This window comes from Nonomuraea cavernae (assembly GCF_014646355.1).
GTDB lineage: Bacteria > Actinomycetota > Actinomycetes > Streptosporangiales > Streptosporangiaceae > Nonomuraea > Nonomuraea cavernae.
Genome location: NZ_BMNH01000028.1, coordinates 55,521 through 105,296, shown reverse-complemented (window position 1 = coordinate 105,296; position 49,776 = coordinate 55,521). Strand labels below are relative to the sequence as shown.

Below are 49,776 nucleotides of genomic sequence, written 5' to 3'. Positions count from 1 at the left end.
CACGGCCTACCGGTCACCGCACCGCTCGGGCCTTGGCGGCCCTCCCGCGCTGTCGTTTCCTCCCGGGCGTGAACGCCCGGGGTTCCACGCCAGATCACGCTGAAATCGGGATGCCGCGCCAGCCTCGCGTCAGCCGTAGAGACCACCAGTTGTACGCGGCCCACTCGGCCAGCGGATAGAGAGGACAGTAGATCGACCGCCTCGAACTACCCGACTCCAGGTCCTCCAGCAGCGTCACATACTCGGCACCGACGCTGATCTCGATCCGCGCCCACGTCTGCCGAAGCTCGCAGACGAGGTTGCCCGGCGAAGGACGGATAGGACTTGTGCTCGCCACTGCCCACATAGGAGACCCGCATTGCCAGATCGGCAAGGGAGACTCCGGTCGGCGGCGGTTGCGGCGCACGGAGGAGCGGACGTTCACGTTTGGGGGCACGCATGCGGAAAGTATGGCGGTCATCACGCACCGTGTCCGACCGTCCGCTTCGTCGAGACGATCAGAGGGTGGGGCCGATCGGTCGCGTTGGCCTGAACACCGGGGAGCCGCGACAATGGCGCGATGAGCGCAGCTGACAGTACGGAGAGCGACTGGGTTTCCAAGTTCGCCGACGAGGTGATCTCCGAGGCGGAGCGGCGCGCGCCGGGCGAACCCATCGTCTGCGCCTCCGGGCTGAGCCCGTCCGGGCCGATCCACCTGGGCAACCTTCGTGAGGTGATGACCCCTCACCTGGTCGCCGACGAGATCCGCAGGCGCGGCCTCGACTGCGTGCACCTGCTGTCGTGGGACGACTACGACCGCTTCCGCCGCGTCCCCGCGGGCGTCGACCCGTCGTGGGAGGAGCACATCGGCAAGCCGCTGACCTCCGTGCCCGCGCCTCCGGGCAGCTCCCACGCGAGCTGGGCCGAGCACTTCAAGGCACCGATGACCGCCGCGCTGGCCGAGCTGGGCGTCGAATACCGGGCGATCAGCCAGACCGAGCAATACACCTCGGGCGCCTACCGCGAGCAGATCCTGCTCGCCATGCGCGAGCGCCGGCGGATCGACGAGGTCCTGGCGCGCTACCGCACCAAGCAGGTCGACGCCTACTTCCCCTACAAGCCCTACTGCGAGCTCTGCGAACGCGACCTCACCACGGTCACCGCCTACGACGACGACACCACCGAGCTGGCCTACACCTGCGTGTGCGGGTTCGGCGAGACCGTGCGGCTGGCCGAGCACGACCGCGGCAAGCTGGTGTGGAAGGTCGACTGGCCGATGCGCTGGGCGTACGAGGGCGTGGTGTTCGAGCCGTCGGGGGTCGACCACCACTCGCCCGGCTCGGCCTGGATCGTCGGCGAGCAGATCGTGGGCGAGGTGTTCGGCGGCGAGCAGCCGATCGGCCCGATGTACGCCTTCGTCGGCATCACCGGCATGTCCAAGATGAGCAGTTCCAAGGGCGACGTGCCGATCCCGGCCGACGCGCTGGAGATCATGGAAGCTCCGGTGCTGCGCTGGCTGTACGCGCGGCGCAAGCCGTCCCAGTCCTTCAAGGTCGCCTTCGACCAGGAGATCCAGCGGCTGTACGACGAGTGGGACGCCCTCGGCCGCAAGGTCGCCGGTGGGAGCGCCCTGCCGGCCGACCGGGCCGCCTACGACCGGGCCGTCCGCACCGCCGAGGGGCCGCTGCCGGTCACTCCCCGGGCGGTGCCCTACCGCACGCTGGCCTCGATCGTCGACATCACGACCGGTGACGCCGAGCAGACCCTGCGGATCCTCGGCGACCTCGACGCGATCACCGCGCTGGACGCGGCGCGGCCGAGGCTCGACCGCGCCCAGCGCTGGGTCGACACCCAACTGGCCGCCGACCAGCGCACCCGCGTGCGCGAGTCGCCGGACGAGGAGCTGCTGGGCTCGCTCGGGCAGGACGACCGCGACTCGCTTCGGCTGCTGCTCGACGGCCTGGACGAGCACTGGTCACTCGACGGGCTGACCACGCTGGTCTACGGCGTGCCGAAGGTGCGGGCGGGGCTGCCGCCCGACGCGAAGCCCACGCCCGAGGTCAAGGTGGCGCAGCGGGAGTTCTTCGCGCTGCTCTACCGGCTGCTGGTGGGCCGCGACACCGGGCCGCGGCTTCCGACGCTGCTGCTGGCCGTGGGCGCCGACCGGGTGCGAAAGCTGGCAGGCGGTTGACAGGGGTCCCGGCGCCACGGTCCCGGTGCCGGGAGTTCCACCTGTGCAGGTCACAGGACGATTACCACCTCCTGGTGGAGCGCATGGCCCATGATCGATGCAAGGCGGCGTAAAGCCGCTTGCATGTGACCTGGCTCATCTTCTTGGCATGACCAAGCAGCAGTTCGCCCCCAGTGTCACCGTTGTCGTTCCCGCGATGAACGAGGCGGACAATCTGCCGCACGTGTTCGCGACTCTCCCCCACTGGATCGACGAGGTCGTCCTCGTCGACGGAAACTCCAGCGACGACACCGTCGCCGTGGCCCGCAGGCTGCGTCCCGGTCTCCGGGTCGTCGCGCAGAGCGGGCGCGGCAAGGGCAACGCGCTGATCGAGGGCTTCGCGGCGGCCAACGGCGACATCATCGTGATGATCGACGCCGACGGCTCGACCGACGGCCGGGAGATCTTCTCCTTCGTCTCCGCGCTGGTCGACGGCGCCGATTTCGCCAAGGGCTCGCGCTACGCCCCTGGTGGCGGCTCCGACGACATCAGCCCGGTGCGCTCGCTCGGCAACAAGCTGCTGACCGGCCTGACCAACCTGCTGTACGGCACCCGCTACACCGACCTGTGCTACGGCTACAACGCCTTCTGGGCCCGCCACCTCGACGCCATGGCGCTCGACTGCGACGGATTCGAGATCGAGACGCTGATGAACGTCCGTGCCGCCCAGGCCGGGCTGGTCATCGCCGAGGTGCCCAGCCACGAGCGCAGCCGGATCCACGGCGAGAGCAACCTGCACGCCGTACGCGACGGCTGGCGGGTGCTCAAGACGATCATGCGGGAGCGGTTCCGCGGCGCGACCGTCCCGCAGGCCCAGGTGGCACTCGCGAAGTAGGGGATGACATCCTCGGATCATGCGTTACATCGTGATCGGAGCCGGAGCGGTCGGGGGCACCATCGGTGCCCGTCTCTTCCAGGGCGGGCACGAGGTGCTGCTGGTCGCTCGCGGCGCCCACTACGAGGCGCTGAAGAGCGACGGGCTGCGCCTGTTCACCCCCGGCTCCGCCGAGACGCTGACCATCCCCGTCACCGACGCTCCCGTCCCACCGCGTGACGGCGACGTGCTGATCCTGGCGACCAAGTCACAGGACACGATCGCCGCCCTCGACCCGTGGCCCCGCCACCTGCCGGTCGTGTGCGCCCAGAACGGTGTCGAGAACGAACGCGTCGTGCTGCGCAGGTTCGAGCGGGTCTACGGCATGTGCGTGTGGCTGCCCGCCCTCCACCTGGAGCCCGGCACGGTGGCCGCCCACGGGCATCCCCACTCGGGCATGCTGCACGTCGGACGTTATCCACAGGGTGTGGACGACCTTGCCCAGCAGTTGGCCGCCGACCTGGCCAAGAGCGGCTTCGTCGCGCTGGCCACGCCCGACGTCATGCGCTGGAAGTACGGCAAGCTGCTCGGCAACCTGGCCAACGCCGTCGAAGCGCTCTGCGAGCAGGCGCCGGGCATCGACTCCCTGTACGAACGCGTACGGGCCGAGGGCGCCGCCGTGCTCGAGGAGGCCGGCATCCCCTACTCGACCACCAGCGAGGAGCGGGAGCTCCGCGGCCGCCAGGTCGATGTGCTGCCGATCGAGGGCGTCGAACGGAGCGGCGGCTCGTCGTGGCAGAGCCTGGCCAGGTCCAGCGGCTCGATCGAGGCCGACTACCTCAACGGTGAGATCGTCCTGCTCGGCCGCGAGTACGGCATCGCCACCCCGGTCAACGAGGTGCTGCAGGCCGAGGCCAACCGGTTCGCGCGCGAACAGTCGCCGCCCGGCTCCATGCCGCTGGAGCGGCTGGTCACGCTCATCGACGAGCGTTCGCGGCATACCACGCCCTCCTGAGGGCAGGTGGTGACTCGCTCAGATGACAAGGGGTGAGTTGGATGGTCTTACTAGGTCTGGTTCTGGTCCTGCTCGCCGGCGGCGCCGTCTACATGGTCGCCACCGAGGAGAGTGCCAAATACGTCCTGTTCGGTTACACGTTCCAGCCTGACCACGTCGAGATGTTCCTCGCGGGTGCCGCCACCGCCGCGGTCCTGCTGGCGGGCCTGTGGCTGCTCGGCTCCGGCTCTCGCCGGTCGGCCAGGCGCCGCCGCCGGATCCGCAGCGCCAGGGCCGAGGAGTCGAGCCGGCTGGCCAAGCTGGAGAACGAGAAGCGCGACCTGGAGCGGAAGCTGGAGCGCGAGCGCGCCGACACTCAGCCGGCCACCCAGCCGGCCACCCAGCCGGCGCCGGCTCCCGAGCCGGAGCCCGTTCCCGAGCCGCGGCACGCCTCCGGCGACAAGCTCGTCGCGCGCGGCTCCTTCGACGACACGAGGCCGTAGCCGACGTCACGAGGCCGTAGCTCACTGGCGCGAGGGCGACGGGCCCTCGCGCCAGAGCCCGGAAATCCGGCCAAAGAGGGGTGTACTCTGCGAGGCGATCTCATCCTGTACCTGGAGGTCGCATGCCCCCCACCCGTGGCCGCCCCATCGCGCTGAAGCTGCTCGTCCTGCTGCTCGTCCCGCTGATGTCACTGGTGGGCCTGTGGGCGTTCGCGGCCGGCCTGACCGGGGTCGACGGGCTGCGCCTCCTGCAGACCAACGAACTCGTCACCAACCTGGCCACTCCCGCCGAGCAGATCAACATCCAGCTGCAGAGCGAGCGACTGGCCTCGGTGGACTTCCTGACCAGCGGTCAGGGCACCGAACGCCTGACCACCCAGCGCGCGCTGACCGACCGGACCATCGCCGACTTCCGGCAGCGGGCCGAGGAGCAGCGCGACCTCTCCCCGCAGATGACCACCCAGCTCACCGCCCTGTACGGCAAGCTCGGCCAACTCGCCGACACCCGCCGCAAGGTCGACGCCCCGGGCCCCGAGCCGCTCGACGTGATCGACGGCTACAGCCAGATCGTGGACGCGACGTTCCGCATGTACGACGCCATGGTCCTGGTGCCCGACACCGCGCTCTACCGGCAGGCCAGGGCCGTCACCATGATGGGCGAGGCCAAGGACATCCTGTCCAGGGAGCGGGCGCTGATCACCGTGGTGCTGGCCAGGGGCAGGGTGACCGAGGCGGAGCGCGAGGCGTTCACCGGGATGGTCGCCACCAGGCGCCTCCTCTACGCGCAGGCGCTCTCGCAGCTCGACTCCGGGCTGCGCGGGCCGTACGAACGGCTCGTCTCCTCGGCCGCCTACCAGGAGTTCCTCCGGGCGGAGGACGCCATGAGAGGGCAGGCCACGCTGAAAGGGCTGCCCGTCGAGGCCGCCACCTGGCCCATCGACGGCGCCAACCTGTGGGCGGCGGTCGAGCGCAACCAGTCGGAGGCCGCGCACGGCATCTTCCAGCGCGTGACCCCCGCCGCGAACAGCGTGCTGGTCAAGATCGGCGTCGCGGGCGGCGCCGGCCTGCTCGCGGTGATCGCCTCCGTGCTGGTGTCGCTCCGCTTCCGCCGCCGCCTCGGCGACGAGCTCGCCGGGCTCCGCGACGCCGCGACCGAGCTGGCCGAGGTGCGGCTGGCCGGGCTGGTCAAGCGGCTGCGCAAGGCAGGCGGCGGGCCGCTGCCCGAGGAGGTCACGCCGCTGGAGGTCAGGACCGACACCGCCGAGATCCAGGACATCGTCCGCGCCTTCAACAACGTCCAGGCCACGGCCGTGGAGGCCGCGGTGGGCCAGGCCCGGCTCCGGCACGGGGTGAGCAAGGTCTTCGTCAACCTGGCCAGGCGCAACCAGACGCTGCTGCACCGTCAGTTGCTGCAGCTCGACGGCATGGAGCGCGACACCGAGCAGCCCGAGATGCTCGCGGACCTGTTCAAGCTCGACCATCTCACCACCCGCATGCGCAGGCACGCCGAGAGCCTCATCATCCTGTCGGACCAGGCTCCGGGGCGCGGATGGCGCAACCCGGTGCCGATCGTCGACGTGCTCCGCTCGGCCGTTGCCGAGGTCGAGGAGTATCAACGCGTCGAGGTGCTGCAGCCGCCGCCGGTGGCGCTCGTGGGCAACGCCGTCACCGACGTCGCCCACCTGATGGCCGAGCTGATCGAGAACGCCACGCTGTTCTCGCCGCCGAAGACCCGGGTGGACCTGCGGACCTCGACCACCCCGCACGGCCTCACGATCGAGATCGAGGACCGCGGGCTCGGGCTGACCCGGACCGAACTCGACGAGCTGAACGAACGCCTGTCGGAGATGCCGGAGTTCGACCTGGCCCAGAGCGACCAGCTCGGCCTGTTCGTGGTGGGCCGGCTGGCCGCCCGGCACGACATCAGGGTGACGCTCGGCCCGTCGCCGTACGGAGGGCTGACCGCGGTGGTCGCCCTGCCGTCGGCGCTGCTCGCCGAGCAGCCGGCGCTCAGCGGCCGTTGACGGCCGTCAGCGCCCTGTCGTCAGAGCTGTACGAACGGGTCGCTGAGGTGGGCCGTCGCGAGCACGGCACGCTCGGCGCGCAACGCGTCGAGCACCTCGGCGCGGGTGGCCGCGGCCCACTCCTGGTCGTCGTCGTAGAGGTAGCGGACGCTCGGATCGGCGAGCTGCGCGGGGTGCAGCACCAGGTCGCCCGTGATGGCCAGCTCGCCGACCCTGGCGATCTGGTGACCCGGGGTGTGGCCCGCCGCCAGGTGCACGTGAACGCCGGGAGAGACCTCGGCCTGGCCGTCGACCACGTGCAGCCGGTCCTTGATCGGGATGATGATCTGGTCGAGCATCGCGCCCTCGGCCGCGTCGAACTCCGCCTGCTGGAGGACGTAGCGGGCGTTCTCGAACAGCGGCCGGCCGTCGGCGACCGCTCCGCTGGCGTGGTCGCTGTGCAGGTGGGTGAGGATCACGGTGTCGACGTCGGCGGGCGTGACGCCCGCGGCGGCCAGCTCACCGGGCAGGGTGCCCGGCACCGGCGCCCAACTGGACGCCGGTGAGTCGGCCGGGCCGATGCCGGTGTCCACGAGCGTGAGGCGGCCTGCCTGATCTTTCAGCAGGTAGCAGTGGAAGTGGAGGATCCACGGCTCTTCCCGGAGGGCCGCTCCGGGGAACATCTCGGCCAGCGGGCGGCGGATCGTCTCGCCCATCGGGCCGATGGCGTCGCAGAGCGGCGTCACTTCGACGCCTGCGATGATGCGGGGTTGGTGCGGCATTCGTCCAGACTAGGCGGCGACCGGCTGGCGCGGAATGTACTCGTTCTCGACATCCGCGGCGTAGACGGCGCGGCGGCAGTTGGCGCACCGGTAGATGATCGGGCCTTCGTCGAGCTCGTGGTGGCACCGCGGGCAGCAGCTGGTGGTCTTCATGAGATCCCCCTTGGGTGATTGCTTCTAGGAAAGCCTCTTCGGATTGCAGAAGCCCTGCATCACGCTTGACAGGATGCCGCTGCGTTGATGGGCCTTCCATGCCGTTCAGCACACCGGTCATGGGTAATACGACGGTGTTTCCAGGAGAAGATTGTCCCGGCGGCGGGAGCCATTTCGCGGGCGAAGACACGAGAACGGCCCGGGAATAGTCCATCAGGGCTAGGCGTTCCAGTCGTCGGGACGTGTGATACGTTGCCACCGGCGTTGAGCTCAAGCTCCGCCGGATCCCCCCGCGGCCCGCCCCTTTCGATGAGGGCCGGCTCGCTTTTCACCTCGGCCGACTTTCGGCCTGCCCTTGAGAGGGGCCTCATCATGTCTGTCAACACCATCCCCCGACAGCGCGCCGCAACTCCCGTACGCCAGGTCAGCGGCCTGCTCGACCTGCGGGACAAGGACGCTTTCATCCGCGCGGGGCACCTTCCCGGTCCCGGGGACGTCCGCGTGCGACCCGAACAGGCCGGACAGCTCGGCCTGCGCCCCGGTGACCACGTCGTCGCCGACGTCGCCGGCGGCAAGCTGGTCAAGGTCCATTCGGTCAACGGCTCCACCGACCGGCGAGAACGGCCGCACTTCGCCGACCTGGTCCCCGTCCACCCGACCGAGCGGCTGCGCATCGAGACCGAGTCGCTGAGCACCCGGGTCATCGACCTGTTCGCGCCGATCGGCAAGGGCCAGCGCGGGCTCATCGTGGCCCCGCCCAAGGCCGGCAAGACCATGGTCCTGCAGGCACTGGCCGCCGCCGTCGCCCGCAACCACCCCGAGGTCCACCTCATGGTCCTGCTCGTCGGCGAACGGCCCGAGGAGGTCACCGAGATGCGCGGGTCGATCCAGGGCGAGGTCTTCTCCTCCACCTTCGACCACCCCGACCGTGACCACGCCGCCATCGCCGAGCTGGCCATCGACCGCGCCAGGCGGCTGGTCGAGGACGGCAGGGACGTGGTGCTGCTGCTCGACTCGCTGACGCGGCTCGGCCGGGCGTACAACAACCTGGCGAAGGGCGGCGGCCGGGTGCTCAGCGGCGGTCTGGACGCGACCGCGCTCTACCCGCCCAAGCGTTTCTTCGGCGCCGCCCGCAACGTGCTCGGCGGCGGCTCCCTCACCATCCTGGCGACCGCGCTGGTGGACACCGGGTCGCGGCTGGACGACCTCCTGTACGAGGAGTTCAAGGGCACCGGCAACATGGAGCTGCACCTGGTGCGGGATCTGGCCGAACGCCGGCTGTTCCCGGCCGTGGACCTCGACGCGTCGGGCACCCGGCGCGAGGAGATCCTGCTGCCCGCCGAGGAGCAGCGGGTGGTGTGGCGGCTGCGCCGCATGCTCGGCTCGCTGGATCGACGGCAGGGGATGCAACTCCTGGTCGACAAGCTCCGCGAGACGCCGACGAATGCTCACTTCCTGTACGCCGCCGCGGTCTGACGCCCTTTCCCTGCCTTCCCTGAGCTGTGCTGATCGGTGTCCGGCCGATCGCCCGGCGGGAGAATGGGGTCATGCTCGCTGACATCGTCGACCTGCTCGCCTGCCCCGTCTGCCAGGGCGACCTCGTGATCGAGCGCGGTGCGCTGCGCTGCGCGGACGGCCACGCCTTCGACATCGCCAGGCAGGGATACGTGAGTCTGCTCGTCGGGTCGCGGGCGCCGGGCACGGCCGACAGCGCCGAGATGGTGGCCGCGCGGGCCGGGTTTCTGGGGGCCGGGCACTACGCGCCGCTCACCGAGGCGCTGGCCGAGAGCGTGGCGATGCGGGCTGGTCACGCGCCGGTGGTCGTCGACGCGGGAGCGGGCACCGGACACTACCTGGCGACCGTGCTGGAGGCGATCGGCGACGGCGTGGGGGTGGCGTTCGACGTGTCCAAGCACGCCGTCCGGCGGGCGGCGCGGGCGCATCCCCGGGTGGGGGCGTTCGTGGCCGACGTGTGGCGTCCGCTGCCGATCCGGAGCGGAGTGGCCGACGTGGTGTTGAACGTGTTCGCGCCCAGGAACGGCCCCGAGTTCCGGCGCGTCCTGCGGCCCGGAGGCGTGGTGGCCGTCGTCACGCCGGCCCCGTCCCATCTGAGCCCGCTGGTGCGTGAGCTGGGCCTGCTCTCGGTCGACGAGGAGAAGGAACGGCGGGTGGCCCGCAGCCTGGACGGGTTCGTCGAGGCCGAGCGGCGGACCATCGCGTTCGATCTCCATCTGTCTCATGACGACATCGTCGAGGTCGTGAGGATGGGGCCGAGTGCGTGGCACACTGAAGCATCCGAACTGGAGAAGCAAATCTCGGGATATTTCTCCCGACGGGCCACGAAAAATCGCAAAAAAGTGGTGGTGCGTGCCGCGTTCCACCTGTCTATCTTTGAGGCATCGCCACGATCAAGCGCTGTTCCTTGACGGACATGTGGGACTGATGTTACTGATGGGGCATTTGGCCGGAAATTCCCCCACATTCCCCAAGTATTTCCGCGAATCAGGCGCAATACTGGACGACAACCCACGCCCGGCGGCGGGGATCCAGAGGGAGGGAGCGCGCCGAATGAAGGCCGAGGAACGCTGGCAAGCCAGGTTCCGAGCGTCGCGCATGACGCTGCCGCTCTGGGCACGCCAGGCCCCCAACCGTTCCATCTACCGCTCCAACACCAGCGGCACGTGGGAGGTCTACGCCTGGGACCGCACCACCGGCGCCACCCGCCAGGTCACCGACCGGGCCAAGGGCACCGCCCACGCCACCATCGACCCCACCGGCCAGTGGATCTACTGGTTCGCCGACACCGAGGGCGACGAGTTCGGCGAGTGGTGGCGACAACCGTTCAACGGCGGCCCTGACGAGCTCGTCGCCCCCGACCTGCCGCCCGGCCAGCCGGGCGGCATCGCGCTGTCCGTCAACGGCGCCGCGGCGATCAGCCTCGCCAGCGAGGGCACGTTCCGCATCCATGTGGCGCGCGCCGGTGAGACGTCGCGCCTGCTCTACGAGCACGCCGAGGCGGCCTGGGTGGCCGACATGTCCCTCGACGGCCGGCTGATCGCCATCAACCACGGCGAGTACGGCGACTTCCGCCACCCGGCCCTGCGGGTCGTCAGCCAGTTCGGCGAGCCCGTCGGCGAGCTCTACGACGGCCCCGAGCGCGGCGTGATCGGCCTCAGGTTCGCGCCCGTGACCGGCGACCGCCGGCTGCTCGTCCTGCACGAACGCCGCCGCCGCCAGGAGCCCCTGGTGTGGGACCCGGTGACCGGCGAGCAGCGCGAGATCTGGCTGCGCGACTCCGGCGACCTGGCGGCCGACTGGTACCACGACGGCCGCGGCCTGATGCTGGTGCGCGACGACCGCGCCCGCAGCTACCTCCACCGCTACGACCTCGGGGGCGGCGGGCTGACCCTGATCGAGACCCCACACGGCGTGATCGAGGAGGCCGCGCCGCGCCCCAGCGGCCACGTCGAATACTCCTGGTCGAGCGCGTCCCGCCCGCCGGTCATCCGGTCGAGCAACGGCCAGGTCGTGCTCAACGCCGGTGGCCCGGCCGCGCCACCCAGTGTTCCCGTCGAAGACCTCGACGTGCCGGGCCCGGGTGGGCTCATCCACGCGCTGGTCTCGCGGCCCGAGTCCGGCTCGGCGCCGTTCCCCACCGTCTTCCTGCTGCACGGCGGCCCGACCGCGCACGACCGTGATGCCTTCTCTCCCGAGGTCGCGGCCTGGGTCGACGCCGGTTTCGCGGTGGTGCGCGTCAACTACCGCGGCTCCACCGGCTACGGCTCGGCCTGGCGCGACGCGCTGCACGGCGAGGTCGGGCACATCGAGCTCGCGGACGTCGCCGCCGTACGCGACTGGGTGGTCGAGCGGGGCATCGCCGACCCCGACCGCATCGTGCTGTCCGGCACGGCCTGGGGTGGCTACCTCACGCTGCTCGGCCTCGGCACCCAGCCCGAGCTGTGGGCCGCGGGCATCGCGGCCGTGCCCATCGCCTGCCACCAGACCTCCTACGAGGACGAGGCCGAGAGCCTGCGCGCCTACCACCGGGCGCTGCTCGGCGGCTCGCCCGACGAGCAGCCCGAGCGCTACGCCGCCAGCTCCCCGATCACCTACGTTCACCAGGTGCAGAGCCCCGTGCTGATCCTGGCCGGCGAGAACGACACCCGCTGCCCGCTGCGCCAGATCGAGAAGTACGTCGCCCAGCTGGCCGAGTACGGCCTCGAGCACGAGGTCTACACCTACGACGCGGTGCGCGGCTCCCTGGTCGTCGCCGAGCGGATCGCGCAGATCACCCTGCAGCTTGAGTTCGCCCGCAAGCACGTCGACGCCCCCTGACCCTCCCCGCCCTGACCCACCGTCGACGACGGCCAGCGGCGACCAGTGGACGGGCGTCGGTCAGCAGGCGGCGGTCAGCAGGCGGCGGTCAGCGGGCGCGAAGCACCACGATCGCCAGGTCGTCGGCGCTGGGTTCGGGGGCGTAGTCGGCCACCCCCCGGCGAATGCGCTCGGCGACCGCCCGGGCCGACAGCCCCACACACTCGGCGAGCAACTTGGCCAGCCCGCCGTCGTCGTCGAGCAACCGGCTGCCCGAACGCCGCTCGGTCACCCCGTCGGTGACCGCGAGCAGCACGTCGCCGTGGTCGAGGTGGACCGTGTCCGACTCGAACACCACCTCGGGGAAGACGCCGAGCAGCGACTGCGGGGTGGTGACCGCCTCGACCACGCCGCTCGGCTTCAGGCGCAGCGCCTCGGGATGGCCCGCCGACACCAGCCGCAGCTCCAGGCCGGTCTCCACCGGCGTGATGTCGCCGTGCAGCAGGGTCAGGAACCTGGCCCGCTCGCCCTCTTCCAGGATCGCCTGGTTGAGCCGGCCGAGCACGGCGGCGACGCCGTACCCCTCTCGGGCGAGCAGGCGCAGGGTGTGGCGGGCGAGGCCGGTCACGGCGGCGGCCTCGGGGCCGGTGCCGCACACGTCGCCGATCGCGAACCGCCACGAGTCGTCGCTCGCCTTGAACAGGTCGTAGAAGTCGCCGCCGACCTCGTTGGCCTCGCCGGCGGGGTCGTAGACGACGCCGTAGTCGAGGCCGGGCACCTCGGGCTCGTTCGGCGGCAGGAGACTGCGCTGGAGCGCCCGGTTGGCGGCGGCCTGCTGCGCGTAGAGCCGGGCGTTGTCCATGGCGAGCGCGGCCCGCCGGGCGATGTCCTCGGCGAACTGGATGACGTCGTCGCCGAAGCGGTCGGATCTGCCCAGGCACATCAGGCCGAGGCCGCGGCCACGGGCGATCAGCGGCACCGCGAGCACCTGCGAGTCACTCAGGTGCATGGAGGACGTGACCTGGTGGTCGGCCGGGCTCACGTCGACCTCGGCCAGCTCGTGGCGCAGGCCGTCGATCCTGGCCTCGTCGGCGTGCCAGAGATAGGCCAGGCGGAGCGGGCCGGACACGGTGTCGGCGGTGTAGACGGCGCACCAGTTGGCCAGCCGGGGCACCACGATCTGGGCGATGATCGCGGGCACCATGTCGGGGTTGAGGGTGCCGGCGAGCAGGTCGCTCGCGTCGGCGAGGAACCCCAGCCAGTGGGGGCCCCTGGAGGTCTCCTCCTGCCATTCTGAGACGACGCTGTCCACGGAGCCAGGTAGCGTGAGTCTTGCCCAATGGACACGGGAGTCGCCCGAATAGGTGATCCCCCACTCCTCCACGCCTACAGAAGGAGCTTTCGGATCGCCGTGCGAGGTGTTCCGCTGTCGCAGCTCCACCTGTATGGCACCGCCGAAATGCTTCCAGATGACCTCGAACGGCTCGTATATCACCTGTTCCGTAAGATCGCCCGCCACCTGCTCGGCGATGTGGAGCATGCCGCCGACGGCCCACGCGGTCATCACCTCGCGCGTGAACCTGATCGCAGCCGGCACAGCGGTCTCACCGGGCGCGAACGTCGCGGCGAGCACCGCGTGAGGAGGAGCAGTCATCCAACCGTGCCTACCACACTTCCCGTTGACTTGGGGTAAATCCAAGGGCAGGACTGAGAGCTACACAACGTGACAGACTTCAAGCACTCACGGCGGTACCCCGCGAGTTGAAGGAGGGGCCATGACATCGGCCAAGACCGCGCCGGGTTCCGAGGAGAGGACCTACACCGAGTCAGATCTCGTCCCGATCCTCGAGACCCTTTTCTCCTGGCGTGACGGCGATTTCCGGCGCCGGGTCCCCCATGCGCGACCGGGCATCCTCAGCGAGGTACGACTGCTGCTCAACGAGGTGGCGGACCGCCGCGAGCACCTGGCCAACGAGCTGGTACGGGTCCGCAAGGAAGTCGTCAAGGAGGGCAGGTTCGGTGAGCGGCTGACGCCGGGGCCGGGCGTGGGCGCCTGGGCCGAGAGCGTCGAGTCGGTCAACATCCTGATCGACGCGCTGGTGAGCCCGGTGAGCGGCGCCGCCGACGTGATCGACGCCGTGGCCAAGGGCGACCTGTCGCGGCGCATCGACCTCGACCGCTCGGCCCGGGGCGAGGTGCGCCGGCTCGGCAAGGCCATCAACGGCATGGTCGACCAGCTCGCCCTGTTCAACTCCGAGGTGACCAGGGTGGCGCGCGAGGCCGGCACCGAGGGCCGGCTGGGCGGCGGGGCCAACGTGCGCGGCATGTCGGGCAGCTGGCGCGACCTCACCGAGGCGGTCAACACGATGTCCTCGCGCGTGGCGGCGCAGGTGCGTGACATCGCCGTGGTGACCACCGCCGTGGCCAAGGGCGACCTGAGCCGCAAGGTCACCGTCGACGCCGTGGGCGAGATGTTCGAGCTGAAGAACACCGTCAACACGATGGTCGACCAGCTGTCCGCGTTCGCCGAGGAGGTCACCCGAGTCGCCCGCGAGGTGGGCACCGAGGGCCAGCTGGGCGGCCAGGCGCAGGTGACCGGGGTGTCGGGCGTCTGGAAGGACCTCACCGACAACGTCAACTTCATGGCCAACAACCTGACCTCGCAGGTGCGCAGCATCGCGACCGTGGCGACCGCCGTGGCCCAGGGCAACCTGTCCAAGAAGATCACCGTCGACGCGCAGGGCGAGATCCTCCAGCTGAAGGACACCCTCAACACGATGGTCGACCAGCTGTCGTCCTTCGCCGACGAGGTCACCCGAGTCGCCCGCGAGGTCGGCACCGAGGGCAAGCTGGGCGGGCGCGCCGAGGTCAAGGGCGTGTCGGGCGTCTGGAAGGACCTCACCGACAACGTCAACTCGATGGCCGCCAACCTCACCTACCAGGTGCGCAACATCGCCCAGGTGACCACGGCCGTCGCCAACGGCGACCTCACCCGCAAGATCGACGTCGACGCCCAGGGCGAGATCCTGGAGCTCAAGTCGACGATGAACACGATGGTCGAGCAGCTGTCGTCGTTCGCCTCCGAGGTGACCCGCGTCGCCCGCGAGGTGGGCACCGAGGGCCAGCTCGGCGGCCAGGCACAGGTACGCGGCGTGTCCGGGGTCTGGAAGGACCTCACCGACAACGTCAACTCGATGGCCAACAACCTGACCAGCCAGGTGCGCCAGATCGCGGCCGTCTCCTCCGCGGTGGCCCAGGGTAACCTGTCCAAGAAGATCACCGTCGACGCGCAGGGCGAGATCCTCCAGCTGAAGGACACCCTCAACACGATGGTCGACCAGCTGTCGTCCTTCGCCGACGAGGTCACCCGAGTCGCCCGCGAGGTCGGCACGCAGGGCCAGCTCGGCGGCCAGGCCCGGGTGCAGGGCGTGTCGGGCGTCTGGAAGGACCTCACCGACAACGTCAACTTCATGGCCAACAACCTGACGTACCAGGTGCGCAACATCGCCGAGGTGACCACGGCGGTCGCCAACGGCGACCTCACCCGCAAGATCGACGTCGACGCGCAGGGCGAGATCCTGGCGCTCAAGACCACCATCAACCGGATGGTCGACCAGCTGTCCTCGTTCGCCTCCGAGGTCACCCGGGTCGCCCGCGAGGTGGGCTCCGAGGGCCGGCTCGGCGGCCAGGCCCGGGTCGAGGGCGTCGAGGGCACCTGGAAGCGGCTCACCGAGAGCGTCAACGAGCTGGCCGGCAACCTCACCACCCAGGTGCGCGCCATCGCCACCGTGACCAGCGGCGTGGCGCGCGGCGACCTGACCCGCTCGATCGCCGTCGAGGCGCAGGGCGAGCTGGCGGAGCTGAAGGACAACATCAACTCGATGGTGGCCAACCTCCGCGAGACCACCCAGGCCAACCAGGAGCAGGACTGGCTCAAGTCCAACCTGGCCCGCATCTCCCGGCTCATGCAGGGCCACCGCGACCTGTTCGAGGTGGCCAAGCTGACGATGAGCGAGCTGACGCCCCTGGTGTCGGCCCGCTATGGCGCCTTCTACGGCGTCGACCCCGAGGGTGACCACGAGCTGCTGCTGATCGGCGGCTACGGAGTGCGCCCCGACCGGGGGCCGCGTCAGCGCTTCGCGGTGGGCGAGGGCATCGTCGGGCAGGCCGCGGCCGAGGGCCGTCACATCGTCCTCGACGACGTGCCGCCGAAGTTCATCACCATCGACAGCGGTCTCAGCCAGTCGACGCCGGCGCAGATCGTGGTGCTGCCGATCCTGTTCGAGCACCGGGTGCTCGGCGTGCTGGAGCTGGCCTCCTTCACGCCGTTCGGTGAGGTGCACCTCGACTTCCTGACGCAGCTCGTCGAGACCATCGGCGTCACCATGAACACCATCATCGCCAACTCGCGCACCGAGGACCTGCTGACCGAGTCGCAGCGCCTGACCCGCGAGCTACAGGAACGCTCCGACGAGCTGCAACGCCAGCAGGAGGAGCTGCGCAGGTCCAACGCCGAGCTGGAGGACAAGGCGGCGCTGCTGGCCAAGCAGAACCGCGCGATCGAGATCCAGAACTTCCAGATCGAGCAGGCCCGCCGCACCCTGGAGGAGCGCGCCGAGCAGCTCGCCGTCTCCTCCCGCTACAAGAACGAGTTCCTCGCCAACATGTCCCACGAGCTGCGCACGCCGCTCAACAGCCTGTTGGTGCTGGCCAAGCTGCTGACGGAGAACGCCGAGGGCAACCTGACCTCGCAGCAGGTCGAGTTCGCCCGGACGATCCACAGCGCGGGTTCGGCGCTGCTCCAGCTGATCAACGACATGCTCGACCTGTCCAAGGTCGAGGCCGGCCGGATGGACATCCACCCGATCCAGGTGTCGCTGCCCAAGCTGGTCGACCTCGTGGAGGCGGCGTTCGCGCCACTGGCCGCCGACAAGGGCCTGGCGTTCACCGTCGACGTCGACAGCGCCGTGCCCCTGGAGCTGCTGGCCGACGAGCAACGTCTGCAGCAGGTGCTGCGCAACCTGCTCTCCAACGCGGTGAAGTTCACCCCGAAGGGCGAGGTCAGGCTGCGCGTCGTCCCCGCTCCGCGCGGGGTCGCCTTCGACGACGAGACCCTGCACGACGCCCATGACCTGCTGGCCTTCCAGGTCATCGACACCGGCATCGGCATCGCACCGGACAAACGTGAGGTCATCTTCGAGGCGTTCCGGCAGGCCGACGGCACCACCAGCCGCAAGTACGGCGGCACCGGGCTGGGCCTGTCCATCTGCCGCGAGATCGCCCGGTTGCTGGGCGGCGAGATCCACGTCGAGAGCGAGCTGGGCAAGGGCAGCACGTTCACCCTCTACCTGCCGGCCAGTTACACCGGTCCGCTGGCCGCGAGCGACGGCGGCGCGGCCCGCAGGCAGCTGATGGCCGTGCCGGTCGAGCAGCCCTCGCCCGAGCCGCCGCTCGACCTGGACCTGCCCGAGCTCGGCGAGTCCTCCTCCGAGGCCGCCACCCAGTGGCAGGGAGACGACCCGCTCAACGGCGCGAAGATCCTGATCGTCGACGACGACATCCGCAACGTGTTCGCGCTGACCAGCGTGCTCGAACGGCACGGCGCGACGGTCGTCTACGCCGAGAACGGCCGTGAGGGCATCGAGCAGCTCGAACGCAACGAGGACGTCGCGTTGGTGCTGATGGACATCATGATGCCGGAGATGGACGGCTGGGCCACGACCTCGGCCATCCGCCGGATGCCCCAGTTCGCCGATCTGCCGATCATCGCGTTGACCGCTAAGGTCATGCGGGGCGATCGTGAGAAGAGCATCGCCTCGGGCGCGTCCGACTACGTGCCCAAGCCGGTCGATGTGGACCGTCTGCTCGAACGTCTGCGTGGCTGGCTCAGCCGTGGGCGGGTGTCCACGACGGATTCAGCCGAAGGGGCGTGATCAATGCCGGACCGAGCCAAGATCCTTCTGGTCGACGACCGTGAGGAGAACCTGATCGCTCTTGAGGCGATCCTCAGCTCGCTCGACCTGGTGCCGGTACGCGCCAGGTCCGGTGAGGAGGCGCTCAAGGCACTGCTCAACACGGAGTTCGCGCTCATCTTGCTCGACGTGCGGATGCCGGGCATGGACGGGTTCGAGACGGCCGCGCATATCAAGCGGCGCGAGCGGACCAAGAACATCCCGATCATCTTCCTGACCGTGGTCGACAGCGCTCCCGACTACGCCTTCCGCGGCTACGCGGCGGGCGCCGTCGACTACCTGACCAAGCCGTTCGATCCATGGGTGCTGCGAGCGAAGGTGTCGGTGTTCACCGAGCTCTACACCATGAACAGGCGGCTGACCGAGCAGGCCGCGCTGCTGCGCGACCGGCTGACCGGCGAGCTGCCGCCCGGCGCGGGCGATCAGGCGTCGGTGCTCCCCGAGCTGTCGAGGCGGCTGGCCGCGGTCGAGGAGGAGCTGGACCGCGTGCGGGAGCTGGCGCGCAAGTCGCCCGATCCGGCGCTGTCGATCCCGCTCTCCGAGCTGTACGAACGGCTGGCCGCCCTGCGCGCGGGGTTCGACGCCCTCTCCTGACGCGACGCCCTTGGAGGTAAAACTGGGGCATCTGTCCATTAAGAGGGCGATTTGGGGTATTTCCGGTTCTCTAGAGTCGTAGTGGCCCGACGACAGAGGAGAACATCGTGATACGCGATCATGCCTTCCTGCGGGAGCTCGTGGCGATGAAGGACGAGGTTGGCGTCGTGTCGCTGTACGTGACCGCCGATCCTCGCCTGGAGGCCTCGGTCAAGCCCGGCTGGGAGATCCTGCTGCGCAACGAGCTGGAGTCCCTGCGCGAGCAGGTGTCCGGCTGGCCGGACCGGATGCGGCGCGCCACCGTGCTGGAGCACCTCCAAGGGCTGGAGCCGGACATCGAGCAGCTCGTCGATCCCTCCCAGTCGGGACTCGGCCGGGCACTGTTCGCGCCCGTGTGCACCGACGAGGTCCACCGCACCACGCTGCAGGTGCCGGTCGGCACCAGCGCGGTGTTCGAGTCGACCGCGTACGTACGCCCCATGGTCAGCGCCATGGCCACCAGCGCCCCCGCCTGCGTCGCGGTGGTCTCACGCGACGGCGTACGCCTGATCGACTACAGGTACGGCCAGGCCGAGGACGTCTACGAGTCCACCTTCGCCCTGGACACCGACGACTGGCGAAGGATGCGCGGCCCGGGCGCCGCCAACACCTCCCAGCAGGCGTCGATGCAGGTCGACAAGTTCCAGCGCCGCGTCGAGGAGAACCTGACCCGCTACCTGCACTCCGTCGCCCCCGAGATCAGCGGCAGGGTCATCGGCCTGCACTGGACCGACGTGCTCCTGGTCGGCGACGCGAAGGTGACCGCGAAGCTCGCCGAGGCGCTGCACCCGCTGGAGGTGGTCCAGATCGACAAGATCATCGACGGGCTGACGGCGCCCGAGGTGGTCGCGTACATCTCCGACGCCCTCGCCCACGTACGGGTCCGCAGGGACGTCTCGCTGATCCAGCGCGCCAAGGACGCCGCGCTCGCCGGCGGGCGCGGCTCGCTCGGGCTCGGCCAGACCCTGTCGCTGCTGAACGAGGGCCGGGTCGACTGCTTGCTGCTCGACGAGATGGGCGTGTGGCGGGGCGGCCGCGGCCCGGACGGCCGGCTCTATCCCGCCGGGCAGGTGCCGCCCGGCGTCGAGGCCGTGGACGAGCCGGATCTCGGCGAGCGGATGATCGAGCGCGCCCTGGAGAGCAGCGCTGAGGTCACGATCCTGCAGCGCGAGGCCGCGGCCGACCTGGCCGACCACGATGGAGTGGCCGCGCTGCTGCGTTGGTGACCGCTTACTGGCGGGCGCGTTCGAGGGCGTCCCAGAAGCCGCGGCGCAGCGCGTGGCGGACCTCGTCGTGCAGCAGGAAGTCGATCGGCAGCGACGAGCCCTGCAGCAGCCGGGCCTCCAGGTCTGACGGCATGCGGGGCTTGCGGGCGAGCACCGCCTCCAGCCAGAGGGCCGGGGCGTCGCGGGCCACCGAATCGCCGAAGTCGTGCCCCTCGCGGTGGGCGGCCTTGACGGCGTCGGCCAGTGTGGTGGCCCCGGCGGTGGCGGCGGAGGGCGGCGGGACCGGCGCGGCCTGCGGGCCGGTGTAGGCGCCGAGCTGCGACTGCTGGTAACTGCCGCCGGACGGCGGCGAGGCGAACTGCCCGGTGGTCGGTGACTGCGCCTGCGGCTGTGACGGCGGCTGCTGCGGGAGGGGGCCGGTCGCCGGGGACGGAGCGGGCTGCGACGACGGGATGTCCATCTGGTAGCTGGTGTAGGTGGGCAACGCGGGCGGCTGGGCCCCCTGGCCGCGGTCGGACGACGAACCGTTGGTGGAGGGCCTGCTCTGGGTCGCCGAGCCCGACGCGGGAGGCAGGGCGTGGCTGCCGGTGCTCTGCTGCGGCGTGGAGGCCGGCGGCAGCGAGTGGGCGGCATGGCCGTTGCCGAGCGGCTGGTGGTGGTGGCCGTTGGACACCTCGGTGACACCGGTCACCAGGTTGACGTAGGGGCGCAGGTGGGCGCTGCCCAGCTCGATGAGGTCGTCGCCCTCCTGCCGCAGCGCGCGCGAGACCGCCCAGCCGCCCTCAGCGGCGACGTGCACGACGGTCACCCGGATGCCGAGGTCCTGCGCGTCGCAGACGACCTGGGTGAGGTCCTCGTCGCCGCTCACCACGACCGCGTCGCAGATGGCGTTGTTGCGCGCCAGGGTCATCAGGTCGCGGTGGACCTGGGCGTCGACGCCCTCGCGGCGGCCGGGCCGGATGCGGGAGAGCCGCAGCTTGAGGCCGGGGATATCGGCCAGCGCGTCGTGCTCGGGAGTGCGGCGGGCCTCGACCGTCGCTTCGTACCAGTAGCAGCGCAGCAACGGCAGGCCGGTGCGCTCGCGGGACAGGTTGGTCATCAACTGCAGCAGCCCGGGATAGTCCCAGGCGACGGCTTCGCGATGACGGGTCCCATGCACGGCCATCGCGCCGTCAGCCAGCAGATAGCCGGCGTCCACGAACAGCGCGCAGCGATCCACTGACACCGCCCCTTTCCTGATGGGTCCGACCTCACTGGCTCTGTCACCGTCAGAGCCGGACTCGGCGGCCCTCTCTCAGAGTAATGAAAGGGGGTGATCGCGCGAGGGTTAATCCCGACGATTGACATTACGCCCGCCCATTTAGGTGGACCGTACCAGTTTGTCCTGATTAAAGTCACTGGTCTATCCGAACGCTTATGGCGGCGACCCCCAGCAGGACCGCGTCCTTCGTCGTGGCGATCGTCAGCGCGGGAGCCCGGCCCAGTCTGGCGCTGAAGGAGTCGACGTCGACACCGAACGCCGTCCCCCGCGCACCATTGGCCGAGCCGTCGAAGACGTCGGCCGGATCGCGGTCACCACCGGCGGGCACCAGCGGCCCCGACCCCACCGAGACGGCCTCGCCGCCGAGCCCGGCGTCACCCTCCCAGGCCACCAGCTCGATCCGGGCGGGAGCCGCCGGCCGGCCCAGCCCGCTCAACGGCATCCGCACCAGCCGCTGCCCGCCGCCGGCCACCGCGGCCGGATCGAGCACGACGGCGCGGCTGTAGGGCTGGGCCGGATCCGTCGTGACGACCACCAGGCTCCACCCCGCGTAACGCGCGATCCCCGGCTGCATGGGCACATCGGCCGCCCACCACTCCCCCGCCTTCGCGGCGCCGCCGACCAGCCCGGTGACGTCGGCGAACGCCTGGTAGACAGGGCCCGAGGGCAGCTCCCGGGCCAGCACCTCGTCGGGCCGGATCGATACGTAGCCCCGGCGCCCCGGCGGCCTGATCTTGATCGGTCCGGCGACCGCGGCGCTCGCCGACCAGTAGAGCCCGGCCCACGCCACCCGTCCGGCCCTCGGCAGGCGCAGCGTGGCGGCGCTGGAGGCCTCGGTGGCGGCCGACCTGTCATGATCGACCGCCACCATCGGCCACTGATCGTTGTCGCGCCGGTCGCCGCGCCGGGCGGCGGCCTCCGCGCAGCCGTAGTGGTCGGTGGGGCAGCTCAGCAGGGAGTTGCCGACCGCCCGGACCGTCACCTCGCCGTCGGCGGCGAATCTGGCGGGCGCCCCGGTGGACCGCACGCCCGAGGCGCTCTGCCCACTGACGCCCAGCGAACCTGACCGTACGGACAGGGACGGCCCGGCGCCGGCCGGGGCGAGGGCGGCGACCTGGACGCGCAGGAACACGGCCGTGGACCGGCCGGCCGCGAGCGGGCCTCTGATACACCTGGCGCTCCCGGCCGCGGCCCGGCACCTCCAGCCGTCGGCCGGCCCCACCGGTTGGAGCAGACCGGCCCCGCCGCCGCGCCTGCCCGCCGGGACCGGGGTGACGCCCGAGGGCAGGCCGACCACGGCCTCGACCACCTGGCTCGGCCCCTCGCCCGGGTTGCTCAGGCGTACGCCCACGAGGCCCGGACGGCCGCGGACCAGCGCGCCGAGCGGCCCGACCGCCGCGCGCAGGCGGGGCCGCCCTGAGCTGACCGGCTCGCGGCCGGAGACGGGCGGCGGCACCGGCGTGGACTCCGCGAGCTCCGCCACCCGGGGGATGGGCGGCGGCTGGAGGGCGGCCATGGGCTGGGCGAGCCGCTCCTCCGCCTGCTCGCCGGAGACCAGCAGTAACGCGGCGGCAGCGACGACGGCCAGGGCCGTGCCACCCGCCAGCGCCACGGGCCGGCGGGTCAGACCGCGCGGGCGCGAAGGCGGCCACCGGGTCAGGCCGCGTCGGCGCGAAGGCGGCCACCGCGCCCGGCCGCGCGAGCGCGCGACGCCCCCGGTCATGGCCGCGACGTAGCCGGTGAAGGCCGCGCCGAGCATCAAGGGGCCGACGACCGTGCGCAACCCCTGGTCGACGCCGGACAGCTCGGTCATCACCGCGCGGCAGTCGGGGCAGTGGCTCACGTGCTGAGCCACCACCCTGGAGTCGCGCCTGCCCAGCCTGCCCCGGACATGGGCCCCCATCTTGCCCAGCACCGGCCGGCAGACCGGCCGCGGCGGGACGGCCAGGTGCATCTGGAGGTAGGCCTGGCGCAGCCCCTCGCGGGCCCGGCAGGCGAGGGCCGCGACGCCGTTGGGCGACAGACCGAGCAGCGGCGCGACCTCGGCGGCCTTGGCGCTCTCGACCTCGGTGTGCCAGAGGACCGCCCGCCACCGCTCCGGCAGAGACTGGAACGCCCTCGCGATCAGCGACCTCTCGAGCCCGGCGACCGCCGGATCGGCGAACGGCACGCCCGGGTCGAAGCTCTCGATCTCGCCCGTCGTCACCTGACGGCTCTCGATGCGGGTGCGGTCGTAGACCGTGCGCCGCACCACCGTGAGCAGGTAGGTGCGGAACCCCGCCGCCGGCCCGCCGCCGCGGCCGACCAGGTCAAGGATCTTGGTGAACGACTCGGCCACCGCGTCCTCGACCTCCGCCTCCCCCCTGACGAGCTGGCGGGCGAGCGAGCGGGCCGCCACGACGTGGCGCTGGTAGAGCTCTCCGTAGGCGGCGGCGTCACCCTCCCTGACCGCATGGAGCAGATCCGCGTCGCTCCGCACTGACTGCGCACTCATCGTTACCTCATCATTACGTAGAGTTGCCACGCGCAATCATTCCGCATCCATCGCACCGGCTAAACCGATGGCCGGGCTTTACCTCCGGGCGGCAGCGAGTCTCACCTGATCAGGCCCCTAGGCTGGAAGGCATGACGGATCGTGACAACCTCCTGGCCGAGATCAACAAGAAGGCCGTCGTCCACGGCAGAGTGGTGCTCTCCTCCGGGCAGGAGGCCGACTTCTACCTCGACCTGCGCCGGATCACGCTGGACAGCGTGGCCGCGCCCCTGGTCGGCAGGGTGATGCTGGACATCACGGCCGACCTCGACTACGACGCCGTGGGCGGTCTGACGCTCGGCGCCGACCCGGTGGCCGCTGCCATGCTGCACGCCGCCGCGGCCCGCGGACAGGCGCTCGACGCGTTCGTGGTCCGCAAGGAGCAGAAGCAGCACGGCCTGCAGCGCCGGGTCGAGGGGCCCGACGTGCGGGGTCGCCGGGTGCTCGCGGTCGAGGACACCTCGACCACCGGCGGCTCGGTGATGACGGCCGTCGAGGCGCTGCGCGAGGCGGGCGCCGAGGTGGTGGGCGTCGCCACCATCGTCGAGCGCGGGGCGGCCCCGCGCCTCGCCGAGGAGGGGCTGACCTACCGCACCGCCTTCACGCTCACCGACCTCGGACTGTGAACGCCTCCCGCTTGCCGGGCTGTCCCGGAGCGCGCGGCTCGCCGTTCTCGGTGACACGGACCGACGAGGCGTCGGCGAGGACCACGTCCAGCTCGGGTTCGAAGTAGCTGACCTCTTCGCCCCTCGTCATGTCGCGGTATTGCAGCACGTCGCCGCCCGGCACCCGGACCGTGACCAGCGGGCAGGTGTCGGCCGCGCACACGATGTGGACGGTCGGCACCGGCACGCTCGCCGTGGCCCTCGCGGTGGCGCGCAGCGCCTCGGGCGACTCCTGGGGCGTGTCGAACGAGGTGATCAGCGCACGACCGCCGAGGACCAGCAGCCCGACCACGCCGACGACCGCCAGGACGGCGAGCGAGAGGCGGGCGATGCCCATCGGATCTGACCTGTGGCGTCCCACACAGGGAGGGTATCGCGCCGGTCGGCCGGGGTCTGGCTACGGGCCGTCAGCGCCCGGACGGACCCGGTGATGCTTGCCGGTGGGCACGGGCACGGCCTTGGCCATCCGGCGGCCCTTGACGAACTCGACGAAGATGGGGATCAACGAGATCAGCACGATGAGGAAGACACCCGGCAGGATGTACTTGTCGATCTGCTTGGGATCGACCCTGCTGCCGAGGAAGTGGCCGAGCAGGACCAGGCTCTCGACCCACACCAGGGCCCCGACGACGTTCCAGAGGAAGAACCGCTTGGGCGGCATCTCCAGCACGCCCGCGACGGGGTTCATGAAGGTGCGGACGATCGGCACGAACCGGGCGAGCACCACGGCCTTGGCCGGCCCGAACTTCTCGAAGAACACCTCCGCCCGGACGACGTGCTCCCTCTTGAACAGCCGCGAATCGGGCTTGTCGAAGAGTCTGCGGCCGAACCTCGCGCCGAGCCAGTGGCCGAGCTGGGCGCCGGCGATCGCGCAGATCGGGGTGCCGATCAGCAGCACCGGAAGTGAGAGGGGCTCGATCCCCATCCCCTGAGCCACCGACACGGAGCTGAAGATCCCCGCGGCGACCAGCAGCGAGTCGCCCGGCAGGAAGAAGCCGAGCAACAGACCCGTCTCGGCGAAGATGATGGCCAGCACACCGACGGTCGCGAAGGCGCCGAGGATGGTGAGCCACCATGTCGGGTCGAGGAGATTCAAGAGCGAGTCCACGGGCTGAGCCTACCCGGATCAGGCGGGGCCGGCGGAGGCCGATACGGGCGGCGACCGGCGTCAAGGCGCGTCGTCACTACCGCCTGGGGTAGCGGAGCCGAGATACTGGGCTGTGCGAAGCCCGCACTCTTCAGGGAGATGAGTCATGCCGATAGCTACTCCAGAGGTCTACGCCGAGATGCTCGACAGGGCCAAGGCCGGCGGATTCGCCTATCCGGCGATCAACGTGACCTCCTCACAGACGCTCAACGCCGCGCTGCGCGGCTTCGCCGAGGCCGAAAGCGACGGCATCGTCCAGGTGTCGACCGGTGGAGCCGAGTTCCTGTCCGGCGCCACGGTCAAGGACATGGTGATCGGCGCGACGGCTCTGGCCGAGTACGCCAGGGTGGTGGCCGCCAAATATCCGGTGACGATCGCCCTCCACACCGACCACTGTCCCAAGAACAAGCTCGACGGGTTCATGCGGCCGCTGATCGACATCTCGCTGGAGCGGGTGTCGAAGGGCCTCGACCCGCTCTTCCAGTCGCACATGTGGGACGGCTCCGCCGTACCTCTGGAGGAGAACCTCGAGATCGCCGCGGAGCTGGTCGAGAAGTGCGCCCGCGCCCAGATCATCATGGAGATGGAGATCGGGGTCGTCGGCGGCGAGGAGGACGGCGTCGTCGGCGAGATCAACGAGAAGCTCTACACGACGCCGGGCGACGCCCTGGCCACCGCGGAGGCGGTCGGCCTCGGCGACAAGGGCCGCTACATGCTGGCCGCGACGTTCGGCAACGTGCACGGCGTCTACAAGCCGGGCCACGTCAAGCTGCGGCCGGGCGTGCTCAAGGAGATCCAGGAGGTGGTCGGCGCCAAGTACGGCAAGGACAAGCCGTTCGACCTGGTCTTCCACGGCGGTTCCGGGTCGACGCTGGAGGAGATCCGCGAGGCGATCTCCTACGGCGTGGTGAAGATGAACATCGACACCGACACCCAGTACGCCTTCACGCGGCCGATCGCGGACCACATGTTCCGCAACTACGACGGCGTGCTCAAGGTCGATGGTGACGTGGGCAACAAGAAGGCCTACGACCCCCGGTCCTACGGCAAGACGGCCGAGGCCGGGATGGCCGCCCGCATCGTGGAGGCGTGCGCCGACCTCCAGAGCACTGGGACGAAGATCTCCTAGCCACGCTCGGGGCCCGGCGGGTATGACTTGTCCTATGGATAACCTTCTCGCCGGGCCTCCCCCGACTCACCTGCCGGACCTGCCCGAGGCCAGGGAGGCGCTCGAGTCCGGTGTCAAGGCCGCCGACATCGCGGCCCGTTTCCCCGCCTATCCGGCGGCCTGGGCGACACTCGCTGAGGAGTACTTCGCGCAGGGTCACGCCGTCACCTCCTACGCTTTCGCCCGCACCGGATATCACCGCGGGCTCGACCAGTTGCGCCGCAGCGGCTGGAAGGGCCATGGGCCCGTGCCCTGGGACCACGAGCCCAACCGCGGCTTCCTGCGCTGCCTCTACTCCCTCGCCAGGGCGGCCCAGGCCATCGGCGAGAAGGACGAGGCCGAGCGGTGCATGCAGTTCCTCCGCGACAGCGACGAGGCGGCGTACGACGCGCTGACCAAGAACTAGCGCTTGGGACGAATGGGTCGACTCAGGTAGTCTCTGCACGCAAGAGCCCCTGTCGCGCTTGCGCCAGGGGTTTCGTTTTGTGCTCGGGAGACTAGAACCATGCCGGCTGTCGTTCTCGTGGGTGCCCAGTGGGGCGATGAGGGCAAGGGCAAGGCCACCGACCTGCTCGGTGGCGATGTCGATTACGTCGTTCGCTATCAGGGTGGCAACAACGCGGGCCACACCGTGGTCATCGGCGACCAGAAATACGCCCTGCACCTGCTGCCCACCGGGATCCTGTCGCCCGACGTCGTGCCGGTGATCGGCAACGGCGTGGTGATCGACCCCGCGGTGCTGCTGAAGGAGATCGACGGGCTGGCCGCGCGCGGCATCTCCGCCGACCGGCTGCTGATCTCGGCCAACGCGCACCTGATCATGCCCCACCACAAGGCCCTGGACAAGGTCACCGAACGCTACCTGGGCAAGGCCAAGATCGGCACGACCGGCCGTGGCATCGGCCCGGCCTACGGCGACAAGATCTACCGGATGGGCGTGCGGGTCCAGGACCTGCTCGACCCCGGCATCCTGGCCAAGAAGATCGAGGTCGCGCTGACCGAGAAGAACCAGGTGCTCACCAAGGTCTACAACCGGCGCGGCATCGACACCGGCGCCGTCGTCGACGAGTACCTCGGCTACGCGGAGCGCCTGCGTCCGCACATCGCCGACACCTCGCTGGTGCTCAACCGGGCGCTGGACGACGGCAAGTTCGTGCTGCTCGAAGGCGGCCAGGGCACGTTGCTGGACATCGACCACGGCACCTACCCGTTCGTCACCTCGTCCTCGCCCACCTCGGGCGGCGCCTGCGCGGGCTCGGGCATCGCGCCGACGCGGCTCACGCGGGTGATCGGCATCCTCAAGGCCTACACCACGCGGGTCGGCTCGGGGCCGTTCCCGACGGAGCTCGAGGACGAGATGGGCGAGTGGCTGCGGCAGACGGGCGGCGAGTACGGCGTCACCACCGGCCGCAACCGCCGCTGCGGCTGGTTCGACGCCGTCATCGCGCGTTACGCGACCCGGATCAACGGGGTGACCGACTTCTTCCTCACCAAGCTGGACGTGCTGTCCGGGCTGGAGCGGATCCCGGTCTGCGTGGCGTACGAGGTCGACGGGGTGCGGCACGACGAGATCCCGATGACGCAGACCGAGTTCCACCACGCCAAGCCGGTCTACGAGGAGCTGCCCGGCTGGCAGGAGGACATCACGGAGGCCAAGTCCTTCGAGGACCTGCCGCCCAACGCGCAGGCGTACGTGCGGGCGCTGGAGGAGATGAGCGGGGCTCAGATCTCCGCCGTCGGCGTCGGCCCGGCCCGCGACGCCACGCTGGTGCTGCGCCCGCTGCTCTGATCTGTCCGCCTCGCCGGTGACGCCGCCGTCAGCCTCGCAGTACGGCGGCCGTCACGGGCGTGTGCAGGACCCAGCCGAGGCTCTCGTAGAGCGACCGGCCGGCCGGGGTGGCGACCAGGACGCCGGTGCGGGCGCCGGAGGCGGCGGCCGTGGCCGTGAGAGCCGTCATGACGACGCTGCCCAGACCGCGCCGGCGGTGCTGGGGAGCGGTCTCGACCTGGTCGACGACCGCCGTGCGGCCGGTGATGACGACCTGGCCGCGTGCAGCCATCTCGCCGGCCATCGTGAGCAGGCGGGCGACCGTGACCCCGGCGCGGGTGGTCATGGCCATCGTGTAGCCGGGCGGCGCCGCGAAGGCCGCCCGCTCCAGCGCGGCGGTCATCATGAACTCCGGTTCCTCGACGGACCAGGGCGCGGGCAGCCAGGGGGCGACGGCTTCCACGGGGGCGCAGAGCTTGAGCCAGGTGCCCGGGGTGGTCACCGAGGCCGTCAGGTGGCGGAGCGTGGCGGGAGCGGGGTCCGGGAGGATGTGGCGGGTCCGGTGGTCCGGCAGCCCGACGTCGACGCGGAGGCCCCAGGGCTCCGGCACCGGGGCGGGGGTCTGGCGCGAGATCACCCATCCGTCGACCCACGCCCGTACGGTCTCCGGGCGGGCGGTGGTGAGAGCCTGCCTCATGGGGATCAGCTTATTGCCAGACGATTACGTTTATCGAGGCATATATCGGTGCAAGGCGTGCGCAAGCGGACAAGGGACAGCGCTGTGTGTCCGCTCGATCGGTACCTCTAGGGCGTATCCCCACAAAAAGGGCACGGCGTGGGAGTGCGGGATAGTGACGCGCGCCCGGTAGGGTCCCGGTTGTGCGCGTTGAGATACATGGTCATCGGGGGGCGAGAGGCCTGTGGCCCGAGAACACCTTGCCGGGTCTGAGCCGCACGATGGAGCTCGGAGTGGACGCGCTCGAGCTCGACGTCGCGCTCACGGCCGACCGGCGGCTCGTGCTCACGCACGACCTCACGGTCTCGGCCGTGACGAGCGCCGACACGCGCCCGGCCAGGCCGGATGATCCGCACTTCCCCTACGTCGGCAAGCCGATCAACCTCCTCACGCTGGCGCAGCTGCGCACGCTCGACGTCGGCACCCGCCTGCCGCGCCACCCCGACGACCCGTTCGCGCTGACCCAGGTCACGCTGCCGGAGACGCGGATGCCCACACTCGGCGCGGTGCTCGGCCTGGTCAACGCCTACGAGGCGGAGAGCGTGCGACTGCACGTGGAGCTCAAGTCCGACCCGACCAGGCCGGAGCTGACACCCGATCCCGAGCTGTTCACCGAGTTGGTGGTCGACGAGCTCGACCGCCACGGGCGGCTCGGCAACGTGGCGATCCTCAGCTTCGACTGGCGGATCATCGGTCACGCCGCCGCGATGGCGCCCGGCACGCGACGGTTCGCGCTGATCGAGCTCGACACCCTCCACTGGCACGAGGACCTGGGCGACGACATCCCGGCCGCCGCCCGCGAGGCCGGGGCCACCACGCTGTCGCCCGAGCATGTGATGGTGGACGAGCCGCTGATGGAGCGGGCCGCCGCGGCGGGGCTGGACGTGGCCGTGTGGACCGTCAACGACCCCGGGCTGGCGGCGCGGATGCTCGACCTGGGAGTGAGCGGCGTCGTGACCGACTACCCCGACCGGATGCGCGAGCTGTGGCGGGAGCGTGGGCTGGCACTGCCCCCGCGCGTCGAGCCGCTCAGGCCGGTCGGCGTCTAGAGCGGCCGGCGTTCAGAGCCGTCAGCAGCGTTGGGAACGGTCAGAGCCAGCCGTTGCGGCGGAAACCGCGGTGCAGCAGCAGGCAGGCCGTGACCATGACGGCCAGCACGGCCGGATAGCCCCAGACCTGTTTGGTCTCGGGCATGAAGTCGAAGTTCATCCCGTAGACACCGGCGATCATCGTGGGCACGGCCAGGATGGCGACCCAGGACGAGATCTTGCGCATGTCCTCGTTGGCCAGGGCGTTCGACCGGGCCAGGGCGGCCTGCAGGATCGAGCTGCACAGCTCGTTGGACGACTCGACCTGCTCGCACACCCGGGAGAGGTGGTCGCCGACGTCGCGGAAGTACTCGCGCATCTCGGACGGGATCACGCGGCGTTGCGGCAGCGCGGCCAGCGGGCTCTGCAGCGGGGTGATCGCCCGCTTCATCTCCAGCATCTCCCGCTTGAGCTGGTAGATCCGGTTGATGTCGCGCGAGCTGACGTCGGCGAAGACGGTGGCCTCGACCTCCTCCAGCTCCATCTGCATGAGGTCGGCCACCTGGAGGTAGCGGTCGACGACGTGGTCGGCGATGGCGTGCAGCACGCCGGCCGGGCCGCGGGCCAGCAGCTCGGGCTGATCCTCCAACCGGCCGCGCACCTCGGTCAGCGGGCAGTGCTCGCCGTGGCGTACGGTCACCACGAAGTCGGCGCCGAGGAACACCATGATCTCGCCCGCAGCGATGATCTCGCTGGTGGCGGTCAGCTCGTCGTGGTCCAGGTAGGCGATGGTCTTGAGCACCATGAACAGGGAGTCGCCGTAGCGCTCGACCTTGGGCCGCTGGTGCGCCTTGACGGCGTCCTCGACGGCCAGCGGGTGCAGGTCGAACACCTCGGCCAGCCACTCGACCTCGGGGGCCGCCGGCTCGTGCAGCCCCACCCAGAGGAAGGCCTTGGCGCCCTCGAACTCGCTGTTGTGCTTGCGGACGAGGTCGAGCGACTCGGCGATGCCCTGGGCGGAGGCTCGCCGGCCCTCGATGTAGGCGCCGTACGTGACGATGGAGTCGGGCACCCGGACCTCAGGCGCCTGCCGGACCGGCTGACGCGCGGCCCGAGGCTGAACGGGGTGACGGTTGATGCGACGGAAAATGGTGGACGAGCGCATGGCAGTCCCTTTCCGCCCGACCTGGCACGCTCCATGCGCGATGAAAAGTCACCTCAATCAACACGTATGCATGGAGGCACGATCAGGCTGCCGGATTGGAGTGGTCGGGGGTACATGGGGTGTACGTGAACGAGCACGTACTGCTGGGATCACCAGGTTTCATCCCGGACCACCTCCAATCACGCAAGACGCCACAAAGCCGCCCTAAGCTATCACAGACGGGTGAACGCCTCCCGACGATACCCGCAGAGCGGCACCCGCGGCAGGTAGAAGTTCGCCAAGGAATGCCCTCCGTAGTGCCGTGGGGCGTACGGGCCTCCGATGCGGGGCGGGGTGGCGGGAGCTGCGACAATGGGCCCCGTGCGCGTTCTAGTCATCGGATCCGGCGGGCGTGAGCACGCCCTGTGCCGTTCACTCAAGCTCGACCCGCGGGTCGGCGAGCTCCACTGCGCTCCGGGCAATCCCGGCATCGAGGAGATCGCGACCCTGCACGCCGTCACGCCCACCGATCCAGAGCAGGTGGCCGGGCTGGCCACGCGGCTCGGGGCCGACCTGGTCGTCGTGGGGCCGGAGGCGCCGCTGGTGGCGGGGGTGGCCGACGCGGTGCGGGCGGCCGGCATCCCGTGCTTCGGGCCGTCCGCCGAGGCGGCGATGATCGAGGGGTCCAAGGCGTTCGCCAAGGAGATCATGGCCGCCGCCGACGTGCCCACCGCGCGGGCCCGGACGTGCGCGACCCCCGAGGAGGCGGCCGCCGCGCTCGACGAGTTCGGCGCCCCCTACGTGGTCAAGGACGACGGGCTGGCCGCGGGCAAGGGCGTGGTGGTCACCGACGACCGCGACGCGGCGCTGGAGCACGCGCTGGCCTGCGACCGGGTGGTGATCGAGGAGTTCCTCGACGGCCCGGAGGTGTCGCTGTTCGCGCTGTGCGACGGGCGCACGGCCGTGGCGCTGCAGCCGGCGCAGGACTTCAAGCGCGCCTACGACGGCGGCGAGGGGCCCAACACGGGCGGCATGGGCGCCTACACCCCGCTGCCCTGGGCGCCCGAGGGGCTGGCCGAGCAGGTCATGCGCGAGGTCGTGGAGCCGACGATCGGCGAGCTGGCCCGGCGCGGCCTGCCCTACCAGGGCGTGCTCTACGTCGGCCTGGCGCTGACCGCCAAGGGGCCCAAGGTGATCGAGTTCAACGCCCGCTTCGGCGACCCGGAGGCCCAGGTGCTGCTCGACCGGCTGGAGACGCCGCTCGGCGGGCTGCTGCTGGCCTGCGCGACCGGCACGCTCGGCGAGCACGACCGGCCGGTCTTCCGCGACGGCTCCGCGGTGACCGTGGTGATCGCGGCCGAGGACTACCCCGGAGCCCCGGTCAAGGGCGACGTGATCAGGGGGATCGAGCCGACCGCCGACGCCTACGTGATCCACGCCGGCACCAGGCGGGTGGACGGCGAGGTGGTCTCCGACGGCGGGCGGGTGCTCGACGTCGTGGGCACCGGGCCCGACCAGGAGAGCGCCCGGCGCCACGCCTACGAGCTGGTGGCACGGGTCGAGCTGCGCGGCTCCTTCCATAGAACGGACATCGCCCGATGAAGCACCTGCACTCCGGCAAGGTACGCGACCTCTACCAGACCGACGACGGCCTGCTGCTGATGGTCGCCTCCGACCGGATCTCGGCCTTCGACCACGTGCTGGAGCCCGGCATCCCCGACAAGGGGGCCATCCTCACGCAGCTGTCGCTGTGGTGGTTCGACCAGCTCGCGGACGTGGTGCCCAACCACATCGCGGCGCCGGGGCCCGACGCGCGCAGCATGGTGTGCAAACCACTCAAGATGGTGCCGATCGAGTGCGTGGCGCGCGGCTATCTGGCCGGGTCGGGGCTGACCGACTACCGGCGCGACCGCACGGTCTCCGGCGTCCGGCTGCCCGAGGGGCTCCAGGACGGGTCACGGCTGCCCGAGCCGATCTTCACCCCGTCGACCAAGGCGCCGGTGGGGCAGCACGACGAGCCGATCCCGTACGAACGGGTGGTCGAGGAGGTCGGCGCGGAGACGGCCGAGGCGCTCCGGCGCGTCACGCTCGCCGTCTACACCCGGGGCGCCGAGATCGCCCGGGAGCGGGGCATCATCCTGGCCGACACCAAGATCGAGCTGGGCTGGGACTCCGAGGGGGTGCTGACCCTGGGCGACGAGGTCCTTACGCCGGATTCCTCGCGATTTTGGCCGGCGGACGCCTGGGAGCCAGGACATCCGCAACCGTCGTTCGACAAGCAATATGTCCGGGATTGGCTGACCTCTCCCGAATCCGGGTGGGATAAATCCTCCGAAACCCCTCCGCCACGCCTGCCCGACAAGGTCGTCGAGCAGACCCGACGCCGTTATCTGGAAGCGTACGAACGCCTCACCGGAGCTTCCTTTAACGGATGATTCGGCTGGGGCAGTTGGTATGACCGACTACTCTTGGGCCGGTCGAGCCAGACCAAGAACCCCGAGGAGCCCCAGGAATGGTCCGTTACCGCGTGCGCGGTGGCAACGCACTACGTGGAACCGCCTTCATCCAGGGCGCCAAGAACGCCGTGCTGCCGATGATCGGGGCCGCTCTGCTCGCCGCGAAGGGGCGCACCGTCCTGCGCAACGTGCCCATCATCGAGGACGTCCGCCGCGCGGTCGAGCTCGCCGAGACGGTGGGCGCGTACGTCGAGCTGCACGAGGCCGAGCGCACGCTGGTCATCGACGCCTCGCGGCTGCGCAGCCCGGTGCTGCCCGCCGAGATCGCCAGGCGCTTCCGCGGCTCGGTGCTCTTCACCCCCGCGCTGCTCCACCGGCTGGGCGAGGCGATCGTCGAAGGCGTCGGCGGCTGCAACCTCGGCAGCCGCAACCTCGACTTCCACTACCTGGGCTACAAGCGGCTGGGCGCGGTCGTCGACGAGGGCGAGACCGTCATCCACGTCAAGGCCTCCGGCCTGACCGGCGCGACCCTCTACCTCGACACCCCGTCCCACACCGGCACCGAGAACCTGATCATGGCCGCGGCGCTGGCCAACGGCGTCACCGTGATCGAGAACGCCGCGCTCGAACCCGAGGTGCTCGACGTCATCGACATGCTCACCAAGATGGGCGCGCGCATCAGCGGCGGCGGCACCGGGTTCATCACCGTCGAGGGCGTCGACGAGCTGCACGCCGTCGAGCACACCGTGATGCCCGACCGGCTCGACGCGGGCGTCTTCGCGATGGCCGCGGCGATCACCGGCGGCGAGCTCAGCCTGGTCGGCACCGGCCTCGACCTCGGCGTGGTCCGCTACAAGCTGGAGCAGATGGGCGTCGACTTCGCCCGGCAGGGCGCGGTGCTGCACGTGCGCCGCGACCGCACGCTCCGGCCGATCAACATCATCACCGACACCTATCCCGGCTTCGCCACCGACCTGCAGTCGCCCATGATGACGGTCGCGGCACTGGCCGACGGCCCCAGCTACATCCACGAGCGCATCTTCGACGGCCGCTTCGCCCTGGCCGGCGAGCTGAACAAGATGGGCGCCCAGGTGGAGGTCGACGGCAGCCGGGCGATCGTGCGCGGCGCCACCCCGCTGACCGGCACCCAGGTGACCGCCCACGATCTTCGGTCGGGCATCGCTCTGGTGCTCGCCGGGCTGGCCGCGGAGGGCGAGACCGTCATCGAGTCGGGATACCTGATCGACCGCGGGCACGCGCATCTCGCCGAACGAATGCGGGCGCTCGGAGCGGACATTACACGAGAGATTTCAAGACACTGACAATCGTCAGGTAAACCCATCTGAACTGCTGAAATGACTTCTCGGGCGGCCAACCAGAACGGCTTTCCGGAAAAGTCGGGCGTGACATTACGGCCCTCGCGAGCGATCGTTCCAAAAGAGAGCACTGCAACTTACGGCAGGATGGGACGAACATTGGTCGAGAGGGCCGAAGAAACAACCCGAGTGTCACGCCCGGGCGCTATGACACCGGACCTCACCATCGGCGTGGTCGGACCCCACGATTTGGTCGAGCGCGTCATGTTGATGGGGCACGCAGCCGCGCCCCTGCCCTGTCGCCTTGTGGCGGCCGCCTACCGCGACGAGCAGGAGGCGCCCGACAAGGTGACCCGGCTCGGTCCCGGCGTCGACGCGTGCCTGTTCGCCAGCCCGGTCCCCTACGACCTGGCCCGGCGTTCCGGCGTGCTGACGATGCCGGCGACCTACGTCCAGCTCGGCGGGGCCGCACTGGTCGCCGCGCTGGCCAAGGCGGCGCTGGATCCGCGCATGGACCCCCAGCGGGTCAGCGTCGACGTGGTGTCACGTGCCGATGTCGAGGAGGCGTACACAGATCTCGGCATACCGGCCGCGGACGTGCACAGCCGCGACGAGCCGGGGGCCACCGGCACGATCGCGGCCTACCACGAGCGGCTGGCCCGCCAGGGCGCCACCACCGGCGCGCTGACGTGCCTGCCGGCGGTCGCCGAGCGGCTCCAGACGGCCGGGGTGGCGGTGATCCGGATCAGGCCGACCTCGGCGGCGGTGCGCACCGCGCTGCACACGGCGGCGCTGCTGGGCGCGCACCACCGGCTGGAGGAGTCGCAGCTCACCGTCGTGCTGGTGGAGGTGCCGACGCTCCGCGAGCCCGTACGCCGCGCCGCGCCGCGCTACTGGCGCGACGAGCTGCGGCTGTCGCTGCACCGGCTGCTGGTCCAGGAGGCCAACCGGATCAACGCGACCGTGTGGCCGATCGACGATCACAGCTATCTGGTCACCGCGACCAGGGGCTCGATCGCGACCGCCACCGATGGGTTCCGGGTGCTGCCGTTCGCGTCCAGGATCCGCGACGAGCTGGGGCTGGCCGTCGAGGTGGGCGTGGGGATGGGACGCACGACGCACGACGCCGAGTCGCACGCGCGGGCCGCGCTGGCCCGCACCCAGGCGGGCAAGCAGGCCCAGGGCTTCGCCGTGGACCGCGAGGGCCGGACCCTGGTGCCCGCTCCCCGGATGCCGCCCACCGGATCCGGGGCGCTCAAGCCCAAGGGCGTCGAGGTGCTGGCCAGGCTGGCGGCCAAGCTCGAAGGAGGTGACACGGTGGTCGACGCGGAGGGAGCCGGGAAGATGCTCGGGGTGACGCCGCGTACGGCCCGGCGGTTGCTGCGCACGCTGGTTGACGAGGGACTCGCGTGGCCGCTCCCGCCGAACCGCACGCCCCAACCCGGTCGGCCGCGGCAGCTCTACCGCCTCATCGTGGAGAAGCTTGGCCCGCGCTGATCCCCTGTACAGGTCCGCCGTCCCCCTTCCCCTTCCAGGACGGCGGGCCGTAGCTCTGCGTTACGGACATTGGGAGCGCTACCAAGTGTCCGAAATGTGAACTTGGGGGGAGATCGGCGTGAACTTCTGCGACCAGTTCTGCCGAGTTCTTGGTTGGCCCTTGTGGAAGGGGGTATGTTCTCCCTCGCCCCCGATCGACGGGATTCGGACGGGGGCACCAATTTTTCTCCCCGGCGTCAGCAGGCGCAGGCGACCTCCGTGACCGGCGTCGTGAGGGCGTCCTTCGGATGGCGGGTGAGCCCCGAGGCGGTCTCCACCGCGAAGCCCTCCCTGGCCCAGTACTCGAAGCCGCCGATCATCTCCTTGACCCGGTAGCCGAGCCTGGCGAACTCCAGCGCGGCGCGCGTGCCGCCGTTGCAGCCCGGTCCCCAGCAGTAGACGACGACCGTGACGTCGCGCGGCACGCTCGCCGGGGCGCGGGCGGCGATCTCGCGGGTGGGGAGGTGGCGGGCGCCAGGGACGTGGCCCTGGTCCCAGCTCTCCCGGCTGCGCGAGTCGACCACGACGATGCCGGGTTCGGCTGCGGCCAGGTCGGCGGCCACGTCGGAGACATCGGTCTCGAAGGACAGGCGGGCGGCGAAGTGGGCGAGGGCGGCGGCGTTGCCGGCGGCTGGGGTGTCGGTAACAGCGGACATGGGACTCCATTCACGAGATGAATGGAAAAATCGTGACATCCGGCTCGTGAAGCGGACAGTGGGTCGAATGCCGCTTATCGCTAAGATTCCGCCAGCCTCCCAGCGTCGGCCCTCCGCCGGAATCTGTCGGAACCGACCAGTATTGTCATCAGCCATGGGATCGAACACTGCTGACCGCCGGACTTCCCTCATGGTCTGGGGCGCCCTCGCCATTGTGTACGTGGTGTGGGGATCGACCTATCTCGGCATCGGAATCGCGATCGAGTCGATCCCGCCCATGCTCAGCGCGGCCATCCGGTTCATCATCGCGGCCGCCCTGCTGTCCGGGTTCCTGCTGGTGCGGTCGGGGCCGGCGGCCTTCAAAATGTCGCGCCGGCAGTTCCTCGGCGCGGCCCTCGTGGGCGTGCTGCTGCTGACCACGGGCAACGGGATGCTGTCCGTGGCCGAGCAGTACATCTCCACGGGCCTGGCGGCGCTGCTGGTGGCCTCGGTGCCGCTGTGGCTGGTCGTGTTCAGGTTCGCCGTGCGCGACCGTCCCAAGACGCTCACGCTCGCGGGCGTGCTGGTCGGCATCGGCGGGGTCGGCGCGCTGTCGCTGACCGGCGCCGAGGGCGGCAGCGAGGTCGGGATCGTCGTGGTGCTGCTCGCGTCGGTGTCGTGGGCCGTGGGCTCGTTCGTGTCGGGCAGGATCGCGATGCCCGCCAACGCGCTGGCCACCAGCGCGGTCGAGATGGTCGTGGGCGGCGCCGGGCTGCTGGTGCTCGGCACCGGCTTCGGCGAGCGGCTCGACGTCTCGGCCGTCACCACCAGGTCGTGGCTGGCACTGGCCTACCTGATCGTGGCGGGGTCGCTGATCGGGTTCACCGCGTTCTCGTGGCTGCTGGGCAACGCGCCCATCTCGCTGGTCTCCACCTACGCGTATGTCAACCCGGCCGTCGCCGTCGCGCTCGGCGCGCTGGTCCTCAGCGAGCCGATCACCGTCCAGGTGATCGTCGGCGGCCTGGTCATCCTGGTCGGCGTCGCCCTGGTGATCTCGACCGAGCGCAAGGGAACGACACGCGCGCCCGACGCCGGCGCGGGCGATGGCGGGACACCACCGCCCGCGCGCCGGCGGGCCGAGCCCGTGGCCGAGCAGCCTGGCGGGTAGGCACGCGGGTAGGCAGGCGTCGTCAGCCCCGGAAGGCGGCCGCCGCGGCGAGGAACGTGTCGTTGGCCTCCGGGTCGCCGATCGAGACACGGGCGCCCTCCCCCGCGAACGGCCGCACGGCCACCCCCTCGACCGCGCAGGCCTCGGCGAAGTCGAGGGTGCGCTCGCCCAACCTGAGCCAGACGAAGTTGGCCTCGGTGGGCGGGACGGTCCAGCCCTGCGCGATCAGCGCCTCGCGCACCCGGGTGCGCTCCTTGACCACGAGGTCGACCCGCTCCAGCAACTCGTCCTCGGCCCGCAGCGAGGCGACGGCCGCGACCTGGGCGAGGTGGTTGACGGCGAACGGAATGATCGTCTTGCGCACCGCCGCGGCCACCGGCTCGTGCCCGACCAGGTAACCGACCCGCAGCCCCGCCAGCCCGTACGCCTTGGAGAACGTACGCAGCACGCAGACGTTGGGCCGGTCGCGGTAGAGGGTCAGGCCGTCGGGCACGTCCGCGTCGCGTACGTACTCGCGGTAGGCCTCGTCGAGCACCACCAGCACGTCGCCGGGCACCCGGTCGAGGAAGGCCGTCAGCTCCGCTTCGCGGATCGCGGTGCCGGTCGGGTTGTTGGGGTTGCACACGAACACCATGCGGGTCCGGTCGGTGATCGCCTCGGCCATGGCGTCGAGGTCGTGGTCCTCGCCGGCCAGCGGCACCCGCACGGACCGTACGCCGGCCAGGTCGGCCAGCAGCGGGTAGGCCTCGAACGACCGCCAGGCGTAGACCACCTCGACGTCCGGCTCGCCCACGGTCTCGAACAGCTGCTGCGCCACGGTCACCGAGCCCGCGCCGAGCGCGACGTGCTCGTACGGCACCCCGAACCGCTCGGCGATGGCCTCGGTCAGCCCGGTCGCGCCCGGGTCGGGGTAGCGATGGATCTGCCGCGCCCCCTCGGCGATCGCCTCCAGCACCGACGGCAGCGGATCGTAGGGCGACTCGTTGGAGGAGAGCTTGTACGAGCGGCCGTCGGCGGCGGCGACGGCCTTGCCCGGCTTGTAGGCCGGCATCGTGTCGAGGATCGGGCGAAAACGAGGCATGTCCTCACCTTATGAAATGCCGGGCCCAGCGGCATCCTCACCCCGGCCGCATCGACGCCGTTCACGGAAGGCGAGCGTGCCCCCACAGGGCTGACAGTGGAAGCATCTGGATGCCCTCGCCCAGGGACACACTCTGGTCGCCGAGATGCAGGACGACCCCGCCAACGAAACGGTCGCCGATCGAGTCGCGCAACCAGCGCAGTTGGGCCGCGTCTCGCGCCGAAGGGGAGGCGCTGGCCTTGATTTCGATGCAGGCCACGCGCCCGTCATAGCGTTCGAGGACGAAGTCGACCTCCCGCCCATTGCGGTCGCGGAAGTAGTGAATTCGGAAGGGCTCGGCCGTCGTCGAACGGAGCTTGGTGAGCTCAGTGAAGGCGAAGGTCTCGACGAGCCCTCCCAGCGCGTTGTTCCCCGGCGTGCGCAACGACCGCTGCTCGACGCGCAACACGAAGGCCGCGAGACCGGAGTCGGTGAGAAAGGTCTTCGAGGACTTGGCCGCTTTGGACGAGTGGTTGGTCGACCAGGCGGGGGTCGTGGCGGTGAGGAACACCCCGTTGAGATAAGCGAGATAGTTGCGGATGGTGTCCCTGCTCAACTCGGTGCTGCGCGACAGGTCGGCGATCTCTGAAGTGCTGCCCGCACGCGCGGCGAGAAGGGCAAGGAGCCGTGGTATCGAGTCTCCGTGCTGGATGTGGGCGAACTCTCGGACATCCCGGGAGATGACGGTGCGCAGGTAAGCATCGAACCACTCCCTGCGCTCACGCACGGGCATGGTGACCGCCTCGGGATAGCTCCCTCCGCAGACGAGATCGAGATAGTCGCTCCGGCTCCATGGGGAGAGCGACCCCGATCGCAGAGCACCGGGCTCGGTGAACAGCAGGTCGCAGAAGTCAGACGGTCCCGACGTACGTTCGGCCATCGAGAAGGGCCATAGATCCAGGAAGGCCGCCCGACCCGCCAACGACTCCGACAGCCTGGGAACGGTCAGGAATTGGGCGGAGCCGGACAGGATGAACTGGCCACGGCTGCGATCCTGGTCGACCGCGCGCTTGATGGTCAGAACGAGCGGATCACCGGCACGTTGCACCTCATCGATCAGGAGCGGGCGAGCGGCCTCGCCCACGAGCGTGCGAGGGTCGGCCAGAGCCGCCGTCAGCTGGACGGGGTCATCCAAAGACAGGAACTCACCTCCATAACGATCACGATAGATCTCCATCAGGGTCGTCTTGCCTGCCTGTCGAGGTCCGTTGACCACCACGACCCTGAACGATCTCATCAGCTCAGCGAGCCGGCGCTCCGACAGCCGCGGAACAAGGTCGTCCATGCGTTCCCCCAACTCGTCACTTCGCATGGCGCCAACCCTACATTTCGTCCGGCTGCGACTCGTCACTTCGTCCAGACAGAACTCGTCACTTCGTCCAGGAGAAGCTCGTCACTTCGTCCACCTCTGGCGTCAGGTGTGGGCGGTCAGACCTTGAGGGAGCGGAGCATCGGGGGGTGGAGGAGCTCGGCCGGGCCGCGGCGGTAGAGCTTGGCGGGGCGACCGCCGTCGCGGGTGGTGGTGGCGCCCGTCTCCACCAGGAAGCCCTCGGCTTTGGTGACCTTGCGGTGGAAGTTGCGCGGGTCGAGGGAGCGGCCCCAGACGATCTCGTACACCCTGCGCAGGTCGGCCACCGTGAACTCCGGAGGACAGAAGGCGGCGCCCAACGGGGTGTATTCGAGCTTGGCCCGGGCCCGCTCGATGCCGTCGAGCATGATGCGGCGGTGGTCGAAGGCCATCACGGCCAGCTCGGCGAGCGGGCGCCAGCTCATGTGGGCCTGCTCGGAGGCGGGCAGGTCGGGCGCGAGCCCGAGGTAGGCGACGCTCACGACCCGCTGGCGGGGGTCGCGGTCGGGGTAGCCGTAGGTCTGGAGCTGCTCCAGGTGCACCGGGGCACCCGGCAGGCCGGCGCGCTCGCCCAGGATGCGCTGGGCTGCGGCCGGGAGGTCCTCGTCGAGCTGGACGAAGCCGCCCGGCAGCGACCAGCGCCGCAGGAACGGCGGGTTGTCGCGCCGCCAGACGAGGGCGCAGAGCGCCTGGCCGCGCACGGTCAGCACGACCAGGTCGACGCTGACCGGCACGCACGGAACCATGGCAGGCACGTTACACTCAGCGGCCGTTCACGTGCCGACCCGGACGTGCAGCCGCTCCGTGGTCTCCTGCCCCGAGGGCAGCCGGACGCCGATCCTGAGCCAGTCGCCGGGCTCGGCCTGCCCCCAGTCGAACGGCACCCAGGCGGTCTGCATGCCCTCGGGCAGCTCCTCCAGCGGGTCGTCGTCGAGCCAGCCGGCGGTGGCCACGTCGAGGTCGACGGAGCCGCCCGGCCACTCGACGGTGACCGTGCCGTCGGTGAAGTTGTAGCCGCGCACCTCGATGCCGTCCTGGACGTCGCGCGCGCGCCGGATCGCGTCCACCGCGATCGGCCGGCCCCAGTCCTTCATGACCTCGGTCTCCAGGGACGGCGAGCCGCACGTCATGAAGTCGCTCCACATGTACGAGACGATCTTCTGGACGTATCGGCCGGCCATGGTGACGGCCTGGTCGAGGCGCTTCTTGTCGGTCTTGCCACGGGTGCCGCTGGCGGCGCACGGCTGGTCGCCCGACGGCTCGAACGCCTCGACGTTGGCCCACAGCTGCACCTCGTGACCGGCTTCCAGCATCTTCTCGCGGGCCAGCGACATCTCGCGGTAGTAGTCGCGCGTCGAGCCGTGGTAGGCGGTGTCGTACGTGCTCTCCCCCACGACGGGGCGGAGCCGCTCGTCCACCTCCTCGCCGCGCTCGTCCGGCCAGAACAGGCCCACCTTGCCGGTGCCGCGGCTGTCCTGCGGCGCGATGATGCCGACCCCGGTCTGGGCGAGCGCCGTGAAGCCCTCGGCCACCTGCTTGGGCGTCTGGCCGAAGGCGACCCGCTTGCGCGCGTCGAGGTAGGGGCTGATCAGGATGGGCTTGTTGGGCAGCTCCTGCTCCACGATCGTGTGCTGGTCGGCGTAGACCCTCAGCGTGGGATTGGAGACCAGGGTGCTCGACATCTGCACCTCGAACGGCTGGTAGACGCCGCCGAGCGAGGCCCGGTCGGCGAAGCGCACACCGTAGTCCTGCAGGATGCGGCGGGTCAGGGTGGTCAGCGTGCCGAGGTGCTTGGGGTTGGCCCGGGTCGGCATCTCCGGGTCGCGCGGCGCGAGCGGCAGCGCGGGGAAGACCCGCAGGCCGAACCGGTCGCCGAGGTCGAGCAGCTCGGTCAGGCTGTCCTTGGCCGCGCCCGCGATGAGGATCAGGTCGTACGGCTTGGCCTTGCCGAAGTCGCAGGTGGCGTCGTCGGAGCCGTCCATGGGCGCGAGCACCCGGTAGTAGACGCGCTTGCCCGCCGGAATCGATCGTTCCATCTGGGCGCAGCGGAACAGGTCGGGGCCGAACGCCTCGTCTGTGCGGTAGACGTAGGTGCGGGCGATCCGGTTGCCCGGGTTGGCCTCCTTGAGGTCGCGCTCGGCCGCGGCGTGGCAGCTGAGCCCGTCCTCCTCGCACGGCTCGTAGAGCGAGTCGACCTTGCCGTCCTTGGCCCGGACGCGGCCCCGGTCGTCGAGCTCCCGGTACTGCAGGCCGTACCCGATCCTGATCACCGTGTCGCCGCCGAGGCTGTGGATCTCCTGCATCTGCTTGCGCCAGGTGCAGGGGTTGGACTTGGGCGTGACCCAGTAGCCGGTGACGGCGTAGGGGGCCTTCTCGCCGGTGTCGAACGTGCCGCACGGGTCGGTGAACTCGCTCACCTGGGGCGTGGGGTCGTCGCGGGTCGGGGTGGCGCTGACCCGCTGGCTCACGGGCTCGGACGGAGGGTCATCGGGAAGGACGACGATCACGGCCGCCACGGCGGCCAGGATCACTGCGCCCAGGAACACAAAGAGCCAGCGCACGTTGAAGAACCTACCGCTCTCGGGATCTGCCGGAGATAAGCCGCTATTTCAGCAGCCCGGCCCAGTCTTCGAGCTGGGCCACGAACCGTTTCGCCGAATTGGGCCAGTGGTGGTTGGCACGTGCCGACGCGTAGCCGCGCGCGCCCTGCGCCCGCCGCTCCCGTACGTCGTCCCGCAGCGTGAGCACGGCCTGCGCCACGGCCTTGGGGTCCTCCCAGGGCACCACGACGCCGCTTTCGTACCGCTCGACCAGCTCGACCGCGCGGGGGGACGGAGTCGTGATGACCGGGATGCCGTGCGCCATGTACTCGACGATCTTGGTGGGCATCGAGTGCCGGTAGTTGGGCTCGTCGTGCAGCAGGGAGAGCCCGGCCAGCGCCCCGTCGAGCCGCTTGAGGGCCTCGTCGTTGGGCATGAAGTCACGCCACTCCAGCAGGCCCTCGGTCACCGCCTGGTTGAGCAGCGGACGGCTCTGCGGGTCGGCGTAGCCGATCAGCTCGACCGCCACCCGGTACGGCTGCAGCAGCCGGGCCACCTCGATGGCCTCCAGCACACCCCGCGCCCGCGACAGCCAGCCCAGGTAGACCACCCGGTCGTCGCCCGGCGGGGTGACCGAGTCGGGCACCCACGTCTCGTTCGGCACGATCAGGTGGGCGTGCTTGAACCTGCCCGCGTAGGCCGTCTCGGCCAGCAGCAGGTGCATCCGACGTTCGGCCGTGCTCTCCAGCATGCGGGCCAGGAAGCGGACGGGCGGGCGCAGCAGCGAGGGCAGCCACGGCTTGAGCGAGAGCGTCGCCGGAGTGTCCTCGTGCACGTCCCACACCACGGGCGGGCTGTTGCGCACGCCCCAGACGGCGAACAGCAGCTCGGGGTCGTGGATCAGCACCAGGTCGACCTTGCCGCGCATCCGCTTGAACACCCGGCGGGCGGCCAGCACGGCCGCGACGCGCTTGCGCTGGGCGGCCCGGGGCAGATCGACGCCGGTGACCCACGGCCTGGGGACGACCCCGTGAGCCGTGAAAGAAGCCGCATACGTGACCTCATGACCGGCATCCACGAGGGCGCGGATCTGCCGATGCAAGATCCTCGCATCCTCGGGGTTATGCACCACCGTCATGACGAGCACGTGCACTGCGCGCAGCCCTCCGTCGCTACAGCCGCTCGACGCGTTCACCCTCGGTGAGAACACCGCGGGTGTCGAGCACGAGCCGGGCCTTCGCCTCCACCATGTCCAGGTCGAACGCGGCGTGCTGCTGGAGCAGCAGTGTCACGTCGGCACCGGCCACGGCCTCGGCCAGATCCTCTTCACGCGGCACGGGTGTGCCGTCGACCGACCACTCCTTGACATGCGGGTCGGCGAACGAGAGATCGGCGCCCAGTTCCAGCAGCGCACGCGCCACCGGTAGGGCCGGGGTCTCGCGTTCGTCAGCGATGTCCGGTTTGTAGGTAACGCCGAGCATAACGACTCTGGCGCCGTTCACGGGCTTCTTATGCCTGTTCAGCAATCGCTGTACGCGGGCCACCACGTAGGACGGCATCCGCTCGTTGATCTCCTGGGCCAGCTCGACGAACCGGAACGGGTAGCCGAGCTTGCGCACCGTGTAGGACAGGTAGGACGGATCGACGGGGATGCAGTGCCCGCCGACCCCGGGGCCGGGCAGGAACTTCTGGAACCCGAACGGCTTGGTGGCCGCGGCCTCGATCGACTCCCACAGGTCTATCCCGAGCTCGTCACAGAAGATCGCCATCTCGTTGACGAGCGCGATGTTGACGTGCCGGTAGGTGTTCTCCAGCAGCTTGGCCATCTCGGCCTCGCGGGTGCCGCTGACGGGCACGACCTGCTCGATGAACTGGCCGTAGAAGGCGGTCGCCCGGTCGCGGCAGGTCGCGGTGTAGCCACCGACCACTTTGGGGGTGTTGCGCAGCCCGAACTTGGGGTTGCCCGGGTCGATCCGCTCGGGCGAGAAGGCCAGGTGGAAGTCGACGCCCGCGGTCAGGCCCGAGGCTTCGAGCAGCGGGCGGGCCACCTCGTCGGTGGTGCCCGGCCAGGTGGTGGACTCGAGCACGACCAGCGTGTCCTTGGTCAGGTTGCGGGCGACGGTGGAGGTCGCCCCCTCGACCGCGGACAGATCCGGCCGGTGGTCCTCGTCCAGCGGGGTCGGCACGCAGATGACGATCGTGTTGCTCGAGGCCAGCACCGACTCGTCGAGCGTGGCGCGGAAACCGCTGACCAGCATGTGATCGAGGTCGGCGTCGGTCAGGTCATCGATGTAGGACTGCCCGGCGTTGAGCGCGTCGACCTTGCGAGGGTCGACGTCCACGCCGACGACCCGGAGTCCGGCGGCCACCGCTTCCTTCGCGAGCGGCATGCCGACGTACCCCAAGCCGATGACAGCCAAGTCGATTTCTGTCACAGCTGTACCTTGGAGGGCCGGAAACAACACTTCATGGTGGCAAAGGTTATCTCAAGTCCACCTAGCTCACGCCTAATGCGACTGAACATGTCACAACAGACAGCCAAACGGGAGGTCATCGTTCGGCAAGGTCCCGGTAGAGGGATCGATAGGTTTCGGCTACGCGGCTCCACGTGCGCTTGGTCGCCACTTCGGCCCGTCCGGCCTCGCCCATCTCAGCGCGCCGGGCAGGGTCCTCGCGCAGGCCCGCGATCGCCTTGGCGAGCGCGGCCGGATCGCCCGGCGGCACCAGCAGGCCGGCGCCGTCGGAGCCGACCAGCTCCGACAGCGCGGGCAGATCGCTGAGCACGACCGGCTTGCCCAGCGCCATCGCCTCGACCGGCTTCAGCGGCGTGACGAGCCGGCAGACGCGGAGATCCTCACGCGGGCAGACGAAGATGTCGATGGCCTCCTGGGCCTGCAGCGCCTCGTCGGGGCCGACCCGGCCCGGCAGGATGGCGGTCTTGAGCCCCAGGTCCTCGACGATGGCCAGCAGGTTGTCCCGCTCGGTGCCGTCGCCCACGATGAGCACCCGCACCGGCGCGCCCTCGTCGCGCAGCAGCGCCGCCGCACGCAGCAGCGTCGCGAACCCCTCGTACGCCACGATGCTCGACACCGAGCCGACCACGATCTCGTCGGCGCCGATGCCCATGGCCGACCTGAACGACGCGCCGTCGTAGTGGGCGGTGAGCAGCGTGTCGTCGACCGCGTTGGGCGCCAGGAAGACGCGCTCCCTCGGCACGCCCCGCTCGACGATCTCGGTGGCCATCGTCTCGGCCAGCGTGACGACCGCGTCGGCCTCGCGCATCAGGAACGCCTCGCGCTCGCGCTGGAGCACGTGCCGCTCGCTGCCGACCCGGACCGGGTCGCGCGAGGCCCAGGTCTCCTCCAGGAAGCCGCGCACCTCGTAGACGAAGGGGGTGCCGGTGCGCTCGCGCACGGCGTGGGCCACGGAGCCGTTGCGGTGGTCGGTGGCCGCGTGCAGGATCTGCGGCCGCAGCTCGGCGACGAGCCTGGTGACCGACTCGGCGCCCTTGACCATCCGGCCGCGCATCTCGAACGGCATCTCGCCGTGCCCGTCGGGCAGCAGCCGGTGGTAGGGCGTGCCGTCGATCTCCTCGTACGGCGTGGCGTCGGCGTGGCCCTGGAACATCGGCCAGCCCCAGCTGGTGACCACGTGCGGGTCGAGGCCGAGGGCCCGCTGGGCGGTGACGATGCGGTGGGTCCTGACGGTGTAGCCCGCCTGGGTGTAGGGCAGGGCGTTGGTCACGCAGTGGAGCACCCGGCCCTCGACCCGCTCGCCGACGGCCACCTTGGGGCCGGGCGGGATGGGGTCGGGGCTGATCGCGGCCAGCTCACCGCGGTAGTAGGCGGCCCGGCGCTTGACGAAGGGGTACTTGGCGTGGGCGTCGAGCACCTCGGCCGCCCGGCTGACCCGCCCGGCGTCCCAGTGCTCCTTGGCCTCGTTCCACGGCGCCTTGATCATCCGCATGCCGAGTTTGCGGGCCGCGAGCCTCGCCCGGCGGGCGGCCGGCCAGGCGACCCGGCCCACCATCGGCCGGAGCCGGGGCGGGAGGGCGTCGGCGGCGGCCTGCGCGACCCGCACCGGGTCGGATTTCACCTTGGTGAAGACCACCCGGGAGACGATGATCGGGTGCTGGACGAAGCCCTTCAGAAGCCCACTGACACCGGCACGCGCGGACTTGGCGGAAACCTTGGGGGAGTCTGGACGACTGGCGTCGGATGCCACGCGGTGACCGTACCATAGGCAGCGTTTTTTCCCTTCCGCTCCGAAAGGCGAGGTCAATGAGGGAGAACCCCCTGGTCCTGCACGTGCTGGGAGCGCGTCCCAACTTCGTGAAAGCGGCCCCGGTGGTGCGGGCCCTCGGCGAGCTGGGCGTGCGGCAGGGCATCGTCCACACCGGTCAGCACTACGACGCGCTGATGTCCGATGTGTTCTTCGCCGACCTCGGCCTGCCCGAGCCCGTGGCCAACCTGGGGGTCGGCTCCGGCACCCACGCCAAGCAGACCGCGGCCCTGCTGGTCGGCCTGGAGGAGATCGTCCTCGGGCAGGACCCCGGCCTGGTCGTGGTCTACGGCGACGTCAACTCCACGCTGGCGGCCATCCTCGTCTGCGCCAAGCTGGGCGTCCGCACGGCGCACGTGGAGGCGGGGCTGCGCTCGTTCGACCGGGGCATGCCCGAGGAGGTCAACAGGATCGTCACCGACTCGCTGTCCGACCTGCTCTTCGCCACCTCCCCCGACGCCCTGTCGCACCTGGCGGCCGAGGGCGTGCCGGCCGCCAAGGTGCACCTGGTCGGCAACCCCATGATCGACAGCCTGTTCTCGGCGCTGCCGTCGCTGGACCCGGCGCCGGTGGTGGCGCGGCTCGGCCTCCCGGACCGGTATGCCGTGGCGACGCTGCACCGGCCGGCCAACGTGGACACCCCGGAGGCCGCGCGCGAGCTGGTCTCGTCGGTGCTGGAGGTCGCGCGGCAGATCCCGGTCGTGGTGCCGATCCATCCCCGTGGGCGCACCCGGCTGGCGGAGGCCGGGCTGGTCGACGGGCCTTCGGTCAGGGTCGTGGACCCGCTCGGCTACGTGGACTTCCTGTCGCTGGTGCGCGGGGCCGCGCTGGTCGTGACCGACTCGGGCGGCGTCCAGGAGGAGACGACCATGCTGGGTGTGCCGTGCCTGACGGTCCGGCCCAACACCGAGCGGCCGATCACGATCACGCACGGGACCAACCGCCTCGTCACGCCCGCCCTGCTGCCCGCCGCCGCGGAGAAGGCGCTGGCCGACGGGGCCTCGACGCCGTCCGGGGAGCTGCCGCCGCTCTGGGACGGGGCCGCCGGTCCGCGCATCGCCCGGGTGATCTCGGCCTGGCTCAAGGGGGACAACCTCTCGCCGGCCGCCCAGGGCACGCGTTCCGAATAACCCCCCATTCCGTACGGGTTACGCCGTACCATGACATACCTCCGCGAGCGATAGGCGAGCATCCTCATGGCCGAAACCCCCGAAGAGCCCACGTACCAGCGGCTCGGCCCCGTCAACTGGCTGCCTGAGGAGCGCAAGCTCGTCGAGAGGTACGAGGCGGAGATCAGGGAGCTGCGCCGGCGTCTGGAGATCTCCGAGGCGCGGGCCGCCTACGCGTCCTGGAAGCTGGAGGCCACCCAGGCCAAGCGGACGTTCAAGCTCGGCGAGGCGATCGGCTCCAAGAAGCCCGGCAAGGTGCTGGAGGCGGTCCGCTCCAAGGACAGGGCGCCCAAGCCGCCCGTCCCGGTCAGCGAGGCGGTCGAGGTGGCCAATCACCGGCCGCCGCCGGTCGAGGTGCCCGCGGTGAAGTGGCCGGCCGGCCCGGTGAACCGGCCCGGCCTGCGCGTCGCGGTGATCCTGGACGACTTCTCCCGGATGGCGTTCCGGTACGAGTGGGACCAGATCGAGTTCGGGCTCAAGGACTGGCCGGAGATCTTCGCCGACAAGCGGCCCGACCTGCTGTTCTGCGAGTCGGCCTGGCACGGCAACCAGGGCCGCTGGCGCTATCAGATGACCGGCACCAACGCGCCCAAGGAGCCGCTGCGCGACCTGGTGGCCTGGTGCCGGGCCGAGGGCATCCCGACGGTCTTCTGGAACAAGGAGGACCCGCCCAACTTCGACTTCTTCATCGACACGGCCAAGCTGTTCGACTACGTGTTCACCTGTGACGGTGACATGGTGCCGAAATATCGGGAAATATTGGGTCACGACCGGGTGGACGTGCTGCAGTTCGCCGCCCAGCCCCGCGTGCACAACCCGATCCAGCAGAAGCAGGGCCGACTGCACGACGTGGTCTTCGCCGGGATGTACTTCCGCGACAAGCACCCCGAGCGGCGCGAGCAGATGGAGGTCGTCCTCGACCCGGTGCGCGAGCTGGGCCTGCACATCTTCGCCCGCAACGGCGAGGTCGACGAGAAGTACGGCTGGCCCGAGAAGTACCGCCCGCACATCGTGGGCGAGCTGCCCTACGACCAGATGCTCGCCGCCTACCGGATGTACAAGGTCTTCCTCAACGTCAACTCGGTGCTCGACTCGCCCACCATGTGCGCGCGCCGCGTCTTCGAGCTGTCGGCCTGCTCCACCCCGGTCGTCTC

41 protein-coding genes (1 of these 41 cut by a window edge) are annotated in these 49,776 nt (G+C 70.4%); 23 read left to right on the top strand and 18 right to left on the bottom strand.

The annotated features are described in order from the left end of the window. Positions 1 to 94 precede the first annotated feature (94 nt). Positions 95 to 337 (bottom strand): hypothetical protein, encoded by a 243-nt coding sequence (locus IEY82_RS31685; protein ID WP_189127939.1) that lies wholly within the window; start codon positions 335 to 337, stop codon positions 95 to 97. Positions 338 to 559: 222 nt separating this feature from the next. On the opposite strand from IEY82_RS31685, the gene lysS reads away from it, so the two are divergent. From lysS to IEY82_RS31660, 5 genes are all read left to right on the top strand, one after another. Further along, positions 560 to 2,170 (top strand): lysine--tRNA ligase, encoded by a 1,611-nt coding sequence (gene lysS / locus IEY82_RS31680; protein ID WP_189127938.1) that lies wholly within the window; start codon positions 560 to 562, stop codon positions 2,168 to 2,170. 148 nt (positions 2,171 to 2,318) lie between these two features. Next, on the top strand, positions 2,319 to 3,044 hold the full coding sequence (locus IEY82_RS31675) for a glycosyltransferase family 2 protein (RefSeq protein WP_189127937.1): 726 nt from the start codon (positions 2,319 to 2,321) through the stop codon (positions 3,042 to 3,044). A 19-nt stretch (positions 3,045 to 3,063) separates the two neighbouring features. Next, positions 3,064 to 4,038: a ketopantoate reductase family protein gene (locus IEY82_RS31670; RefSeq protein WP_189127936.1), complete on the top strand. Its 975-nt coding sequence runs from the start codon at positions 3,064 to 3,066 to the stop codon at positions 4,036 to 4,038. 41 nt (positions 4,039 to 4,079) lie between these two features. Continuing rightward, a complete protein-coding gene (locus tag IEY82_RS31665; RefSeq protein ID WP_189127935.1) occupies positions 4,080 to 4,520 on the top strand; it encodes a hypothetical protein in 441 nt (146 codons plus the stop codon). 122 nt (positions 4,521 to 4,642) lie between these two features. Further along, positions 4,643 to 6,544, top strand: a complete 1,902-nt coding sequence (locus IEY82_RS31660; protein WP_189127934.1) for a sensor histidine kinase — start codon at positions 4,643 to 4,645, stop codon at positions 6,542 to 6,544. A gap of 20 nt (positions 6,545 to 6,564) precedes the next feature. Here the strand turns inward: IEY82_RS31660 and IEY82_RS31655 are convergent, their stop codons facing one another. Together IEY82_RS31655 and IEY82_RS31650 are read right to left on the bottom strand one after the other, a co-directional pair. Then, positions 6,565 to 7,305, bottom strand: a complete 741-nt coding sequence (locus IEY82_RS31655) for an MBL fold metallo-hydrolase (protein ID WP_225262860.1) — start codon at positions 7,303 to 7,305, stop codon at positions 6,565 to 6,567. 9 nt (positions 7,306 to 7,314) lie between these two features. Then, positions 7,315 to 7,458 (bottom strand): hypothetical protein, encoded by a 144-nt coding sequence (locus tag IEY82_RS31650; protein WP_189127933.1) that lies wholly within the window; start codon positions 7,456 to 7,458, stop codon positions 7,315 to 7,317. Between the two features lie 372 nt (positions 7,459 to 7,830). On the opposite strand from IEY82_RS31650, the gene rho reads away from it, so the two are divergent. The 3 genes from rho (at position 7,831) to IEY82_RS31635 (ending at position 11,793) form a co-directional block, all read left to right on the top strand. Next, positions 7,831 to 8,934: a transcription termination factor Rho gene (rho, locus tag IEY82_RS31645; protein WP_308015966.1), complete on the top strand. Its 1,104-nt coding sequence runs from the start codon at positions 7,831 to 7,833 to the stop codon at positions 8,932 to 8,934. Positions 8,935 to 9,005: 71 nt separating this feature from the next. Continuing rightward, positions 9,006 to 9,884: a putative RNA methyltransferase gene (locus IEY82_RS31640; RefSeq protein WP_189127932.1), complete on the top strand. Its 879-nt coding sequence runs from the start codon at positions 9,006 to 9,008 to the stop codon at positions 9,882 to 9,884. Positions 9,885 to 10,026: 142 nt separating this feature from the next. Beyond that, on the top strand, positions 10,027 to 11,793 hold the full coding sequence (locus IEY82_RS31635; protein ID WP_189127931.1) for a S9 family peptidase: 1,767 nt from the start codon (positions 10,027 to 10,029) through the stop codon (positions 11,791 to 11,793). A gap of 88 nt (positions 11,794 to 11,881) precedes the next feature. Here IEY82_RS31635 and IEY82_RS31630 read toward each other — a convergent pair whose 3' ends face one another. Next, the gene (locus IEY82_RS31630) at positions 11,882 to 13,426 is read right to left on the bottom strand and encodes a PP2C family protein-serine/threonine phosphatase (RefSeq protein ID WP_225262861.1); all 1,545 of its coding nucleotides are present in this window, start codon (positions 13,424 to 13,426) and stop codon (positions 11,882 to 11,884) included. 121 nt (positions 13,427 to 13,547) lie between these two features. On the opposite strand from IEY82_RS31630, the gene IEY82_RS31625 reads away from it, so the two are divergent. From IEY82_RS31625 to IEY82_RS31615, 3 genes are all read left to right on the top strand, one after another. After that, the gene (locus tag IEY82_RS31625; protein WP_189127930.1) at positions 13,548 to 17,705 is read left to right on the top strand and encodes a HAMP domain-containing protein; all 4,158 of its coding nucleotides are present in this window, start codon (positions 13,548 to 13,550) and stop codon (positions 17,703 to 17,705) included. 3 nt (positions 17,706 to 17,708) lie between these two features. Then, complete coding sequence (locus tag IEY82_RS31620; protein ID WP_189127929.1) at positions 17,709 to 18,338, top strand: response regulator; 630 nt, start codon at positions 17,709 to 17,711, stop codon at positions 18,336 to 18,338. A gap of 107 nt (positions 18,339 to 18,445) precedes the next feature. After that, the gene (locus IEY82_RS31615) at positions 18,446 to 19,603 is read left to right on the top strand and encodes a VLRF1 family aeRF1-type release factor (RefSeq protein ID WP_189127928.1); all 1,158 of its coding nucleotides are present in this window, start codon (positions 18,446 to 18,448) and stop codon (positions 19,601 to 19,603) included. Positions 19,604 to 19,607: 4 nt separating this feature from the next. Here IEY82_RS31615 and IEY82_RS31610 read toward each other — a convergent pair whose 3' ends face one another. Together IEY82_RS31610 and IEY82_RS31605 are read right to left on the bottom strand one after the other, a co-directional pair. Next, positions 19,608 to 20,822, bottom strand: a complete 1,215-nt coding sequence (locus tag IEY82_RS31610) for an NYN domain-containing protein (RefSeq protein ID WP_189127947.1) — start codon at positions 20,820 to 20,822, stop codon at positions 19,608 to 19,610. Between the two features lie 175 nt (positions 20,823 to 20,997). Next, positions 20,998 to 23,358 (bottom strand): sigma-70 family RNA polymerase sigma factor, encoded by a 2,361-nt coding sequence (locus IEY82_RS31605; protein ID WP_189127927.1) that lies wholly within the window; start codon positions 23,356 to 23,358, stop codon positions 20,998 to 21,000. 131 nt (positions 23,359 to 23,489) lie between these two features. Between IEY82_RS31605 and pyrE the strand changes: the two genes are divergently transcribed. Continuing rightward, a complete protein-coding gene (gene pyrE, locus IEY82_RS31600) occupies positions 23,490 to 24,023 on the top strand; it encodes an orotate phosphoribosyltransferase (RefSeq protein WP_189127926.1) in 534 nt (177 codons plus the stop codon). Here the strand turns inward: pyrE and IEY82_RS31595 are convergent. Together IEY82_RS31595 and IEY82_RS31590 are read right to left on the bottom strand one after the other, a co-directional pair. Beyond that, positions 24,004 to 24,423, bottom strand: a complete 420-nt coding sequence (locus IEY82_RS31595; protein WP_189127925.1) for a hypothetical protein — start codon at positions 24,421 to 24,423, stop codon at positions 24,004 to 24,006. The two genes, pyrE and IEY82_RS31595, sit on opposite strands and share 20 nt — an antisense overlap. Before the next feature lie 36 nt (positions 24,424 to 24,459). Beyond that, positions 24,460 to 25,170 (bottom strand): DedA family protein, encoded by a 711-nt coding sequence (locus IEY82_RS31590; protein ID WP_225262862.1) that lies wholly within the window; start codon positions 25,168 to 25,170, stop codon positions 24,460 to 24,462. 145 nt (positions 25,171 to 25,315) lie between these two features. On the opposite strand from IEY82_RS31590, the gene fbaA reads away from it, so the two are divergent. The 3 genes from fbaA to IEY82_RS31575 all read left to right on the top strand — a co-directional run bounded on the left by fbaA (position 25,316) and on the right by IEY82_RS31575 (position 28,166). Continuing rightward, positions 25,316 to 26,338 carry a class II fructose-bisphosphate aldolase gene (gene fbaA, locus IEY82_RS31585; protein WP_189127924.1) on the top strand — a complete coding sequence of 341 codons (1,023 nt, stop codon included), beginning with the start codon at positions 25,316 to 25,318 and terminating at the stop codon, positions 26,336 to 26,338. 34 nt (positions 26,339 to 26,372) lie between these two features. Continuing rightward, on the top strand, positions 26,373 to 26,783 hold the full coding sequence (locus IEY82_RS31580) for a DUF3151 domain-containing protein (protein WP_225262863.1): 411 nt from the start codon (positions 26,373 to 26,375) through the stop codon (positions 26,781 to 26,783). Between the two features lie 99 nt (positions 26,784 to 26,882). Beyond that, positions 26,883 to 28,166, top strand: coding sequence for an adenylosuccinate synthase (locus tag IEY82_RS31575; protein ID WP_189127922.1), 1,284 nt, complete (start codon positions 26,883 to 26,885; stop codon positions 28,164 to 28,166). A gap of 28 nt (positions 28,167 to 28,194) precedes the next feature. Here the strand turns inward: IEY82_RS31575 and IEY82_RS31570 are convergent, their stop codons facing one another. Continuing rightward, entirely contained in the window at positions 28,195 to 28,842 is a 648-nt protein-coding gene (locus IEY82_RS31570) for a GNAT family N-acetyltransferase (RefSeq protein ID WP_189127921.1), read from the bottom strand. A 182-nt stretch (positions 28,843 to 29,024) separates the two neighbouring features. Here IEY82_RS31570 and IEY82_RS31565 point away from each other — a divergent pair, with 182 nt between their 5' ends. Further along, positions 29,025 to 29,930: a glycerophosphodiester phosphodiesterase family protein gene (locus tag IEY82_RS31565; protein ID WP_189127920.1), complete on the top strand. Its 906-nt coding sequence runs from the start codon at positions 29,025 to 29,027 to the stop codon at positions 29,928 to 29,930. 40 nt (positions 29,931 to 29,970) lie between these two features. On the opposite strand, the gene corA is transcribed toward IEY82_RS31565, so the two are convergent. Continuing rightward, positions 29,971 to 31,074, bottom strand: a complete 1,104-nt coding sequence (corA, locus tag IEY82_RS31560; RefSeq protein WP_189127919.1) for a magnesium/cobalt transporter CorA — start codon at positions 31,072 to 31,074, stop codon at positions 29,971 to 29,973. A gap of 360 nt (positions 31,075 to 31,434) precedes the next feature. On the opposite strand from corA, the gene purD reads away from it, so the two are divergent. From purD to IEY82_RS31540, 4 genes are all read left to right on the top strand, one after another. Continuing rightward, on the top strand, positions 31,435 to 32,655 hold the full coding sequence (gene purD / locus IEY82_RS31555; protein WP_189127918.1) for a phosphoribosylamine--glycine ligase: 1,221 nt from the start codon (positions 31,435 to 31,437) through the stop codon (positions 32,653 to 32,655). Next, positions 32,652 to 33,488, top strand: coding sequence for a phosphoribosylaminoimidazolesuccinocarboxamide synthase (locus IEY82_RS31550; protein WP_189127917.1), 837 nt, complete (start codon positions 32,652 to 32,654; stop codon positions 33,486 to 33,488). The genes purD and IEY82_RS31550 overlap by 4 nt, the downstream gene beginning before the upstream one ends. A gap of 77 nt (positions 33,489 to 33,565) precedes the next feature. Then, complete coding sequence (murA, locus tag IEY82_RS31545; protein WP_189127916.1) at positions 33,566 to 34,831, top strand: UDP-N-acetylglucosamine 1-carboxyvinyltransferase; 1,266 nt, start codon at positions 33,566 to 33,568, stop codon at positions 34,829 to 34,831. A gap of 201 nt (positions 34,832 to 35,032) precedes the next feature. Then, the gene (locus IEY82_RS31540) at positions 35,033 to 36,322 is read left to right on the top strand and encodes a transcriptional regulator (protein WP_189127915.1); all 1,290 of its coding nucleotides are present in this window, start codon (positions 35,033 to 35,035) and stop codon (positions 36,320 to 36,322) included. 236 nt (positions 36,323 to 36,558) lie between these two features. Here the strand turns inward: IEY82_RS31540 and IEY82_RS31535 are convergent, their stop codons facing one another. Continuing rightward, complete coding sequence (locus IEY82_RS31535) at positions 36,559 to 37,017, bottom strand: rhodanese-like domain-containing protein (protein ID WP_189127914.1); 459 nt, start codon at positions 37,015 to 37,017, stop codon at positions 36,559 to 36,561. 154 nt (positions 37,018 to 37,171) lie between these two features. Here IEY82_RS31535 and IEY82_RS31530 point away from each other — a divergent pair, with 154 nt between their 5' ends. Beyond that, positions 37,172 to 38,164 carry an EamA family transporter gene (locus tag IEY82_RS31530; protein WP_225262866.1) on the top strand — a complete coding sequence of 331 codons (993 nt, stop codon included), beginning with the start codon at positions 37,172 to 37,174 and terminating at the stop codon, positions 38,162 to 38,164. Between the two features lie 22 nt (positions 38,165 to 38,186). Here IEY82_RS31530 and hisC read toward each other — a convergent pair whose 3' ends face one another. The 7 genes from hisC to IEY82_RS31495 all read right to left on the bottom strand — a co-directional run bounded on the left by hisC (position 38,187) and on the right by IEY82_RS31495 (position 47,396). Next, the gene (gene hisC / locus IEY82_RS31525) at positions 38,187 to 39,245 is read right to left on the bottom strand and encodes a histidinol-phosphate transaminase (protein ID WP_189127913.1); all 1,059 of its coding nucleotides are present in this window, start codon (positions 39,243 to 39,245) and stop codon (positions 38,187 to 38,189) included. Positions 39,246 to 39,306: 61 nt separating this feature from the next. Next, entirely contained in the window at positions 39,307 to 40,596 is a 1,290-nt protein-coding gene (locus IEY82_RS31520; RefSeq protein ID WP_225262869.1) for an ATP-binding protein, read from the bottom strand. Between the two features lie 116 nt (positions 40,597 to 40,712). Beyond that, positions 40,713 to 41,378, bottom strand: a complete 666-nt coding sequence (locus IEY82_RS31515; protein ID WP_189127912.1) for an NUDIX hydrolase — start codon at positions 41,376 to 41,378, stop codon at positions 40,713 to 40,715. A gap of 27 nt (positions 41,379 to 41,405) precedes the next feature. After that, the gene (locus tag IEY82_RS31510; protein ID WP_189127911.1) at positions 41,406 to 43,193 is read right to left on the bottom strand and encodes a DUF4434 domain-containing protein; all 1,788 of its coding nucleotides are present in this window, start codon (positions 43,191 to 43,193) and stop codon (positions 41,406 to 41,408) included. A gap of 43 nt (positions 43,194 to 43,236) precedes the next feature. Continuing rightward, the gene (locus IEY82_RS31505; RefSeq protein ID WP_189127910.1) at positions 43,237 to 44,325 is read right to left on the bottom strand and encodes a glycosyltransferase; all 1,089 of its coding nucleotides are present in this window, start codon (positions 44,323 to 44,325) and stop codon (positions 43,237 to 43,239) included. A gap of 19 nt (positions 44,326 to 44,344) precedes the next feature. Then, on the bottom strand, positions 44,345 to 45,607 hold the full coding sequence (locus IEY82_RS31500; protein ID WP_189127909.1) for a nucleotide sugar dehydrogenase: 1,263 nt from the start codon (positions 45,605 to 45,607) through the stop codon (positions 44,345 to 44,347). A 115-nt stretch (positions 45,608 to 45,722) separates the two neighbouring features. After that, positions 45,723 to 47,396 carry a glycosyltransferase family 4 protein gene (locus IEY82_RS31495; protein ID WP_189127908.1) on the bottom strand — a complete coding sequence of 558 codons (1,674 nt, stop codon included), beginning with the start codon at positions 47,394 to 47,396 and terminating at the stop codon, positions 45,723 to 45,725. Positions 47,397 to 47,452: 56 nt separating this feature from the next. Between IEY82_RS31495 and wecB the strand changes: the two genes are divergently transcribed. After that, a complete protein-coding gene (gene wecB, locus IEY82_RS31490) occupies positions 47,453 to 48,583 on the top strand; it encodes a non-hydrolyzing UDP-N-acetylglucosamine 2-epimerase (protein ID WP_189127907.1) in 1,131 nt (376 codons plus the stop codon). Positions 48,584 to 48,649: 66 nt separating this feature from the next. Further along, positions 48,650 to 49,776, top strand: partial view of a glycosyltransferase family protein gene (locus IEY82_RS31485; RefSeq protein ID WP_189127906.1) — the 5' portion only. The gene runs 910 nt beyond the window's last position; 1,127 of the gene's 2,037 nt are visible here — the first part of the coding sequence; it begins with the start codon at positions 48,650 to 48,652; its stop codon lies off the right edge, out of view.

Excerpts from the sequence above, each read along its gene's own strand:
- IEY82_RS31540 (WP_189127915.1), top strand. The coding sequence starts at position 35,033 with ATGACACCGGACCTCACCATCGGCGTGGTCGGACCCCACGATTTGGTC.
- wecB (WP_189127907.1), top strand. The coding sequence starts at position 47,453 with ATGAGGGAGAACCCCCTGGTCCTGCACGTGCTGGGAGCGCGTCCCAAC.
- IEY82_RS31535 (WP_189127914.1), bottom strand. The coding sequence starts at position 37,017 with ATGTCCGCTGTTACCGACACCCCAGCCGCCGGCAACGCCGCCGCCCTC.
- IEY82_RS31580 (WP_225262863.1), top strand. The coding sequence starts at position 26,373 with ATGGATAACCTTCTCGCCGGGCCTCCCCCGACTCACCTGCCGGACCTG.
- IEY82_RS31665 (WP_189127935.1), top strand. The coding sequence starts at position 4,080 with ATGGTCTTACTAGGTCTGGTTCTGGTCCTGCTCGCCGGCGGCGCCGTC.
- lysS (WP_189127938.1), top strand. The coding sequence starts at position 560 with ATGAGCGCAGCTGACAGTACGGAGAGCGACTGGGTTTCCAAGTTCGCC.
- IEY82_RS31575 (WP_189127922.1), top strand. The coding sequence starts at position 26,883 with ATGCCGGCTGTCGTTCTCGTGGGTGCCCAGTGGGGCGATGAGGGCAAG.
- IEY82_RS31655 (WP_225262860.1), bottom strand. The coding sequence starts at position 7,305 with ATGCCGCACCAACCCCGCATCATCGCAGGCGTCGAAGTGACGCCGCTC.
- fbaA (WP_189127924.1), top strand. The coding sequence starts at position 25,316 with ATGCCGATAGCTACTCCAGAGGTCTACGCCGAGATGCTCGACAGGGCC.
- IEY82_RS31520 (WP_225262869.1), bottom strand. The coding sequence starts at position 40,596 with ATGCGAAGTGACGAGTTGGGGGAACGCATGGACGACCTTGTTCCGCGG.
- IEY82_RS31550 (WP_189127917.1), top strand. The coding sequence starts at position 32,652 with ATGAAGCACCTGCACTCCGGCAAGGTACGCGACCTCTACCAGACCGAC.
- IEY82_RS31650 (WP_189127933.1), bottom strand. The coding sequence starts at position 7,458 with ATGAAGACCACCAGCTGCTGCCCGCGGTGCCACCACGAGCTCGACGAA.
- IEY82_RS31620 (WP_189127929.1), top strand. The coding sequence starts at position 17,709 with ATGCCGGACCGAGCCAAGATCCTTCTGGTCGACGACCGTGAGGAGAAC.
- IEY82_RS31530 (WP_225262866.1), top strand. The coding sequence starts at position 37,172 with ATGGGATCGAACACTGCTGACCGCCGGACTTCCCTCATGGTCTGGGGC.
- murA (WP_189127916.1), top strand. The coding sequence starts at position 33,566 with ATGGTCCGTTACCGCGTGCGCGGTGGCAACGCACTACGTGGAACCGCC.
- IEY82_RS31630 (WP_225262861.1), bottom strand. The coding sequence starts at position 13,426 with ATGACTGCTCCTCCTCACGCGGTGCTCGCCGCGACGTTCGCGCCCGGT.
- IEY82_RS31640 (WP_189127932.1), top strand. The coding sequence starts at position 9,006 with ATGCTCGCTGACATCGTCGACCTGCTCGCCTGCCCCGTCTGCCAGGGC.
- hisC (WP_189127913.1), bottom strand. The coding sequence starts at position 39,245 with ATGCCTCGTTTTCGCCCGATCCTCGACACGATGCCGGCCTACAAGCCG.
- IEY82_RS31675 (WP_189127937.1), top strand. The coding sequence starts at position 2,319 with ATGACCAAGCAGCAGTTCGCCCCCAGTGTCACCGTTGTCGTTCCCGCG.
- IEY82_RS31660 (WP_189127934.1), top strand. The coding sequence starts at position 4,643 with ATGCCCCCCACCCGTGGCCGCCCCATCGCGCTGAAGCTGCTCGTCCTG.
- rho (WP_308015966.1), top strand. The coding sequence starts at position 7,831 with ATGTCTGTCAACACCATCCCCCGACAGCGCGCCGCAACTCCCGTACGC.
- IEY82_RS31670 (WP_189127936.1), top strand. The coding sequence starts at position 3,064 with ATGCGTTACATCGTGATCGGAGCCGGAGCGGTCGGGGGCACCATCGGT.
- IEY82_RS31625 (WP_189127930.1), top strand. The coding sequence starts at position 13,548 with ATGACATCGGCCAAGACCGCGCCGGGTTCCGAGGAGAGGACCTACACC.
- IEY82_RS31635 (WP_189127931.1), top strand. The coding sequence starts at position 10,027 with ATGAAGGCCGAGGAACGCTGGCAAGCCAGGTTCCGAGCGTCGCGCATG.
- pyrE (WP_189127926.1), top strand. The coding sequence starts at position 23,490 with ATGACGGATCGTGACAACCTCCTGGCCGAGATCAACAAGAAGGCCGTC.
- corA (WP_189127919.1), bottom strand. The coding sequence starts at position 31,074 with ATGCGCTCGTCCACCATTTTCCGTCGCATCAACCGTCACCCCGTTCAG.
- IEY82_RS31570 (WP_189127921.1), bottom strand. The coding sequence starts at position 28,842 with ATGAGGCAGGCTCTCACCACCGCCCGCCCGGAGACCGTACGGGCGTGG.
- IEY82_RS31605 (WP_189127927.1), bottom strand. The coding sequence starts at position 23,358 with ATGAGTGCGCAGTCAGTGCGGAGCGACGCGGATCTGCTCCATGCGGTC.
- IEY82_RS31515 (WP_189127912.1), bottom strand. The coding sequence starts at position 41,378 with ATGGTTCCGTGCGTGCCGGTCAGCGTCGACCTGGTCGTGCTGACCGTG.